General features: G+C 28.3%; 44 protein-coding genes, 5 tRNA genes, 2 rRNA genes and 1 other RNA gene (2 of these 52 running past the window's edge). 17 read left to right on the top strand and 35 right to left on the bottom strand.

Features of this window, described 5'->3' with window-relative positions; translation table 4 throughout:
• The 8 genes from rpoB to SAM46_RS01065 all read right to left on the bottom strand — a co-directional run.
• Positions 1-267, bottom strand: partial view of a DNA-directed RNA polymerase subunit beta gene (gene rpoB, locus SAM46_RS01100; protein ID WP_078747277.1) — the 5' end (the start) only. It extends 3,366 nt beyond the left edge of the window; the window shows 267 of its 3,633 coding nt (coding positions 1-267); the start codon lies at positions 265-267; its stop codon lies beyond the left edge, outside the window.
• Positions 268-465: 198 nt separating this feature from the next.
• Entirely contained in the window at positions 466-1,947 is a 1,482-nt protein-coding gene (locus SAM46_RS01095; protein WP_318635611.1) for a hypothetical protein, read from the bottom strand.
• Between the two features lie 208 nt (positions 1,948-2,155).
• The gene (locus SAM46_RS01090; protein ID WP_078747279.1) at positions 2,156-2,881 is read right to left on the bottom strand and encodes an ATP-binding cassette domain-containing protein; all 726 of its coding nucleotides are present in this window, start codon (positions 2,879-2,881) and stop codon (positions 2,156-2,158) included.
• On the bottom strand, positions 2,881-4,113 hold the full coding sequence (gene cypl / locus SAM46_RS01085; protein ID WP_078747280.1) for an ABC transporter thiamine pyrophosphate-binding lipoprotein p37/Cypl: 1,233 nt from the start codon (positions 4,111-4,113) through the stop codon (positions 2,881-2,883). Before cypl ends, SAM46_RS01090 begins: the two co-directional genes overlap by 1 nt.
• Positions 4,114-4,633: 520 nt before the next feature.
• A complete protein-coding gene (locus SAM46_RS01080; protein ID WP_318635610.1) occupies positions 4,634-5,665 on the bottom strand; it encodes an IS30 family transposase in 1,032 nt (343 codons plus the stop codon).
• A gap of 213 nt (positions 5,666-5,878) precedes the next feature.
• Entirely contained in the window at positions 5,879-8,287 is a 2,409-nt protein-coding gene (locus tag SAM46_RS01075; protein WP_078747336.1) for an MAG1360 family OppF-related protein, read from the bottom strand.
• A 9-nt stretch (positions 8,288-8,296) separates the two neighbouring features.
• Positions 8,297-9,307: an ECF transporter S component gene (locus SAM46_RS01070; RefSeq protein ID WP_078747335.1), complete on the bottom strand. Its 1,011-nt coding sequence runs from the start codon at positions 9,305-9,307 to the stop codon at positions 8,297-8,299.
• A 133-nt stretch (positions 9,308-9,440) separates the two neighbouring features.
• Positions 9,441-10,292, bottom strand: a complete 852-nt coding sequence (locus SAM46_RS01065) for a Cof-type HAD-IIB family hydrolase (RefSeq protein ID WP_078747334.1) — start codon at positions 10,290-10,292, stop codon at positions 9,441-9,443.
• A gap of 120 nt (positions 10,293-10,412) precedes the next feature.
• Here SAM46_RS01065 and SAM46_RS01060 point away from each other — a divergent pair, with 120 nt between their 5' ends.
• The 3 genes from SAM46_RS01060 to SAM46_RS01050 are packed head-to-tail and all read left to right on the top strand — an operon-like array spanning position 10,413 to position 11,746.
• Positions 10,413-10,880, top strand: coding sequence for a hypothetical protein (locus tag SAM46_RS01060; protein WP_078747333.1), 468 nt, complete (start codon positions 10,413-10,415; stop codon positions 10,878-10,880).
• A gap of 1 nt (position 10,881) precedes the next feature.
• Positions 10,882-11,385 carry a hypothetical protein gene (locus tag SAM46_RS01055; RefSeq protein WP_078747332.1) on the top strand — a complete coding sequence of 168 codons (504 nt, stop codon included), beginning with the start codon at positions 10,882-10,884 and terminating at the stop codon, positions 11,383-11,385.
• Positions 11,375-11,746 (top strand): hypothetical protein, encoded by a 372-nt coding sequence (locus SAM46_RS01050; protein WP_078747331.1) that lies wholly within the window; start codon positions 11,375-11,377, stop codon positions 11,744-11,746. Before SAM46_RS01055 ends, SAM46_RS01050 begins: the two co-directional genes overlap by 11 nt.
• A gap of 160 nt (positions 11,747-11,906) precedes the next feature.
• Here SAM46_RS01050 and rplA read toward each other — a convergent pair whose 3' ends face one another.
• The 6 genes from rplA to SAM46_RS01020 all read right to left on the bottom strand — a co-directional run bounded on the left by rplA (position 11,907) and on the right by SAM46_RS01020 (position 19,504).
• Entirely contained in the window at positions 11,907-12,602 is a 696-nt protein-coding gene (gene rplA / locus SAM46_RS01045; RefSeq protein ID WP_078747330.1) for a 50S ribosomal protein L1, read from the bottom strand.
• A gap of 2 nt (positions 12,603-12,604) precedes the next feature.
• The gene (gene rplK / locus SAM46_RS01040; RefSeq protein ID WP_078747329.1) at positions 12,605-13,195 is read right to left on the bottom strand and encodes a 50S ribosomal protein L11; all 591 of its coding nucleotides are present in this window, start codon (positions 13,193-13,195) and stop codon (positions 12,605-12,607) included.
• A 197-nt stretch (positions 13,196-13,392) separates the two neighbouring features.
• Positions 13,393-14,103 carry a hypothetical protein gene (locus SAM46_RS01035; protein WP_078747328.1) on the bottom strand — a complete coding sequence of 237 codons (711 nt, stop codon included), beginning with the start codon at positions 14,101-14,103 and terminating at the stop codon, positions 13,393-13,395.
• Positions 14,104-14,225: 122 nt separating this feature from the next.
• Positions 14,226-17,103 (bottom strand): 23S ribosomal RNA (locus SAM46_RS01030).
• Between the two features lie 261 nt (positions 17,104-17,364).
• Positions 17,365-18,869, bottom strand: a 16S ribosomal RNA gene (locus tag SAM46_RS01025).
• Together the 16S and 23S rRNA genes form the textbook arrangement of a ribosomal RNA operon.
• Positions 18,870-19,081: 212 nt before the next feature.
• Positions 19,082-19,504: a variable surface lipoprotein gene (locus SAM46_RS01020; protein WP_143826151.1), complete on the bottom strand. Its 423-nt coding sequence runs from the start codon at positions 19,502-19,504 to the stop codon at positions 19,082-19,084.
• A gap of 187 nt (positions 19,505-19,691) precedes the next feature.
• On the opposite strand from SAM46_RS01020, the gene SAM46_RS01015 reads away from it, so the two are divergent.
• The 3 genes from SAM46_RS01015 to SAM46_RS01005 all read left to right on the top strand — a co-directional run bounded on the left by SAM46_RS01015 (position 19,692) and on the right by SAM46_RS01005 (position 23,259).
• Positions 19,692-20,339, top strand: a complete 648-nt coding sequence (locus tag SAM46_RS01015) for a hypothetical protein (RefSeq protein ID WP_078747392.1) — start codon at positions 19,692-19,694, stop codon at positions 20,337-20,339.
• 43 nt (positions 20,340-20,382) lie between these two features.
• A complete protein-coding gene (locus SAM46_RS01010; RefSeq protein WP_318635609.1) occupies positions 20,383-21,162 on the top strand; it encodes an MAGa7180 family putative nuclease in 780 nt (259 codons plus the stop codon).
• 207 nt (positions 21,163-21,369) lie between these two features.
• Entirely contained in the window at positions 21,370-23,259 is a 1,890-nt protein-coding gene (locus SAM46_RS01005; RefSeq protein WP_318635608.1) for an IS1634 family transposase, read from the top strand.
• A 72-nt stretch (positions 23,260-23,331) separates the two neighbouring features.
• Here the strand turns inward: SAM46_RS01005 and SAM46_RS01000 are convergent, their stop codons facing one another.
• The 7 genes from SAM46_RS01000 to SAM46_RS00970 are packed head-to-tail and all read right to left on the bottom strand — an operon-like array spanning position 23,332 to position 38,496.
• Positions 23,332-24,978, bottom strand: a complete 1,647-nt coding sequence (locus SAM46_RS01000) for a GA module-containing protein (RefSeq protein ID WP_078747220.1) — start codon at positions 24,976-24,978, stop codon at positions 23,332-23,334.
• 17 nt (positions 24,979-24,995) lie between these two features.
• On the bottom strand, positions 24,996-26,327 hold the full coding sequence (locus SAM46_RS00995) for an ABC transporter ATP-binding protein (protein ID WP_078747219.1): 1,332 nt from the start codon (positions 26,325-26,327) through the stop codon (positions 24,996-24,998).
• A 1-nt stretch (position 26,328) separates the two neighbouring features.
• Complete coding sequence (locus SAM46_RS00990) at positions 26,329-27,612, bottom strand: ABC transporter ATP-binding protein (RefSeq protein WP_078747218.1); 1,284 nt, start codon at positions 27,610-27,612, stop codon at positions 26,329-26,331.
• A gap of 7 nt (positions 27,613-27,619) precedes the next feature.
• Complete coding sequence (locus SAM46_RS00985; RefSeq protein ID WP_078747217.1) at positions 27,620-28,690, bottom strand: ABC transporter permease; 1,071 nt, start codon at positions 28,688-28,690, stop codon at positions 27,620-27,622.
• Between the two features lie 2 nt (positions 28,691-28,692).
• Positions 28,693-29,742, bottom strand: a complete 1,050-nt coding sequence (locus tag SAM46_RS00980; RefSeq protein WP_078747216.1) for an ABC transporter permease — start codon at positions 29,740-29,742, stop codon at positions 28,693-28,695.
• Between the two features lies 1 nt (position 29,743).
• Entirely contained in the window at positions 29,744-32,827 is a 3,084-nt protein-coding gene (locus SAM46_RS00975) for an ABC transporter substrate-binding protein (RefSeq protein ID WP_078747215.1), read from the bottom strand.
• Positions 32,828-32,838: 11 nt separating this feature from the next.
• The gene (locus SAM46_RS00970; protein WP_078747214.1) at positions 32,839-38,496 is read right to left on the bottom strand and encodes a PDxFFG protein; all 5,658 of its coding nucleotides are present in this window, start codon (positions 38,494-38,496) and stop codon (positions 32,839-32,841) included.
• A gap of 200 nt (positions 38,497-38,696) precedes the next feature.
• Here SAM46_RS00970 and SAM46_RS00965 point away from each other — a divergent pair, with 200 nt between their 5' ends.
• On the top strand, positions 38,697-41,012 hold the full coding sequence (locus SAM46_RS00965) for a hypothetical protein (protein ID WP_318635607.1): 2,316 nt from the start codon (positions 38,697-38,699) through the stop codon (positions 41,010-41,012).
• Between the two features lie 39 nt (positions 41,013-41,051).
• Here the strand turns inward: SAM46_RS00965 and SAM46_RS00960 are convergent, their stop codons facing one another.
• Positions 41,052-42,704, bottom strand: coding sequence for an IS1634 family transposase (locus SAM46_RS00960; RefSeq protein WP_318635606.1), 1,653 nt, complete (start codon positions 42,702-42,704; stop codon positions 41,052-41,054).
• A gap of 188 nt (positions 42,705-42,892) precedes the next feature.
• On the opposite strand from SAM46_RS00960, the gene SAM46_RS00955 reads away from it, so the two are divergent.
• Positions 42,893-43,093, top strand: coding sequence for a hypothetical protein (locus SAM46_RS00955; protein ID WP_318635605.1), 201 nt, complete (start codon positions 42,893-42,895; stop codon positions 43,091-43,093).
• A gap of 25 nt (positions 43,094-43,118) precedes the next feature.
• Here SAM46_RS00955 and SAM46_RS00950 read toward each other — a convergent pair whose 3' ends face one another.
• The 6 genes from SAM46_RS00950 to infC form a co-directional block, all read right to left on the bottom strand.
• Entirely contained in the window at positions 43,119-46,136 is a 3,018-nt protein-coding gene (locus tag SAM46_RS00950; protein ID WP_078747327.1) for a hypothetical protein, read from the bottom strand.
• Positions 46,137-46,237: 101 nt separating this feature from the next.
• Positions 46,238-47,119 (bottom strand): translation elongation factor Ts, encoded by an 882-nt coding sequence (gene tsf / locus SAM46_RS00945; RefSeq protein ID WP_078747326.1) that lies wholly within the window; start codon positions 47,117-47,119, stop codon positions 46,238-46,240.
• A 40-nt stretch (positions 47,120-47,159) separates the two neighbouring features.
• Positions 47,160-47,993: a 30S ribosomal protein S2 gene (gene rpsB / locus SAM46_RS00940; RefSeq protein ID WP_078747325.1), complete on the bottom strand. Its 834-nt coding sequence runs from the start codon at positions 47,991-47,993 to the stop codon at positions 47,160-47,162.
• 239 nt (positions 47,994-48,232) lie between these two features.
• Complete coding sequence (gene rplT, locus SAM46_RS00935; protein WP_078747324.1) at positions 48,233-48,586, bottom strand: 50S ribosomal protein L20; 354 nt, start codon at positions 48,584-48,586, stop codon at positions 48,233-48,235.
• Positions 48,587-48,648: 62 nt separating this feature from the next.
• Positions 48,649-48,837, bottom strand: coding sequence for a 50S ribosomal protein L35 (gene rpmI, locus SAM46_RS00930; protein WP_078747323.1), 189 nt, complete (start codon positions 48,835-48,837; stop codon positions 48,649-48,651).
• Positions 48,818-49,435, bottom strand: coding sequence for a translation initiation factor IF-3 (gene infC, locus SAM46_RS00925; protein WP_078747322.1), 618 nt, complete (start codon positions 49,433-49,435; stop codon positions 48,818-48,820). The genes rpmI and infC overlap by 20 nt, the downstream gene beginning before the upstream one ends.
• Before the next feature lie 339 nt (positions 49,436-49,774).
• Here infC and whiA point away from each other — a divergent pair, with 339 nt between their 5' ends.
• Positions 49,775-50,644, top strand: a complete 870-nt coding sequence (gene whiA / locus SAM46_RS00920) for a DNA-binding protein WhiA (RefSeq protein ID WP_078747321.1) — start codon at positions 49,775-49,777, stop codon at positions 50,642-50,644.
• 83 nt (positions 50,645-50,727) lie between these two features.
• Here whiA and SAM46_RS00915 read toward each other — a convergent pair.
• The 5 genes from SAM46_RS00915 to SAM46_RS00895 all read right to left on the bottom strand — a co-directional run bounded on the left by SAM46_RS00915 (position 50,728) and on the right by SAM46_RS00895 (position 51,191).
• A tRNA-Leu gene (locus SAM46_RS00915) sits at positions 50,728-50,811 on the bottom strand.
• 65 nt (positions 50,812-50,876) lie between these two features.
• Positions 50,877-50,952, bottom strand: a tRNA-Thr gene (locus SAM46_RS00910).
• Positions 50,953-50,954: 2 nt separating this feature from the next.
• Positions 50,955-51,030, bottom strand: a tRNA-Val gene (locus tag SAM46_RS00905).
• A gap of 5 nt (positions 51,031-51,035) precedes the next feature.
• Positions 51,036-51,111: transfer RNA gene (locus SAM46_RS00900), tRNA-Glu, on the bottom strand.
• A gap of 5 nt (positions 51,112-51,116) precedes the next feature.
• A tRNA-Asn gene (locus tag SAM46_RS00895) sits at positions 51,117-51,191 on the bottom strand.
• 190 nt (positions 51,192-51,381) lie between these two features.
• Between SAM46_RS00895 and ffs the strand changes: the two genes are divergently transcribed.
• From ffs to SAM46_RS00880, 3 genes are all read left to right on the top strand, one after another.
• Positions 51,382-51,478, top strand: an RNA gene (gene ffs / locus SAM46_RS00890) — signal recognition particle sRNA small type.
• A gap of 151 nt (positions 51,479-51,629) precedes the next feature.
• Complete coding sequence (locus tag SAM46_RS00885) at positions 51,630-53,078, top strand: IS1634 family transposase (protein ID WP_318635604.1); 1,449 nt, start codon at positions 51,630-51,632, stop codon at positions 53,076-53,078.
• Entirely contained in the window at positions 53,059-53,280 is a 222-nt protein-coding gene (locus SAM46_RS00880) for a hypothetical protein (protein WP_143826104.1), read from the top strand. Before SAM46_RS00885 ends, SAM46_RS00880 begins: the two co-directional genes overlap by 20 nt.
• Before the next feature lie 164 nt (positions 53,281-53,444).
• On the opposite strand, the gene rplL is transcribed toward SAM46_RS00880, so the two are convergent.
• Together rplL and rplJ are read right to left on the bottom strand one after the other, a co-directional pair.
• Positions 53,445-53,816: a 50S ribosomal protein L7/L12 gene (gene rplL / locus SAM46_RS00875; protein WP_078746881.1), complete on the bottom strand. Its 372-nt coding sequence runs from the start codon at positions 53,814-53,816 to the stop codon at positions 53,445-53,447.
• A gap of 34 nt (positions 53,817-53,850) precedes the next feature.
• Positions 53,851-54,348 (bottom strand): 50S ribosomal protein L10, encoded by a 498-nt coding sequence (gene rplJ, locus SAM46_RS00870; protein ID WP_078746882.1) that lies wholly within the window; start codon positions 54,346-54,348, stop codon positions 53,851-53,853.
• Between the two features lie 431 nt (positions 54,349-54,779).
• Here rplJ and SAM46_RS00865 point away from each other — a divergent pair, with 431 nt between their 5' ends.
• The 5 genes in view from SAM46_RS00865 to scpB are tightly spaced (at most 21 nt apart) and all read left to right on the top strand, a layout consistent with a single transcriptional unit that may run on beyond the window.
• Positions 54,780-55,784: a hypothetical protein gene (locus SAM46_RS00865; RefSeq protein WP_143826105.1), complete on the top strand. Its 1,005-nt coding sequence runs from the start codon at positions 54,780-54,782 to the stop codon at positions 55,782-55,784.
• 21 nt (positions 55,785-55,805) lie between these two features.
• Positions 55,806-56,120, top strand: coding sequence for a 4'-phosphopantetheinyl transferase superfamily protein (locus tag SAM46_RS00860; RefSeq protein WP_078746884.1), 315 nt, complete (start codon positions 55,806-55,808; stop codon positions 56,118-56,120).
• A 13-nt stretch (positions 56,121-56,133) separates the two neighbouring features.
• A complete protein-coding gene (locus SAM46_RS00855; protein ID WP_159442400.1) occupies positions 56,134-56,907 on the top strand; it encodes a lysophospholipid acyltransferase family protein in 774 nt (257 codons plus the stop codon).
• Complete coding sequence (locus SAM46_RS00850; protein WP_078746886.1) at positions 56,891-57,655, top strand: segregation/condensation protein A; 765 nt, start codon at positions 56,891-56,893, stop codon at positions 57,653-57,655. Before SAM46_RS00855 ends, SAM46_RS00850 begins: the two co-directional genes overlap by 17 nt.
• Positions 57,645-57,671 carry the beginning of an SMC-Scp complex subunit ScpB gene (gene scpB / locus SAM46_RS00845; protein WP_078746887.1) on the top strand. The gene runs 546 nt beyond the window's last position, so 27 of the gene's 573 nt are visible here — the first part of the coding sequence; the start codon lies at positions 57,645-57,647; its stop codon lies off the right edge, out of view. The genes SAM46_RS00850 and scpB overlap by 11 nt, the downstream gene beginning before the upstream one ends.

Genomic DNA, 57,671 nt, shown 5'->3' with positions numbered 1-57,671 from the left:
TTCTTCGCTTTCGCTTGTTATCTTCTTAAAAGGAAGTTCAAGTCTTATTGAACCCTTAACATAGTCAAGACGAACTTCTTTGTTCGCAGCTTCAATAGGATAAACTTCTAAAAGACATTCTTGAATTTTTTTACTAATGAAAAGTTCAAAACTTTCCTTGCTAGTTTCAAGAATATCAAAGAGTGGTAGAGATTGTTTAGTAACTGAATAATCTCTTCTCTCTGTGATAGGACCAAATTTACGAATTTTATAATTTTTTTGCTCCATAAAATTTATTCTCATCCTTTCTGAAAATATAGCCTATAAATATAAAATATACATTTATAAAAATGTATATATACGTAAGGTATATAAATTTTACCACATAAGGTATTTTTCTATCTCATTGAAAATGGCTATTTTTTACCATATTTTTTTGTTTAAAAAAGCGAAAAAAATAGGCTAGATTTTTTATGAAATTCTAGTCTATTTAATTCTTTTATTACTTGTTTTTAGTTTTTTATAAAACTTACTATACTTATGAGAAATCTTTGCTAATTGGTATATTTTAGGTTGTCTTTCAAATTTAAAAATATTTTTTTCTTTTGATAGTCAGAAAGTAATTTCGATTAAAATAAACAAAATATAAGCTGGTAATATAATTGGAAAAATCTTATTGTAATCACCATTTTCTTGATATTTTAGCACCGTGTTATAAATACCAATATTTGCAAATGCACCATAATTGATTGCACTTCTAATCGAATCTTCTGATTGAAAAATAAATACAGATATTAATTGTTTATTTACATAAGGTAATATATATCAACGATATATTTTTAATTTATTTCAGCCTTTGCTTTTATACATTATTATTATGTGCAAAGGTATAGTATTAATAGATTCTGTTACCTGCTTAGTTAACTTCCTAAAAGCCGAAACTATTAAAGCTATTGTAATTGCAGTTGTTTGATCCATAATAGGATTAAAAATTAAAAATCAAAAGAATGTTGGGATAACTTTAATTAAAGTTAGCAAGCTTTTAAAAGCTAATACATTATAGGTTTTATTGATTTTTTCACTTAATACATAGCTATAAAAAACTGCAAATATGTAACCTATTACTATAGATAAGAATGCTTGTTGAATAATAATTCAATATTGTGCTAATAATGAAATATTAAAATCACTGAAATCAAATTTAAATATACTACTAAAGTATTTGTTTAAAGTTGTTCAATAAATTTCTGAATTACTTAATGAAATAAAACCCCAAATTAAGATAGCAAAATAACACATTAACATTAGTATCAAGACATATTTTTTTCAATTATATTTGAATGAATAAATATCCTTTTTATTTGCTGGTTTTATTTCTTTTTGAACTAATAGCACTTTATTTAAGCTAAATAAAATTATTTCAATAAGAAGAATAAAAAGAGCAATGAATAATAATGTTATACCAAAACTATCTTTATATATTCTTGGATTAGAGAAAAATATACCTAATCCATTTATCCCAACTAATCCTAAAATAGCCACTCATCTAATATTTGATTCATATGCTATAAAGAAATTAAGGAAAAATTTTATTCTAACTTGTAGATAAATATTTTTATAAAATGAAGCAATTTTATTTTTTCCTAGATAAATATCTCTGTAGTATACTTTTGTATCACTAGATTCAATTAAATCAGAAATATAACGATTCATTCATAATCATGTAAATCAGAAATATAGAGTAAAAGATGCTAGTTGCGCACTAAAAGCATTTTTGAAAAGCAAGATAAATACTATAACCGGAAAAGCTCTTAAAAGCATTAAAATTACTTTTAAAATAATGCTGAAAATTTTGTGTTTATGGATATTGGTGGCTGAAAAATATCCGGTTATTATTGCTAGAAAGAATCCGAAGAATGTTCCTAATGTAACACTTTGCAGAGTAATTAAGAAATATTTAAAGTTCAAATATCAAATATTATAAGACAAGTCCTTTTGATGAGATGAGAAACTAAAAATTGACTTAATGTTTTCTCATCCTTTATCTCATCTAGGGTTTTGTACAGTATAAAAGAAACCTAAATTATATAAACAGTATATTGCAAAAATTATAATAGCTAGTATGGTAAGTCGTTTTAAATATTTTTTAGTAGTTATCTTTTTAAGAAATAATTGCTTATTCATCAAAATATACTAGTAATTCTTCTTTTGAGAATTTTTCCTTACTAAATACTTGCATTACTTTTCCGTCTTTAATTGCTACTAATTTATCGCAATATTGCATAGCCAATTCAATGTCATGTATAGCTGCTATTATTATTTTTTTATTTTTTAATGATGTTAAATAATCAAATACTTTATGTGAAGATGTAACATCTAAATTACTTGTTACTTCATCACAAAGTAATATTTCAGATTTATTAAATACCCCAGAAATAAAGTTAAATCTTTGCTTTTGACCACTAGATAACATATTTAAAGGGGTTAATGCTAAATCAGTTACACCAAAATAGTCAAATAAGCTTCATAATCGATCTATTTGATTTTTGCTTAGTATTTTAAATAGTCTTGTAATTAGATTAGTGTAACCATTGTAGTTAAATAATATATTTTTATAACCATCGTAATTAAGTAATGTTAATGTGTCTGCATCAATATACGAAATTAAATTTTTATAATTCTTCAGTTGTTTTTTATTTAATTTAGATATATTTTGCTCATTAAAATATATCGCTCCGGCATACAGAATATCTAGATTAAAGATTGATTTCAAAATTGTTGATTTTCCCTCGCCACTTTTTCCGATTAGACCCACAATTTCGCCTTTTAAAAAGGTTAAATTAATATTTTTTAAAAATTCTTTTTTCTCGTAGCTAAGCGATACATTTTTAAATTGAAGCATTATTCTCCTAATGTTTGTTTTAATTTTGTTTTAAAGTCGGCAAATGTAGAATTTTCATAACCAAAGAATCCGACATTTCTACCATAAATAGATTCTGTATTTAAGTTATCTAAAGCTTGTATTATTAAGCTAATTTGTTCTGAATTTACATTTTTAGATAAAATCCCTATATTGAAAGGTAATGGATCTGTAACAGTTAAAAATGTAATCTTTTCTTCTGGCCTAATTGTTGGATTTATAGCATATGCATATGCTTTTGAATCTTTATACTTTGTATATGAGTATGATGCCTCATTATCAAAGAAAATATGTATATTTTTATTTTTTTCGTCACTAGCTTCAGTAAATTTAGCTTGTACTAATTTTCCTGAATATTTTTCGCTTAAATCAGCAAATGATTTAAGCTGTACATTTTGTGCTGTATTAAATTGCTTTTTCATTAAAGCTTCTGGTAAGAAATATTTACTTCCTGAACTAGGTTTTCCTATTCCTAAGCCATAAGATACAAATTCTGCTAAATTCTTATTATTTCATGCTTGAATAATTTTTTGTGTAACTTCATCATTTGCTACTATTGCAACTAATCCACGTTGATATCCAACTAAATTCTTGCTATCTGTTGAATTATAATCTGCATAAAATTTAGTATATGAAGAACCGTTTCATCCATTTCCGTTTTCTGCATCATTTCATTGAGCACTTCATGGAATTTTATTAAACGCTTCTTGTTCAGCTTGAGCAATTTGTTGCAATTGCATTCCATCAGTTCCATAGTTTGCATCTTTTACATCACCTAAAAATCTAGAAGTTAATGTTTGAATAATATTAGCATTAAATTCATTATCGGGTGTATTAACTGAAACTAGGCTACCTGAAGAAACAAATCCTAAATCACTTTCACCTTTTGCAATATTTTCGCTAATTATTTGGTAATCGTCAGAGCTTACCATTTTAATATCAACAGATATATTAGCATTTTTAGATTGTAAGTAATTATTCATGCTGGTTTGAATATCAGTTTTTAATTTAGTTATTTTTGTTTCATCATTACCAACACTTCATGGTGTAAGCATTTGAATTTTAATTACTTTATTTTGTTGTTGATTTGGCGGAATAGTCTCATTAGTTCCACTCGTATTTTGTTCAGGTCCTTTGCAGGCAACTGATAATAATGGAGATGCTAGAGCAAATAAAGCTGTCCCCATTATTATTCCATTTTTAATTTTTTTCATAAAAAAATCCTTCCTGGACAGGGAAGAATAGTAAAAAGAGAAGACTCGCTACGCTAGTATTAACTAGATCAGCTAATGAGAGTATTTCTCAACCTGCCTTGATAAAAAAGCAAGTACCCCTTGTCCTTGCTTAAAATTATATCTTATTATAAATTTTTATCTTCTTCAATTTCTGTTATTTCTACAGATTTATTAGTTGATTCAGAAGTATTAATTAAAAAGTTGAAAGTCCACCTAAGTGGTAAATTGAGTAGTTCCTCAATATTGCTGTATAAATTTTACAAAAATGTTCCAAAAGCGTGAAGAAAAATAAAGCCTGAGCTTAAAATTCTTTGTTATTTAGACGAAACTGTTGAAATATTTAGAAGTTTTTAACCTGATTATTCTGCCTGTTTTATCATCAATAAAATCACGATATTGATTATTTATTGCGTTGAACATTTGTGAAATATATTCAAAATTAACATATCTCGGAAACTTGCCTTTTGGTAGAAAGTTTCTGATTTTTTATGAGCATTTTCTATGCTTCCTTTTGTCATGATGAATATGTATCGCACTTGTAAATAACAGGAATTTCTCTTATTTCATTTAACTTCACATTTTCCGAACCATTGTCTATGGTTAGAGATAAAATGGTTAAATTGTGATGATTAATCAATTTAAGAAGTGATTCTTTTATTGAATCTGCATCTCGCCGAGTTAATATCCCAAATAACATTCTTGTCTTTCTTTCTAGCAAGGTAAGAATGCAATATTTAGCTCTTAAATTAAGAATTACTGTGTCCATTTCATAATGTCCAAATTCTTCTCTGTTTCTAATTGTTAATGGTGCGAGATGAATAGAAATACCAAAGTTAATTTTCTTAGATTGCACTCCTTTAGGTTTTCTTCTTGCCACGTAGTTTATCTCAATTAGATTTTTGAAATACCTCTTTTGATTTCAAAATAAAAATAGAGAAATCAACATCTTTAACATATTTTTTAATTCATAAAGTAATAAAAAAGCTTGTGGCGTAGGTATAAAAGCATTTTTATCCTTCAATTGTTCTTTATAGTAATCCAAGAATGTCGTTACTGATATTAGTGGTTCAAATTTCTTTTCATTATCTGAAAGTAAAATACCTTTAGATAATTTTCTCTTAACGATTCTGTGTTGTTTACTTCAAAACCTTCAGAAGCGAACAATATCATCTCATTTTGAAATTGTGTTTTCATGAATTTGTTGAACTGGATTTTGAACATTTTGCATTTTGAGCTGAACTCATTCACGATGTGAAACTTTAAAAATTGTTGTTAGTCTATTTTTACAATTACTGCAAAATTTGTATGAGTCTTCTGCTGTGTAATCTCACATAGCTAGTTTTAAATTTTGCTTGAGAACTTTAGCTGATACGTTCATTGTTTTTGAAATATCATTCAGTGTTTCATGTGTTGCGAAATTTTTAAACATAATAGCTAGCTTTTCGATGTTGAAATGAGTTATATTTTGCTCTCTGAGTTTGTTTATGTCCTTATGGATTTTGTTTATTTCGTTATCATTTAGTGAATCCATTATTGCAAAATGATAATATGCTTCTCTTTGAGTTTTTGATATAACCGTTTGATATACTTTTTCCTCAATTTTTATGCAAAATACTCTTTTTTGTTATACTTCAAATCTATTAACATTATAATTAAGTTAGTTCCTTCCTTTAGATTTGCAATTTTATTATACAAGGAACACAAAAAAAGCTGTTAGCTCACGATTAGGTGGATTGACAGCTTTTTAATTTATAGTTGATTCAGAAGCTAACATTCTTAGTTCATTTGTCAGCTCATTATCATTAGCATCATATGGTTCTGGTGTAATTTTTTTATTTACGTCTGATAAAACGAATTCCGCTCCTAAAAAACGTGATTGATATTGATGGGCAATCATTGTGTTAGACATTTTTTCATCACTAAAAATTACTTTATTTATTTGATTTTTATCTGCAATGGTTATATTTGTTCACTCTTGGAATTGATGTAAAGTACAATAAACAAAATGTGCCGGTTCTGAATCTGTGAAATAAATATTTTCTTTAATATATAAAGAGTCTTGAAACTTATCAATATCATATAATGAATTCATTCCGATAATTTCTTTAACCACAGGGTGTATTGGTTTATGAAAAACATCTTTGACTTTTCCGCCTTCTAATAAGGCACTTTCATTAAAGAAATAAACTCATTGACATTTATTTTTAATAAAGTCCAAATTATCAGTAACAAAAATAGTAGTTATATTATTCGTTTTCACAATATTAAATAATACTCTTAAAAACTCTGCACGAGCTTCATTTGAAATATTACTCATATTATCTTTAATAAACAAAATTTGACTTTTGGATAAGTTAAATTTTGTTAACTTTATCTTAGCCTTATCAATAATTCCTAATTCTTTAAAAGGCTTAATAAAGTTGAATGCCGAAACTGAAGCATTTTCATATGCTTCTATGAAACGAACCATAGCAGCCATGCTTTTTAAGAATTTATTGCTTGCTTTTTGTTTTGAAGAAGCATAATTGATTAAATCTATTAGCAATTTAAATATTCAATTATTTATGATAAATAACTTAATATCTTCAAGCTCCGTTAATAATTGTTCGACTCCTTCGTGTCCTAGTAATAATTTATAAATTGAATCAATCATTGATAAAGCTATTTTTTGTGTTCTTTTTATATTAACTTTAACTAAATTTAATTTAAATTCTTTAGATTTTAATAATGAATTAAAAAGCTTTTCTTCAGAATATTTGGCTCAATCTAATTCGGATTGTGCAAATTTGATTTTTTCTTCTAAATTATGCACTGCAACTATGTTTTTATAGTTGGGTAAATGATTAAATCTCCTATTTTGAATTTGGTATATTTCGTGTTTACATTTTGCTATATTTTCATTTATAAAATCATATGTTATTTTTGACATTGATGTAAACGGCTTTATATTAAAGTAAAACTGATCATAAATGAAATCTTTAATACGAGATACTGTGGCATTTTTATAGCTGTTTTTTTCTTGAGTGAAATTATTTAAGATAAATAACTTAATTTCTGAATTAATTGTTTGCTTTAATTCATTAAGTTCATTTTCAGTTAAGTATTTTAAAGAGTTAAAGTTTCTAGATCAAATTCTTAGTTCAAGCTTCTTGATTAAAATATCCTTCGCAAGGTCAAAATATTCTTCAGATAAGATATCAACCATATTTCTTTTTTGTTTAAGTATTTTAATTTGTTTCTTTACGAGTGATATTTGATAATAAATGTACTTGCACGAAAATTTAATTAAAGATGCTTTATATTGTTTATAGAAATTTATTTGAATATTTAAATCTTTAATCTTCATGTCATTTTCTACTTTTACTAATGACATTGAGTTTATCATCTTCATATATTTAAGTTTAATTTGACTTTGATAAATTAAATCTTTTTGTTGGTTAATATTGCTAGTTTGCAATCCATGTTCTAAAGTTCTATATTCATTTTTTAGTGATTTAAATATTTCAAAGCATTCTTTCATAACTGATATTTTATAGTTAGATAAAATATAAATTAAGTTTTCAATTTCTTGTGTAATATCAGCAGAAGGATTATTTAATTTTAATCTTAGTGTTTGCTCAATTCCATTTACAGTTTTAACAAAATAATTATTTACATTAGTTAAACTAGTCGAACGTTGTTTAATATTATTGAAGATGACATTTTTCATTGTATAGTCTAGATTTGAATAAATGTTGTTTAAATTAGTTAACTTTATGACATCAGTAACAGAATTTTGACAATCTTGTCAAAGTTCAAATAGCGGAATATTTTCATCTTCTTGATTTGTTATCTCATTAATATCAAAATAAGAAACCTTCTTTAAGATTTCTTTATTTTTCTTGCTAAATTTTAAATATTTATCAAAATCTCAATATTTCTTGGTGTTAGGATCAAAATATGTAATTTGAGCATTATGATTTCTCGAAATTTCAGAAACAATATGTTCAAAAGATAAGTTCGTATTATTGTTTGAAATATAAAATGCATTTAAAGTGTTATATTTTAATTCCAATCAAGGAATTGAAATATTAGCAAAAGGTCACTTATTATGTTCGGAGTTTTGTGCCTTTTTGATAAATATATTTTCAATAGTTAAGATTTTTTTACTCATATTTCCTTCTTAATATGATAGGTGCTCATTTTTATTAATTAATTTTGACACTACCATATAAGCATAATAAATAACAAATACATTGAATCATATTTTAATAGGACTGGTTAATATATGCTGAGTAATTCACACAAAAATATCCTTAGTATCACTATTTCCTAATGAATATAGGTCAGCAAATGAAAGTATTGGGATGTTTATTAACTCAAGAAATGCACAGAACACAATAATAGGAACAAAAACTAAATATTTTTCAGTCTTCATCGCAAATCTTCCTACTATTACAAATATTACAAGTAAAGTCATACCTGATGTCATTAAAGCTAATAACACTCATCTATTTTTAATAATTCCGTTCTTAATAATATCATCATTAACAAAGAAACCAATATATCAAGCTATAATACTAATTGCTAAGACTAAAAACAATGTTCCTGAAACACAGTAAATATTTTTTAAAGCTATATTTGATGAGTTTTGATCAATAAATTGTCTTTTACTATTTAATTTCACAATTTTATTTGCTATTTGAATAGCATTTTTACGATTCCCTGAAGCTGATTCAAATTTGTATTTATAAGCTAATAAGTTAATTTTTATAGCTAAACGGTTTAATCTGTATTCTTTTGAAAATGCAAATCTTAAAAATCCCATGTAATACAATCCGAAAATACCTGAAATTAATCCATTTACAGCAGTAGCAACTGTATAAATAGGATTATATCCAGCTGGCGGGACAAAAAGAAGTGAAATTAAATCAGCCACAATACCAACAAATACACCTATAACTGGTCCAAATATAAAACCGGATATTTTGACTGGTAAACCGATAAAAGAGAACTTATATGATGGAATATTAACAATTGGAATTATTTGAGCAGAAACAACAGTGAATGCAACAGAAATAGCAATTAAAATAGCCACAAACACCATTTTTTTAATGGTTCATTTTGGAAATATACTTAAATCTGATAATTTAATTTTAATTTTTTGGACTTTTTGCATTGCTACTTTTTTCATATTTAAATTTTATATTAATAGTTTCTAAATTAAATTAAAAAACAAAAGAAAATTTTTAATTTAAGTACTATTATGTAGCTATAAAAGATTCAGAACTGTAGCAAATAAAAAATATGAGAATACTCATATTTAATTATTTCTTTTTCTTAGATTTTTGTTGAGAAACTGCTCTTTTTAACTCGAAATCTGAACGATATAAATAATCATCAATAGCTTCAGCTAATCCATCTTGTTCAACAGCGCTTGTATAATATTTTGCTGCTTTTTTAGTTAAAGAATCAGCATTATCCATTGCATAAGAATATCCGGCAACTTTAAACATTGGAATGTCATTTGCACTATCACCTATAGCCATTACATCAGCTAATTCTGCTTGGAACACATTATCACATAATCATTTCATCCCAGAAGCCTTTGATACACCAATATTTGTAATTTCTATGTATTTATTTAAAACATTAATAATATCTAATTGAAGTCCTGATGCTAAACATTCATCATAAAAAGCTTTAAGTTTGCCAGATTCTCCATAAGCTTCGATCTTATGCAAGTCTGAATTAATTCTTCCATCTCTAATTCAATCATTGTATTCGTTAAATGTAGTTAAGAATTCATTTGTGGCATCATTTGAATTATACATATAATACTGATCATCACCCATGTAATATAATGTAACACCATGTTTAAGTGCTAGTGGTCAAATTAATTGTGCTTTTTCATGATTAATTAATTCTCTATGAAGTACTTTTTTCTCTACATTATCATATATCATAGCACCATTTGAACAACTAAGGTATCTGACATTTAGTTCATCAGCTAATCTTTGAATTTTGGGTAAAGGCGGATTTCCTGTATTAATTACAAAAGGGATATTTTTCTCTGCTAATTCTCTTATTTTGCTACGATTAACATCAGATAAAATCTTATCAGGGAATGGGTAGATTGTTCCATCTACATCACTAAAAATTACTCATTTTTTATTCATAGCTATATTATAAACAATAGTAAATAATTCAAAATCATTTTGTTAAGAAATTCAACATTTTTGTCCTATATAATAGGAAAAACAGTTTGCTAAAAGTGCAAAAAAATATAAAATTTTATTATGCGAGAAATTTTAGAATTTTTGAATAAAAAAGTACAAAAAGATAAGAAAAAATTAAAGCTATACAAACTATTAGATGATATGTTTTCGTTATTAATAGCAATTTTAAACATATCAGCAATTGTTCTAGCTTCCATAGCTTTATCAATCCTTTCAAAAGAAAAGCCTAATAATGTTCAAAATACAGGTTTAAATTCCTATTGAAATATAGTAATACTAGCAACATTTATTATATTATCATTCTTTTTAAACTTGTTTATAGCCGTATATCGTTATAATACTCATAGTACATTATATAAGAAAATTTATAATACTATTTCTTACCTACAAATTAAATATAATGCTGGTCAAATATCAAGTGAAACAATGGAACAAATTTTAGATGCTTTATGAAAACAGGCTACAACTAGAAAGAAAATAGTTATTGGTGCAGTGTTAAAAAGTGAATTAACAAATAGTGGTAAATAATATGAAAACTAAAAATAGAACATCTAGTTATCAAGCATACTTATCGCTTGTTAACAATACCAAAATTAAAATTGCATCATATGGTGTGGTTTATTATATATTAAATATTTTAATGATTCTGTGCACTATGTTTAACGGTTTTATTGCCATTTGATATTTAGCTGGAGCTAGTAAACATTTTATTGCTGATAATCCTTATGTTTCTTGATTAAATGGAAACTCGAATTTAAACTATGTTATTGCAACTACAATTATAAATGCTTTAATAACATTCTTGAGTGGATTATTATCTTTCTTTGTTATTAACAAGAAATATACATTTTATTTATATAAATTAAAACAACTAGATTTCGAAAAGCGTATTTTCGAGCTTAGATTATTTGTCTATAAAGGACTAAATAAAAAGGATTCTGAATTTCTTTTATTTAAGAGATGTTTAGCAATATTAGAAATCGATCGGTTTAAATCAAGTGATTTTTCAGGAGGATATTTAAATGGACAATAAAGATATAACTATTATCGAAGTAGATTTAAATGATATCAGCCCCTTGAAGAATCAAGATAATAAATCTAATAATAAAGCAATCGAAGAAAAAAATAATCAAATAAATATTAAGTCAAATAAATTAAAGAACAAAACACATAAAAAATATATATTATCACGTGCATTTTTTGTATTTTTAAATGTTTTAGCAATATTTATTTCTGCAAGTATTGTTATACTAAACTTGTATGCAATTAGATTTAATGAATTCCCTGATAAAACGATGATATTTTTTGTTCTTATAGCTGTACTATCTGTTGTAACAACATTAGTTGTTAGTGTACAGATCTTCTTAGGAATAACAGATAAGAAAATAAATTAAGTGATAACATCTCTAATTTACAAGAAGTTATTGATAATATATCAACTAAGGATAATTTAGATAGTTCTGATTATGAAAATATATCTAAATTGCTTGATTAAACTCGTAATAAAGCGAGTTTTTTTATAAAAAAACTAGAGATAAACTCTAGCTTAATATATTATTTTTCAATTTTAATTTTAACACTTGGTCCCATTGAAGCTGAAACTGTTAAGTTTAGGATATATGCTCCTTTAACAGCTGCAGGTTTTAGTTTCTTAATTAATGAAATAAGTGTTTGAGCATTTTCAACTAATGCTTCTGTAGGCATGCTTGCTTTTCCAATAAGTGAGTGTACAATACCAGCTTTATCTGTACGGTAGTTTGCTTTACCTTTTTTAAGTTCTTCAACAGCTTTTTCTGGAGTAGGAGTAACTGTACCTGTTTTAGGGTTAGGCATTAAACCTTTAGGTCCAAGTTTCTTTCCATATTTTCCTAATAAAGGCATCATTGCAGGGTCTGCTACCATAACATCAAAATCAAAGTTATCTTCTTTAATTCTTTGTTCTAATGCTTGTGCATCAACAACTATATCAGCACCAGCTTCTGTAGCTAATTTTTGTTTTTCAACATTATTTGTTGCTACTAATACACGAACTGATTTACCTGTACCATTTGGTAATAATACAGCACCACGTAATTGTTGGTCAGCTTTTCTAACATCAAGATTTAAGTTAAATGCAAGATCAATTGAAGCATCAAATTTAGCATATGAAGTTTTCTTAGCTAATTCAATAGCTTGAGCTAAATCATAAGCAACTGTTCTATCAAATGATTCACGAGCAGCTTTTAAATTTTTTGAAACTCTTTTAGCCATAATTATTCTTCTCCTTCATTTGCTTTTTCATCTGTAATTACATTAACTTCAATTGCTTGACCTTTTGTATTTACTAAATCTTCTAAATCACTATTAAGTTCTTCTTCTTTCTTAGCAGCTAATTTAGCAGCTTTAGCAGCAGCTTTAGCTTCTGCTTTTGCTTTAAATATGTCATCGTATCCTTCAACTAAAACACCCATTTGTCTTGCTGTACCAGCAACTGTAGCCATAGCAGCATAAATGTCATCTGTGTTTAAGTCAGGCATTTTGTATTCGGCAATTTCTTTTAATTGTTCTTTTGTAATTGTAGCAGCGATTGTTGTTTTAGGGTTAGCTGCACCTGATTGAATTTTAGCAGCTTGTTTAATTTTAAATGATGCAGGAGCTGTAAATAATTTAAATTCAAATGATTTATCTTTGTACACTGTAATTTGTACTGGAACTGGTTCGCCTGCTCTGTCTCTTGTAGCATCGTTAAATGCTTTTGTGAATTCAGGCATGTTAACACCAACACCAGCTAAAGCTGGACCTGGTTTAGCTTGTCCAGCAGGGAATTGCAATTTAGCAATACGTTGTATTTCTTTTTTTGCCATTTTTATCCTTTCGATATTGTGGTCTAGCGATATTTGTTATATCTCCCACTAGTAGAGGCAATAATTTAATATTGCTAACTAATTATAATAAAAAAGTATTTTTTTAATAATGTTTTAGTATTTTTCTTACTTCTATATTATAGATATATATATTATTTGTATTAAAAAACTTCGATTTATAACGAAGTTTTTTTGACCTATTTTATCTTTTTTGCTGTCATATTATTTTTAATTTCAGTTCAATATTTTTGCTGTCTTTTAATATATTTCATTGTTGATTCGTTCTTTTTTATTTCATCTAATACATTAATGTTAACATCATTATTTTCTATATACAATTTCTTTACTAATTCGTACTCTTGAGATGCATCTAAATATTTAGCTTTCTTTAAGACTTTTATTTCTTCTATGTAGTCTTTTTGCATCTTTGTTTTTGCACATTCAGCTGACTTTATATTCATACTTAATGTTTTTAAATTAGTTGTTCTATTAGCTATTCTATTTTCAAATTTCTGTTGTTCAGTACAGAATTTTTGTATTTGATTTTGTGTGTTAATTTTTAATGTTTTTCATAGATACTTTACACAAGTTTCATATCCATAATTAAAATATAGTTCTTTCATCTCTGAATCGAACCACTCATTTTTTCCTGATATTAATTTTGAATATTCGTTGATAAATATATTTTGTATCTCATCTCTAGTAGCATTTGAATACCATTTGAAATCAAGAATATGTTTAATCATGCTATTTATATTTTTTAAATATAAATTAATAAAAATATTAATATAATAGCTATCTGCAAATTTATATGCATACTTGGCATTTTTATCTATTTGAAGTAATTTAAAATAAAAATCAGCATATTGGCATTTAAGTAAATTTTTTCCTATTTCTTTATTAAGCATGATAAAATTATATACCTTATTTTTTAAAGGTGGAAATAAAAAAACGCGAAATCGCGTTTATATTCTTTGAAAACTGAATAGTAATACAATGTTAATAATTCATTAAAATGTCTGAATACATAACTTTTAAACCTATCAATTTATTAGTAATGGTCAGCTGAATGTATTACTACACTTACACTTCCATCCTATCAACCTCGTAGTCTACAAGGAATTTCAAGGGAATACTTATCTCTGAGGAGGCTTCCCACTTAGATGCTTTCAGCGGTTATCCCTTCCGTACTTAGCTACCCAGCTATGCTCCTGGCGGAACAACTGGAACACCAGCGGTACGTCCACTCCGGTCATCTCGTACTAAGAGCAGCTCTCATCAATATTCCAACGCCCACATCAGATAGGGACCGAACTGTCTCACGACGTTCTGAACCCAGCTCGCGTACCGCTTTAATTGGCGAACAGCCAAACCCTTGGAACCGACTCCAGCTCCAGGATGCGATGAGCCGACATCGAGGTGCCAAGCCTTGCCGTCGATGTGATCTCTGGGCAAGATCAGCCTGTTATCCCCAGGGTAACTTTTATCCGTTGAGCGACTGCCGTTCCATGACGTACAGCCGGATCACTAAGTCCTGCTTTCGCACCTGCTCGACTTGTAAGTCTCGCAGTCAAGCACACTTCTACCTTTGCGCTCTACATACGGTTTCTGACCGTATTGAGTGTACCTTTGAACGCCTCCGTTACCTTTTAGGAGGCAACCGCCCCAGTCAAACTACCCACCACGCACTGTCCCCTACCGGATTACGGTAGCAGGTTAGAAACTCAACATACCAAGGGTGGTATTTCAAGGTCGACTAATCTAGAACTGGCGTCCTAGCCTCATTGTCTCCCACCTATCCTACACATGTTAGGCCAAGTTTCAATACAAAGTTGTAGTAAAGCTCCATGGGTCTTTTCGTCTTGATGCGGGTACCCAGTGTTTTCACTGAGCCATAATTTCACCGAGTCCAATGTTGAGACAGTTGAGAGATGATTGCGCCTTTGTGCAGGTCAGTATTTAGCCGACAAGGAATTTCGCTACCTTAGGACCGTTATAGTTACGGCCGCCGTTCACCCGGGCTTCACTTCAATGCTTCGCATAGCTAACAAATCCGCTTAACCTTCGGGCACTGGGCAGGCTTCACCCCCTATACTTCATCTTACGATTTAGCAGAGAGCTGTGTTTTTGATAAACAGTTGCCCCTCACAATTTACTGTGGCCAACAAATGTTGGCACCCCTTCTCGCGAACTTACGGGGTTAATTTGCAGAGTTCCTTAACATTGGTTTTCTCGCTCGCCTTAGAATACTCATCTTGGGAACGTGTGTCCGTTCTCGGTACAGGCACCTTTTGTTTTATAACGCTTAGAAGCTTTTCTTGGAAGTATGAAATCACACAATTCACTACAAGTAGCTATACATTATGACTCCCAGTTATAGAATCCGCATTTAACTAGATTCACCAGTAATCACTTATCCCTAAATCCAATAATAGGTAGTGTTATCCTTCTTCGTCACTCCATCACTTACGCAGGTGGTACAGGAATATTAACCTGTTGTCCATCGGATACGCTTTTCAGCCTTTCCTTAGGTCCTGACTAACCCTGGGTGGACAAACCTTCCCAGGAAACCTTTCCCAATAGGCGTTGAGGATTCTCACCTCAAATCGTTACTCATACCGGCATTCTCACTTCTTAACGCTCCACCAGTCCTCACGGTCTGACTTCGCCGCATTAAGAACGCTCCTCTAACGTACTAAATGTACCCGTAGCTTCGGTATTGTGTTTTACTCCCGTTACATTATTGGCGCAAGATTCTTGACTAGTGAGCTATTACGCACTCTTTAAAGGATGGCTGCTTCTAAGCCAACCTCCTAGTTGTTTATGAAATCTCACAACCTTTCTGACTTAACACGATTTTGGGACCTTAGCTGACGATCTGGGTTGTTGCCCTCGCGAGCCGGGACGTTAGCACCCCAGTTCCGACTGCATGATAATACACAATGATATTCGGAGTTTGATTATAGTCAGTACCGCTAGACGCGGCCATTCCATATTCAGTGCTCTACCATCAAAGTTTAACATCACACGCTAGCCCTAAAGCTATTTCGAGGAGAACCAGCTATCTCCAAGTTCGATTGGAATTTCTCCGCTATTCACAAGTCATCCGGGCACTTTTCAGCGTACTACGGTTCGGCCCTCCACTTGGGATTAACCAAGCTTCAGCCTGCTCATGAATAGATCACATGGTTTCGGGTATATATCAACATACTAGACGCCCTATTAAGACTCGATTTCTCTGCGGCTCCGCTTTTCTGCTTAACCTCGCATGTTAACATAACTCGCCGGTTCATACTGCAAGATGTACGCCATCACCCATTAACGGGCTCTGACTAATTGTAAGTAAGTGGTTTCAGATTCTATTTCACTCCCCTCCCGGGGTTCTTTTCACCTTTCCCTCACGGTACTAGTTCACTATCGGTGTCTGATTAGTATTTAGCCTTACCGGATGGTCCTGGCAGATTCAGACAGGGTTTCACGTGCCCCGCCCTACTCAGGATACTATCAAAAGTCTTTGCTATTTCGCTTACGGGAGTATCACCCTCTGTGCTTAGTTTTCCCAAACTATTCTGCTATAACAAAGATTTGTAACTTTATGTAGATAGTCCTACAACCCCAGTTTAAAAAACTGGTTTGGGCTCTTTCACGTTCGCTCGCCGCTACTGATGAAATCATTTTTATTTTCTTTTCCTGTTGCTACTAAGATGTTTCAGTTCACAACGTGTCTCGCAAATGGAACTATTTTATTCATTCCATAGCAACTAGACATTACTCTAGTTAGGTTTCCCCATTCGGAAATCCCCGTTTCGGTGCTTATATCCAGCTCCACGAGGCTTATCGCAGGTAATCACGTCCTTCATCGACTTTCAGACCCAAGGCATCCACCACAAACTCTTACTTATTTAAAAGTTGTAACAATATTTTCCTATTGTTGTTGATGTATTCAAAGACATTTTAACGAATTATTATTTCTAATAATTTCTCGGTATCACAAAACAAATTGACTAATTTATTTTTTGATGTCGTTGTTATATTAATATCTTTACTATTCAGTTTTCAAAGAACATAAGAGAGAAAGTTCTCTCAAAACTAGATATATAATGACAGCTTATTATAATAAGGTAAATTGTAAATAAGTAACAAATAAATTGTTATTTTGTACTCCGTAGAAAGGAGGTAATCCATCCCCACGTTCTCGTAGGGATACCTTGTTACGACTTCACCCCAGTCACCAGTCCTGCCTTAGGCAGTTGTCTCCGTAGTTGACTAAACCGACTTCGGGCGTTACCAGCTCCCATGGTGTGACGGGCGGTGTGTACAAGACCCGAGAACGTATTCACCGTAGCGTAGCTAATTCTACAATTACTAGCAATTCCAACTTCATGTAGTCGAGTTGCAGACTACAATCCGAACTGAGAAAGGTTTTTGAGATTTGCTCCATGTCGCCATATTGCTTCTCTTTGTACCTTCCATTGTAGCACGTGTGTTGCCCCACTCGTAAGAGGCATGATGATTTGACGTCGTCCCCACCTTCCTCCCAGTTACCCGGGCAGTCTCCTTAAGGTATTTAATTAAGGATAAGGGTTGCGCTGGTTGCAGGACTTAACCGAACATCTCACGACACGAGCTGACAACAACCATGCACCATCTGTCATTCTGTTAACCTCCACTATATCTCTATAGCTTTGCAGAAGATGTCAAGAGTGGGTAAGGTTCTACGCGTATCTTCAAATTAAACCACATGCTCCACCGCTTGTGCAGATCCCCGTCAATTCCTTTAAGTTTCACTCTTGCGAGCATACTACTCAGGCGGATGATTTAATGCGTTAGCTGCGCCAATGGTTCCCATCAGCTAATCATCATCGTTTACAGCGTGGACTACCAGGGTATCTAATCCTGTTTGCTCCCCACGCTTTCGTCTCTCAGTGTCAATATGTGCCCAGTTAACTGCCTTCGCCAAGTTGGTGTTCTTCCTTATATCTACGCATTTCACCGCTTCACAAGGAATTCCGTTAACCTCTACACAATTCTAGTTTGCCAGTATCCAACGCGATTTGGGGTTGAGCCCCAAGTTTTGACGCCAGACTTAACAAACAACCTACAGACGCTTTACGCCCAATAATTCCGGATAACGCTTGCAACCTATGTATTACCGCGGCTGCTGGCACATAGTTAGCCGTTGCTTTCTGATTTAGTACTGTCAAGATAATAGCATTTCCTCTACTATTTTTTCATCCTAAATAACAGCAGTTTACAACCCGAAGGCCTTCATCCTGCACGCTGTGTCGCTCCATCAGACTTTCGTCCATTGTGGAAAATTCCCTACTGCTGCCTCCCGTAGGAGTCTGGCCGTATCTCAGTCCCAGTGTGACAGATTAAGTCTCTCAACCCCGTTAAACATCATAGCCTTGGTGAGCCATTACCTCACCAACTAGCTAATGTTCTGCACCCCAATCTTTAGTGGAGCTTGAAAGCTCCTTTTATATAAGGAAGATGCCTTCCTTATAAGTATCCAGTATTAGCGATAATTTCTCATCGTTGTCCCAATCTAAAAGGTACGTTAAGTACGTGTTACTCACCCATTCGCCGCTAAGTTCCGAAGAACTCCGCTCGACATGCATGTATTAGGCACACAGCCAGCGTTCATCCTAGCCAGGATCAAACTCTCGAAAAAATTGACTGTCATGTACATTGTATATATCTAGTTTTCAAAGAACTTTATAAATTTGCTTGTTAGCGATATTATTATAGCACCTAAATCATTTTTAATAAATAAATTTTATAAATATTTTTAATATTAGATTTCATTAGGTGTGAATATCTGTAATATTTTAACACTATTCTTTAATATCCATAATAATAAAATAAAAAAAATAATGACTGGCATTATTTCTCATTTGATTCGCTTTGAGTTGTATTTATATTGAAATTAGTATACAGAATATATATAGGATTGATTGTAATTTTATTAATTTTATCTGTTATAGAATATTCGATTTTTAAATAATTATCTTTATCCAGTTCAACCGGAACTAATTTATTAATTGTATAAGTAAATTCATCTTTATTTTTTGCATCAGATGTTATAGTGAAATTATTTGGCACAACTTCAGATGGTTTTTTATTAGCAACTCCACTAGCTGGTATAAATTTTAAAGTGTTATTAAAATCTATTATACGTGTAACTAGTTCAGTGCTAATTGCTTCTATGGGCTGTTTTTCTTTATCATCGCATGATGCAGCAACCATTGGTATTGTAGCAAGCGAAGCTACTGTAAAAGTCATAAATAATGATTTAAGTTTTTTCATAATATAAAATATTAAATGTTTTTTATTATTTAATAACTAAAAAGTTAATTTTTTATATAAAAATAAAAATGTGGAAATTTTTTTCATTTTTTACACGATTTTTTTCTTTTGCAAGCATTTAACTTGATTACAATGTATAATATCATAACTATACAAACTATATATTTAATTATTTGGAGGAACATAAATGAAAAAGAAAAATCAACACTTAATTATCCTTATAAATGGTAAAAGAAGAAGCGGAAAAGGTTTATTAAGTTCAGAATTATCAGCAAAATTAAAAGATCAATTTAATAATAATATTCATATTTTATCATTTGCACAACCTATTAAGCAAATTACACAACCTATTCTAGATGAAATTAATTGAGATGGTGTCGATAAAGAAATTGTTAGACCACTTTGAATTGCTATGGGTGAGGTTGGTAGAAAAATTGATTCAAATGTTTGATGTGCTAAAGTATTTGAAAAAATCAGAGACACAATGGAAGAAGCATCTCAAAATAACATTAATAGTTTATTTATCATTGATGATTTAAGATTCCCTAATGAATTAGATTATTTCAAAGGAAATAAATCATCATTAGAAAAACATGTTAAAGAAGGTGATGAAGTTAAAATTCTATCAATTAGAATTGAAAAATTCATGGATGCAACAAAATTTGTCCCTGGAGTTGATGATAACTCTACTGAAACAAGTTTTGATAAATTAGTAAATATTTGTTTTGATGAAATAGTTCCTCAAAATACTTTAATCGATTTAGAATGATATCCAAAATTTGATAATGTTAAAGTTATAGCGGATGTAATCATTAGAAATCATATTAATAAATAGTCAATTGACTATTTTTATTTTTGCTACATGATAAAATTAAACTATGCCGAGAAAATATTTTAATAAAAAGGATTACACAATCGATTACAAAAATCAGGTTCTGATTTTAAGCGATGAATTATATTCAAAATTACATTCAAATAATCAATTTGATAAATATAAAAAAATGGGTGGTAGTTCTATTGCTGATATCTTAATAAAAGATGCATTCAAAAATGAGTTTAGTGCTTTTTGTCATATTACAAGATTAAAGCTTCCTGTTTTAACTCAAAAATATGTACATGCTGGTGTTGTGCTGGAGCCAAGAATTTTTGATTATTTAAGAGAAAAAATGCCAAATGTATCAATAGAAAATTATGAAGCAGCAGCTTATAATTATGATTTTTTTGCTTCTGATCCTATTATTGGTGGAGTACCTGATGGATTTTTACCGTCAAAAAACATGATACTTGAAATCAAAACCGCACAAGAAAAGAAAAAAGATGTATGAGAAAAAGAAGGAGTGGATCCTTCTTATCGTAAACAAGCTCAATTATATTCTTACTTAAAAGGTGCTGATTCATATGCAATTGTAGCTTTATTTCTAAAACCTGAATTAGGTGATTATGAACAACCTGAAGAAATAGATCTTGCACAAAGACATATGAAAACTTATCCATTTAAATTAAATAAACAAGATGCACTTGATGATATTAAGAAAATTAAAGATTGATACAATTTTTACACAAATACCAAAACCTCACCTAAATTTGATTTATCAATAAATGCTGACCAGTTAGAATACCTTGAATGTGCTTCTATGGAAGAATGAAGTAATTTTTAGATAAATGAAAGAGATTTGGTAAAGCTGACCCTGATATTAAGCCGTAAAAAAGAGCTTTAGCTCTTTTTATTATGTATTACCCCTGAGTTTCCAAGTTGGAAGCTCTTTTTATTTAATTTTCGACGCCTTTTATACATAGTATAAAACAACAAAAAAATTTTTACTTTTTATATATTCATTACATTCATAAAGTGGTATAATAATTATATGGAAAGCAAAGCTAAGTTACATATAATGAAAAGTAAAAACAAAGACAAAATATATTTATCAGTTTGTAAAACTTTAGGTTTTGGAAAAGGATATAAAAGAATTGTTGGTTTAGGATATTTGGAAGAACTTGAGAAATTAAATCCTAATGCATTGGATATATTAAAGCAAAATGCAAAGGTGATTCCGATTGACTCTGAAAAAGAATATGTAAAAGAACAATTAATTAATTCTTTAAATAATGGATATTTTGAAAATAGATTAGTTAACTATGGCATTCAAAACTTATATTCAATTATAAAAGAATTAGAAATATTTAATTCACTACCTAAAACCAAGCATAAACAGCTAGAACAATTATTGGAATATTTTATTTCCTCAAGAATCATACAAGCTGACAGCATTATTCAGACATTCAATAAAAAGATGATTTCATCAGTGAAATCAAGCTTAAAAAAAGTAGTTTTTTATAATGTTTTAGATTTACTCGATGATTATAAAGTCGACATTTTAAAAAGAGTTAACAAAGTTATTTCTGAAAAGACAAAAAGAGAAATTGAATTAGTATTTTATGATTCATCAACTGTATATTTTGAAACTTTCAAAAGAGATGGTTTAAGATTTCCGGGTTATTCTAAAGATGGAAAAAATCAAAGAGGATTAAGTTGTATTAGGTATGGCAACAGATTCAAATGGTATTCCTATACATTTTTGAGCTTTTCAAAGGTAATACAATGGATGCTTCAACTATGATTCCATTTATCATTAAAATGACTCAAACTTATGATGTTAAAAAATATCACCATCATAGCTGATAGAGGTATGTCTTCAAACAGAAACATCAGATTTTTAGAGCAATTAGGAATTGATTTTATAATTTCATATCGTGCAAAAGCTGGCTCAAATCAATTTAAAGAATATATTTTTAATGAAAGTGATTGAATTGAAAATGGTGAATTTAAATATAAAGAACAAGAATATGCGTCAATGTGAAATAAAAAGAGATTAAATGGACATAAAAGAAGAAGAATTGTAACTTTCAGTGAAAAAGAGCTAAAAAAAGATAAAGCTGACAGAGATGTTTTAATTAATAACTTCATTAAAAAACAAAACAAAAATGGTGTTGTTAAAGGTGAAGATTTAATAGGAATTAAAAAATATAAGTTCTTTAAAACAAATGACTCTATAAATTTTGTTCTTAATTATGAAAAGATTGAACAAGATAAGAAATTTGATGGTATTTATGTATATGAAACTTCAAGAATGGACTTATCACCTGAGGAAATAAAAAATATTTATCATAAACAATGACAAATAGAAGAAAACTTCAGAACATTAAAAAGCTCACTTGATGTTAGACCAATTTATGTGTGAAACGATAAACATATTCGAGGACACTTTGTATTATGTTTTTTAGCTCTAGTAGTTTTAAAATACTCTTTATATAAAGTTAATGAATATTTACATAAATATGGAGTAATTGATAAATTTACAAATAATAGATTAATTGAATCAATAAAATCAGCTGTTATGGTTGAAGAATTGGTAAATAATCAAATTGTTAGAAAAACATTTATAAATAAAAGCTCTGATAATAAATCAGATTATGAAATTGTAAACAAAGCATTAAATAATATTTTTATGTATGTAATTTTTATGATTAAAAAATCATACAGCTCTATTTTTGTAGGATTGTATGATTTTTTAATATTATTTAACTTGGAAACTCAGGTAAATAAACAAGATGCACTTGATGATATTAAGAAAATTAAAGATTGATACAATTTTTACACAAATACCAAAACCTCACCTAAATTTGATTTATCAATAAATGCTGACCAGTTAGAATACCTTGAATGTGCTTCTATGGAAGAATGAAGTAATTTTTAGATAAATGAAAGAGATTTGGTAAAGCTAACCCTGATATTAAGCCGTAAAAAAAGAGCTTTAGCTCTTTTTTTATTATGTATTACCGTTCTTGATTGTTCTATTAGCCACATATATAATGTAATTTACATTTTCTACATATGTACCCTTTTTATCTGTAATGTCTTTAATTACTGGTCCATCAAATAATTCAAGATATTCTTTTGCATAAGGTGTTACACCTAGATATAATGAATCAAGTCTAAATATAATTCTTGAAATATATACCTTATGTTGATTTGTTATTCCTGGTTTAATAATTTTAACTTTTCCTCTTTCAATAAATAAATTTTGAATCATTTTATTTCTAAGGTTCAAGACATCTTTTCTAAAGTATTCTTCTTCTTTACTTAAATTATCGGGAATTTTAGGTAATTCTAATTTAATATATTGTGTAACACTTGCCTTGCTATCAGTATATAGTTCTAAAACATTTTCATTGTAAACAATTGTTCCTGTGGCTACATCTGTTGTTGTATTATTAGAAATAGTTGCTGGATTTGGGTTTCTTAATGCAGCAGGAACTCTAAATCCAGTAATTGTAACTGATTTAGTTCCAGATATTTCAGGATTAGATTTAGAAGTTAATTTAATATCTAAGCTTAAATTATTAACTTTTATATCTTTAAATTTTTCTTTAACAACATCAAAATGTGGTCTTAATGAATTTGGTTTAACTGAAAATGTGAAATTAGAATCATCATATTTATCAGCAAGAATTTTGTCTTCTTTTGCTCATGAAGCAAACACTTCTTTCATTGGCTTTTCACTTATATCATATTTAACTTGTATATCAGCTAATGATAAATCTAATGCTTTTTTCACTTCAACTGTATTTTCTAATTTAACAAATTTTGCATTATTTCATTTAACTGAAAATGTTTTTTCTATCATAGTTTCAGGATCTGAAACTAATGAGAATTGTAATACAACATTTAATATTTTCTTATCAGCTGATAATCCATAGCTAGCAATATCAATTTTAATATCTTTTTCTTCTGGTGTAGTAGTATTAATTGTAATATCACTATTTTGTAATTCTTCAATAGGTTTATTTGCTACTTGTAATGAAGCTGTTTCAATAAATTTTTGTAACTTAGATAAGTTATTAATTTCTTGAATGGTATTTGTAAAACCAGATAATGTGTAATCCTTTTCAAATGATATTTCAGGTTGTTCTTTAACAAAAACTTTAACTTTTAAATTAATGGTATATGTCTTTCCAGCTTCTAATGGAGCTTTTTTAGTTGGTGTATTTGTTATGGTATAGTCTAAAACTTGTTTATTTAGTTCATCAAAAACTAAGTATTTTCTGTAATCTTGACCTTTTAATTTATCTAAAGCTTCTGCGGAATTAAATAAAGAAGCATCTTTAAAAATAGGATTTTTATCTAAAACTTTATTTAATTCACTTTTAAGGAAATCAGTTTTATTAGCAATATCTTCAGCTGCAGCTTGACTTAAAATAGAATTAATTTCATCTTTTGTTTTTGAATTTTCAATTGATTTCTTAAATTTTGCTTTTGACTCATCCTTGATATATGTGAAAGCATCAATTTTTTCATTAGCTTTTTGTTTGTCTTCGACTATTGAATTATTATTATCACAACTTGCCGAAATAGCAATCGGTGCTAGTATAATTGTTGTACCCAATAGTGGAAATAGAGTTTTCTTTAGCTTCATATTATTCCTTTCTTATATTATTTATATATTCCTTTTCTTCACTCATCTAGTTCTTCTGGTGTAGCTAAAATATAATGATCTTTATTTACCTTAATTCATTGTGGTTGTTTTAAGAATGTATAACCGTGAATAGCTGGATTATATGTATAACCAATTAAGCTTCCTTTTTCTCCTTCAATAGAAGGAACAGCTTCAAGAAGAGATTTTGTATAAGGGTGTAATGAATGATTCATAATTTCATCTGTTGTTCCAATTTCTAATAATCTACCTCTATTCATAACGGCTATACGATCCGAAATATATTCCACCATACGTAAGTCATGCGCTATAAAAAGAATTGTTAAATTATATTTTTCTTTAAGATCATTAAAAATATTAACAACTTGTGCTTGAATAGACACGTCAAGTGCTGAAATTGGCTCGTCAGCAATGAGAAGTGAAGGTCTAATAACAACAGCACGAGAAATTCCTATGCGTTGTTGTTGACCACCAGAGAATTCAAGTGGATAACGTTTTAAAACAGAATCATCTAAACCAACAGATTTTAAAATATCACGAACTAATATTTTTTTACAATCAACTTCTGTTAATTTATTTAATTCATCCCTGTGTTCTTTTGCTTTAGTTAAATATTCAATAGCTTCATTTAATGAATTAATTTTTGAAATATCATTTAAAAAATCAATGTATAAAGCTTGATATGCAACTTTTTCATTTTCAGCTACATGTTTATCAAGTATTTCTTTATATTGTCCATAAAATTGTTTATAAGAGTTCTTATTTAATCATTTTGTGTAAATTTCTTTAACAACATCTTGATCAATATTAAATAAGTAAATTTCTTTGGCATTTTTAGTATTTGATAATCCTTCAGACACAACTGCTTCAACATTTTTATGTGGGTTTAATGAGTTAGCGGGGTCTTGGAAAATCATTTGAACTTTATTAACCATAAAGTTTTCAATAGCTTTATATTCTTTTAGAGCTTTACCGGTTTTAAATCCTCTAGTCATTTTTTTAGGTAATACTTTGTCAAGTATTTTAATTTGACCAAAACTATGTGGAGTTAATCCAATTATTGCTCTACCTATAGTACTTTTTCCTGAACCTGATTCACCAACCAGACCTAAAACTTCACCTTTATAAATATTTAAGTTCATGTCTGAAACAGCACGAAAGGCTTTAGCACCAATGCCATAAGTAATATCAACATTTCTTAATGTTACTAGAAGTTCTTTTCCTTCAGGAACTTCAAGCATCCCATCAACTCCTGGTGTATTAAAACGAATCATATTCTTTTTAAAGAAAAGGAAGCTTCTTTTAGTTTCATAATAAGGTTTTTGTGACATATTATTTAGACTTTGCTAAAAACTCCTTTCATAAATTTGAAATATGTTTCGGTGGATTATATTCAGGTGCTCTCTCATCAAGTAGAGCTGATTTTACTCTATGTGTAGGTGATAATCAATAGAATTTTGGTTCTTCTTCAAAATCGATTCCTAAGGCATAATCATTTCTAACTGCAAAAGCATCTCCAACGATATTGTTTAAATTAGAAGGTACAGAACCTCTAATTGTAGCTAACCGATCACCTTTATTAACATCAGGCATACTTAAAATTAAACCTCAAGTATATGGATGTTGTGGATATTTTAAAATTTCTTTTGCAGTACCTTCTTCAATTATTTGACCGGCATACATAATTGAAATGAAATCACTTATCGAAGCAACAACTCCTAAATCGTGAGTAATGAAAACAATAGATAGTTTAAGTTTTTGTTGTAAATCTTTAATAATATCTAAAACTAATGCTTGAACTGTAGGGTCAAGAGCAGTTGTTGGCTCATCCATAACTAAAATTTTAGGTTCAAGAGCAACAATAGCAGCTATAACAACCCGTTGAATCATACCACCAGACATTTCATGTGGGTATAATTTCATAACAGCTTCAGGATCAGAAATTTTGGTTAATTTTAAGAATTGCACAGCTCTTTGATAAGCTTCTTTTTTATTCTTAACAACTTTATTAACCAACATCCCTTCCATTATTTGATTTCCAACTTTCATTGTTGGATTTAATGTAGACATTGGGTTTTGAAAAACAGCTGAAACAACTCTTCCTCGGTAGTGAGATTTTTCTCAATCTCTAAAAGTAAATTTTTCTACATTATTGTTATAAAGTTTAACTTCTCCACTATCAATAACTGCATTATCTCCAGTTAATCCATATAGTAATGAAGTTATAACTGATTTACCAGAACCAGATTCACCAATAATAGCATGAACCTTTCCTTCGTAAATTTGAATTGATGGCCCACGAAGAACTTTATTTTTTTCTCCAGGACGAGATGGATTTGTAAATGATAATTGAACATCTTTAATTTCAGCAGCGATTTTTACTTTTTCACCATCTGGTAAAACTTTGTACTCAACATTTTTTTCAAATTCTTCTCAATCAAACATATAGTTCTTAGATGAGAAAAATGAAAATTTATTGGCTAAATAAACAGTAATTTTTTTGCCCAATTTCTTTCAGAAACTATTTTTTGTCGAATTTGCACGAGCTTTTTGAATTTCTTTTTGTCTTTTTAAAATATTTTTTTCATCATTTGATAAAACATTTGTTTTTTTCATAATGATCCTATCTTTGTCTTCTTAATGAATCTTGCACAGAAGCTCCAATAAGTTGAACACTAGTTGTAATTAAAATTAAGAATGTAGCTGGCACAAAAACATATCTTAAGAAATCAGGGAATATTTTTTGACCATCTGATATCAAGTTACCAAGTGTAGGAACATCTTCTATTGCAAGTCCTATGAAAGCAAGAGATGTTTCTGATAAAACCACACCCGGTATTGTAAATACTAATTGAGTAATTAAAATCGGTAAAATTACTGGAACATAATTTTTAAGAATTTTTCAAGTTGGTGTACCTAAAATTTTAGATGCGGATACTCATTCAAAATATTTAGCACGTTTAACTTGTGCTCTAATTTGGTTTGCCATTCCTGTTCATGAAGTTAGTGAAAGTGAAAATACAATAACCCAGAAGCTAGGGGATATAATAATTGTCATCAAAATAAGAATAATAATTGTTGGAACAATTGAAATAACTTTAATAATAAAGGTCATGACCTTATCAAATACCTCAAAGTGTCCCATCATAATTCCAATAGTTAATCCAATTGCTACTTCAATTACAGTAACCACGAAAGCTAATGCAATTGAGTAACGTAATCCTCATCATAACCTTGCTCAATAATCACGCCCTAATTCATCAGTTCCAAAGAAATGATATACATTATCTGTGTCTCTGGTATTAAATGGTAGATTTTTTGAAGCGATATTAGTTACATTAGGATCACTAGTAAAAAATGGAATAAAGATTGATAAAACAATTATAGTTATTAGAGTGACTAACCCTAAAACTCCAGCGAATGAACGTGAGTATCTATTAATAAATTCTTTAAAAATCTTGGTTTCAGAACCCATGTGCATATCAGATTCATAATCCATGATTTTTCCGACAATTTTTCAACTTTGATAGTTAAATGGTTGAGTAATTGGATTTGGTGCTGATAAATCAGCCATATTTTTTTCATTTTGTGGGCCAATATCAGAACGTTGTCTAATATTATTTGCTCACTTGCTTATAAAGTTTTTAAATACATGTTTTTTTGGAGCTTTTTGCTGTGAATTTTCTTTACTCATAATTAAGCTCCTCTTCTTCTTACTCTTGGGTCAATTGCTTCGTATAAGATATCACGGAATGCATATGAAAGCACTGTTAAAAATGCAAACATAATGATCAAGAATAAGATAACATTATAATCTTTAGTTTGGATTGCTTGTAGTAATGTATCCCCTGAACCAGGAATTAAGAAGATTTGCTCAATGAAAATACTTCCGATAAATGATCCAAAAATAACAGCAGGGAAAAATGTTGCAATCGGGAATAAAGCAGGTTTTAAAGCATGTTTTCAAACGAATCTATTCTTTGAAACCCCTTTTAAGTAAGCGAATTTAGCATGTACAGAGTTTAATTCTCTATTTAACTCTGTACGAATATATTTAATGTAAACAATAATACTTCCTAATGATAAAGCTAATCCCGGTAGTATATATGTAATTAATTGTGTATGGTCAAAAACATATGGAATTTTTGCCTCACGTCCTAAAAAGACAAGTACAAGAGCAAAAATAATTGAAGGAACAGATGAGAAAATACTTACCACAATAGTTGAAATATTATCTACTCAACCACCTGGATTTTTACCAATTCATATCCCAAGCGGAATTCCAATTCCTACAGTTAGAAATACTGAGAAAATACCAACTAAAAATGATTTGTAAAATCTAACTCAAATAAAGGAGTTAATATCTTGACCAGGGAATAATGAAAGTGAGATTCCAAAATTACCTGTAAATAGTCCGCCTAAATAATTAAAATATCTTTTAACTAAAGGTAAATCCAATCCATATTTAGCTTCAACAGCTTTTCTAGAAGCTTCGTCTAAACCATTTGTTAATGGATTTCCTCCAGGGACTGAATTAATTAAGAAAAATGTGATAGATACAACTATTAAACCAATAATAAAGAATTCGATTAGGATTTTAGCTATTCTGAAAAACGATTTAAGGAAAGGAGAATCGATTGATAGTAGTCTTCAAAATCAAGACAAGTCTTCGCTTCTTTTATTTTTGAAAATTACTTTAGCATCGTTTACATATAGTTCTTGATTACGATAGTTTACTTTCTGCATATTATCCTTCCCTTGTTACTGGCAATCCATTTCTTGGTGGTCTTGTCATATCATAAGCATATTGGAGTGAAAATCTAAATAATGAATCAACTCCACCCACTTTTGTCACTTCTCAGTTTGTATCTACTTCCATTAATGGAACAACCATTGATGCATCTCTAATAACTTTTTCAAGAGCACCGATAAATTGGTAAACAATGTGCTGTTCTCAATTATCAGCAATTTCTTCATTGCTAAAGTTCCCAGAAAAGAAACTTGATAGTCTTGAGGTATATTCGAATGCTGTTTCATCGAATTTAGGAAGTGCTAATTCGATAAATTTGTTTCAGAATTTTGGCGGTACTTTAGTTTGAGGTTTATTATCACCCGTGTCAAATATATGATCTTGATTAAATTCAAGTCTTTCTTGTGTATTGTTGGTTAAATCAGCTATTTGTTGAATTGTCATCATTGATGGTAAAAAGATATTAAATGCACTATGAATTCTAGCTGATTTAACATTATTTTTATGTTTTAATCCTTCTTCACTATCACTTGGATGTTTTTGTAAAAGAATAATATCAATTATTGCTCTTACAAATTGATCTGAGTATCTATTAGTAATTTCTGGATGTTTTTGGCTTAATAATTCTTTAATTTTTGAAGCATACTTTTCATTAAATTTAAGAATTTCAATATTTGAATTTGATTTTAAGACTTCTGCAAAATCTTTAGATATTTTAGCATCTGTATTAATGATGTTTAAAGCTTCATTAATATCTGGTTGTAATAATGATAAACGAGTAACATTTGGATCTTGTTTTTGTAATTCTTCTATTACAAGATCACTTACATAATCAGCATATGTATATGAACCAACTGGATTTTCTTTAAAAGCAATAGTTTTTTGGTTTATTGTGTCAATTTCATCTTTTTTGAAGAAAGCTGAAACATAATCTTGCGCACCATTTCCACCGATTCTATCATAGTTTTGGTAAATAATATCGTATGTACCTTTTTCAATGAAGTCAGCAAAAATATTTTCAGGTAAGCTCTTAAGTGTTATTTGCACAAAATCACCAAAAGCTCTTTGCATTGCTTCTTTTAAATATTGACCAGCTCTTTTTTGCTCGTCTTGTCCATTATTTAAGAATTGCAATGTTACTTGTTTTACTTCAGGATGTTTTTTCTTGAATTGTTCAATGTAATATTTAGCAGTTTTTGGTCTATAAGCCAAATCTCTACGTTGGGTCTTTTCAAAATTAAATCCTTTTGCCATATGAACAACGTATTCATAGTTTTGTAAATCTAATTCTGATCCATCTTTTGTTTTTGATTTAGCACCTTCGAAAAACATTTCAAGGTTTTTTCCGTCAAATGTTCTATATTGTCCATAAGCAGTTCAAGTTGTAACTGGGAATGAGAAATCTCATCCCACAAACTTTAAGGCTTCATCACGGTTAATTGCAAAGTAAATTGCGTTTCTAAGATCTTGGTCTTGTAATCAACTATCACCATTTGTTTCTCTATCTAAGTTAAATCCAAAAGCAATAGTTCCATAACCTTGATTTTTATTTAAATATTGTTTGATATTATCATCTGCTCAATATGAAATCATTTTTGAAGCAGGAATATAAGTTTGAGAAATATAACCATCTTCGAAAAATAAAGCATTAGTATTTCTATTGGTTGAAAACATAATTTTTATCTTGTTTGAAATTGTATTTTCAGCATCAAAATACTCTTTATCTTTTTCTAGATTAATATAACCATTAGGTCCTAGTAATATTCCGTTAGAACCTTTAGGTATGATAAATGGACCGCTTGTTAAAAACTTTTCTGGTTGTGAACCATATGTATCAATTCCGCCAGCTTCGGTTTCAACATATTTACGGTTTATTGGGTATAAATTAAATAATATTGTAAATACTAAATAACTTAAATCAGGTGTGTGGTTTTCATCAAAAATTATAGTAAATGAATTTTGGTCATAAGCTAAAGATTTTATTTTACTTAATAAATTATCATCTTGAACTTGATAATCTTGATAAGGCATAACATATGGATTTCTTACTATTTTGATAGTTTTAATTTTACCATCATTATCTTGTATTTTGAAATCTTGCACTTCTGCATTTAAATCAATACTTTTATTCAAATGAAGATTTTTTGATATGAATTCATTATCGAAATCAAGGAATAATTGTCCAGTATAAAATCCTAATTCAGCTGCAGCTTGTTTAATAGCTTGTACTTCAGGACCATCAAGAGGATTATTTTTTGAATCCTTTGTTTGAGATTGGTAAACTAATTCATCCGGGTCTTGAATGTATCTATTTAGCACACTTGAAAATTTATATTTACGTCTTCCAAAAGGATTCTTATATGTTTTATTAAATTTAGTTAAATAATCTTTTTGTGCATCGATAAATTTATCAGCCGCTCTAAAACCAAATTTCTTAATTTGATCAAGTTTTTGTGAACCGGTGTTTAAATCTAAAATGTATTCAAGATAATCTCTAATATCTTGTGCATTAATATAATCACCATTTGACCATCTATTTTTCTTAGGATTTGTAAATCCAGTTAAAGCCATATAATTATTGGTATTTCTAGGGTTTCTGAAAGCAAACATAGTTGATTTAGTTCTAGGGTCAGCTGAAGAATCATCAGCTAATCCACCAGTAACCATAAAGTTGTCAACTGAATAATATGATCCAGTAATTCCTTTTCTACCATCTTCTTCTAATAATTCTGATTTATTACTATTAATGTATTTTTCAAAATTAGCAGATGATTTGTCTTCCGGCATTTGCATCATAACTAAGTTGTAGCTTCTTTTTGAAGGTAAAACTCTTTTTAAGTTAGTAGTTGGTCCATTTTTTAGGAAACTATCAACAAGTGATGGAACTATTTTATCCATTGATTTGTATTTTACATAGTTAAGGTTATTAATTGGTTCTGTTGCTAGTCCTAAATCATAATTAATTTCAATTGCTGGCTTGTTTTCTTCAGGAGCACAAGCAGCAGCTGTACTTGTTAACACAGCTAAAGGAGCTGATGAAAACAGTAAGTATTTAGATAATTTTTTAATTTTTTTATTCATCCTTCTCCTTCCTAGTGTGAAACATTAAATTGGTAATCAATTAATATTTTTGTTTTACCTGTTTTTTGTTTTGTATTTGTATTTTCGTCAAGAATATATTCGGCTTCAATTATAACAGGTGATTGTTGATCTGCCTTCGCATTTTCTGATATCGAGTCTAATGTGCCTAAATTTAATGGTTTGATAGCTTGTTTATTTTCATCTGCAAATTCAATATAGTATGCATGTTTTGGTTTTAATAATGCATCTCTATATTTAGCCATAATTGCATAATCTGAAATTCATGATGTATAACCATAATCTTCAATTGTTTTCTTAGTTGTTACATCGCCTTGTTTTTGTAATCAGAAAATATTATTAGTTTTATTTGTATTAATGTTTAGATATTCGACCTTACCCGATTCAACATCAGTAAATTTTAAATATTTAACTTTATCAGCTAATGATGTTTCTATGTAGCCGTATAAAGCTAGTGAATCTAGTTCTTTATGTCTAAACATTCCAGAAATATCTCTAGTTGAAACACCATAGTTCTTTAATTGAGAAATAAAGAAAGCTTCAGGACGGTTTGTTATTTTATTACCATTAAAATCTTTTAGTCTGATATTTGAATCCTTAATTGGATTTCTATCTACGTCATATAATTCCATACCAATGACTTCTTTTTCTCATCTATCCTTAAAGAATCCATTACTATTAGAAATAAATCTTCCAAAATAACTTGATTGTCTTGTTTCGGCATCGGTAAAAAATCTTCTGCCTGAAATATCTTTATTTACTTCATCATTAATTTGACTTGAAAGTTTATTTGTGTGTTGAACTAAAGTATTTTTTGCCTCTATTTTGTTATTTAGTAACGCAAGCAGGTTTTTATATTCAATTGATTCGTGGTCTTTAATCTGAGCAAGTTGCAATTTAATTTCAGCAACAACCTCATTTTCTTTTTCGATTCTTCTATTATTTCTAATTCTTGTATCAATTGATTGTTCAAAGTTTTTCTTTCATCTTTTTGCTTTAAATACACGTTCTGTAGCTTTATGCATACCTGAAATACTATTTAACTTATCATTTAAGTAATTTAATTTAGTACCATCAACAATGTAATCTAAACCAGTTACAGCTTCATTTAATCCTTTTAAATAACTTGGGGTATTGCCAAAATCTTTTAATTCAGGAGCATATGTTATTTGAACATAATCTCTAGTTAATGTTTCAGCAATAGAATATACATAATCAGTAAATTTATCATTTAATAAAGGTTCAACTCTAGTGTCATTGTAATTAGACACATCATCAGTTGGCTTGCCTGAAGTTAAAGAACCAAAATAAATACTTACATAGTTTGCATTATCCATTGTGATTAATCCTTTATCTCTTCAGTAAAGAATGTTTCCAATCATTTTTAATAAATCATGCATACTTAAATATTCAGCATATTGATCTTTATGATGATCTCTTAAAATTTCTAATAATGCATCTTGTAACATTGGTGCATCAAAATATAATCTTTTTTCAGAATTATTTGGCGCATCTTTAGCATCTTCAAGATAGTATTTTCTAAATGTAGAATCAATAATATCAATACCATACAATTTAGAGAATACACCTCTATTTTGCTCTAAATTCGTTGCTGGTGAAAAATCTTTAACTGATAATCATAAACTTGAGTGTCTAAATCTAAACATTGCATAGTTAGCTATCGCTTGTTCTTTGGCTTGTTCTGTTTTAGCACCTCTTATTTTAGCTCTTAAACTAATTGAATTTGAATTAGAATCATTGTTAGCTAAATGCTCTATAGATGGAAAATCAAATTTAGATTTTACATAAACAATATCTCAGTTATATTCCTTACTTTGTTGGTCATATGAAGCTTTTGAATAATCAATTGAACCAAATTCATATAACTCAGATAAACTTTTTGCTCTATAAGTTATGTAGTTTTTATCTGCAATATTTGGATCTGAAACATTTGCTCTTTTTGAATTATTATTCGCTTTTGTTATTGCTTTTAATAAATCACGATCATTATCATTAATTCCTCGTGCATATGGATTAATAACTACAGCACGAACTGTATCATTAAATTTATTAGTTGGGTCTAAAGCCATTCTTCTAACTTGAACAATATCTAAAATTGTTTCGTCTTTATCAATATATGCAATAAATGGAACATATTCATTAGTTCCATTTAACGGTAATATACCAGTAGCCATATAATTAGCAAATATAGGATTTACATTAAACATTGCAGTAATTGTATTTCCTTCATAATCAGTTGCTATTTGGTTTGCACGTTCTTTCATTCTGTAAGCATTATCTCTAATATTAGCAAAATTGCCTAAATAGAAACTATCAGTTGAATATGGGAAGAAATATCTATTGCTTGTTAGCAACTTATCATCTTTAGAATGTCTAAATAATAAAACAGAATTTAATGTACCACCATTTAAATAAGCATTATTTTGTAAGAAGTTCTTTTGTCATCTTTGTAACTCTGGAAGATTTTCAAAATGATTTACAACGCTAAGAATACTTCTATAGAAATCTTGAATTTCTTGTCTTAATCCTGATGAAATTGCTAGATGTAAGTTTCCTTTTTTCTCAGTGACATCATTTCTAAAGTAATCAATATTATGAGATGGTTCGATTTCAATTTTATTGGCTCTATATTCTAAACCGTCTAAAAGGTTTTCCATATCATCAACATTATTAAGAATTGAACGAGTTACAATACCCATTGAACCGCCCAATAAGGTTGCGCTTGTATTTCAACCTGAATCATACATTTCGGCTCTAACTGTTTGTCTAATTGCATCTTGAATTACAGTAGCTTGTGCTCTTACATAAGTAAGACTTTCAGGATCTAATTTTACATTTAAAGGAATGTTGATAACAGGAGAACCATCTTTATTAAACATGTTAATTTTTGTTACTTTAGTTCTGTCTTCAGGATCCAAGTCATAAATTCTAATTGAAAAGTTATTATCGCCACTAAAAGTTGCAATGTTGATTAATGGATTACCTGCACCATCTGTCATTTGTGAAATCACATCTTTTGCAGTTAAGGTAACTAATTTGTAATCAAAACTTCCGTTTTCAGTTTCAACCTTTTTATATGCTTTGCCTGTTCCATTAATCATTGGGTTTAATGTTCCTGAATCAGCATCAAATGAGTTAGCAATGAATAAATCACCTAAAGCCACACCTCTTGCCTTGGCTGCTTTACTTAATCCAATAAAATCTTGTAAGAAACGTCTCTTCTTATTCTTAAGTGCATTATAAATTTCGTCTCTTGATTTATCAGTTCCTCAAACATCTTCTAATGCTTCAGTTTCAAATCTAATTACTTTTCCATTTTCGTCTAAAACACCAAATCTAAATCTAATAAATTTTCCGTATTCAGTAGGTTGATTATTTGCATTAACTCTGATTACTTCAATATTTGTTCTAGCTTCTAAATAATTAACTAATGCTTCATATGAATAGTATGATGATTCATTGGCTCCACCTCTTGTTGATAAACCACCAACAATAATTGGGTTTTTATCATCAATTCAAGCTTGTCCTTGATCTAATGTATAGTGGTGTCCGTATTCGTGTGTAGCAACATATTTTAAGAAATCCGTTGGAACACCTTCAAATCCTGGAATTAAAGCACCTAAAACTAAAGGAAGCCCAATTCTATCTCCTGGAGTTAATCCTTTATATTCTCCATCTTGAATGCTATATTCAATTACACCTTGCTCATTAAGATTCTTCACTAAGTGAGGACCATTTAATGTTCTTAATAAATGTGGATATTTAGCTGTAATCTTATCAACTAATCCACTATATGCTTCTGTGTAAAGTTGATATTTTCTTGCTTCTAATCCTGTAATTGGATTACCTTTATCATCGGTTAAAGCTTTATCTTCTGGTGTATAGAATAATGTTAAAGGTGATACTGATCCTGTATATCCAATTGCATCCTTGAATTCCTCAAAACTAGCTGGTTTGTAATCATTAGAATTGCTTGCTGTAAATACTAATATTTTATCTTTGCCATTTACATCTTTAAGCATAACTTCAAGAGTATGTGATGCATATTCTGAATTATGTAATACTTTAAAATCATTTACAGTGTATTCAGTTACATATTTTAACTGTTCTTCATGTGTTAATTTATTTAAAGCATCAACTTTATTAACAGCTTCTACAAATGAAGCAAAATATTGTAAATCCTCACCGTTTTTTGGATCATAGATAAATAATTTTTCATTTTTATATGATACATAATCATAAAAATCTAGAAAATGTTTAAAAGATGAATTAATTGCATTAATAAATGTTTGATATGTTAAAAATGATCTGCCTTGCACTAAAGCAAGATTGAATCATGTTTTATATTCGTTTGTTAATGCTTCTTTTTCACTATTTATTTTTGCATACTCTAAAGTATTTTTCTTAAGACTAGCTAGTTTCTTATCAATTTCAGCAACTTTTTTATCAACTTCACTTTTTTCATTATCGTTTAATTCTTTTTCATCAAGGAATTTAAATGTAAATGTTAAGTAATCAACAGATTTATTACGTTGACTATGATTAGAATCTTGTGAATTATTTTGTGTTTCTTCATCATTTTGGACAACTTCATCAACAATATTTGCATTATTATTAGTTGGAGTATTATCTCTATCTTCCACTTTTTCAAAACCAGCTTCAAGAATTTCAACTGGTCTTAAATCACTAAATTTAATATTTTGAAACTCTTCAGGATATTTTGATTTTAATTCATTAAATTGTTCTTCACTAATGTCAAAAGGTAAATATAATGACTGTAATCTATATGGAAGTTTACTATCCATTAATACCTTAAACTTCATATGTGCTAATCTTTCAGGTAATACGATTTCACGATATGCAGCTGAACTCTCAATAAATGGTGTGTTTTTTAATGACGATATTAATGGGATATTTTGTAAATATTCATCAAGAATAGCTTTAGGCACTACAGAACCAAATGTTGAATAAGCTAAAGCATCTGTTGCGTTACCTCTTCCACCTAATCCGGAATAAACTGGTAATGAACCAAAGAAAGCATCAGGGAAGAATTTAATTTCACTTACTTCTTTATGAATTGTTGAGTGTGAACCTAATGTTATGGCATTACCGTTTTGCTCAACACCTGGCACAATTCTAAATGAATCAAGTGTTAACAAATCAGGTCCTCAAGCTACATTTGTAATAAATCAATTTGAGAATTCGATGAATTGCTTTGGATGTACAGCTAAAACATACTCGTTAAAGAAACTAAATGATCCATATTTAACTTCAAGTATAAATGCTTCATTATACTTTTCGAAATACTTATCAAAAAATTCTTTAAATGAGTATTTAATTTCAGGTTTATCAGTAAAAGCAAAACTTTGTCCATTATCATAAACAATAGCTACTTTGTTTTTCTTTTGCGGGTCTAATACTGCTAATTCAGGATTTAGTTGATTATCCTTGTCATAAATCTTTGAATAGTCATTATTAAATAGTAATTTATTAGACGGAGATTTAGGGCCAAGTTTTTCATCTGAATTTTCGGCATAACCTATCATTGCACCAACAGCTACCCCTGCAGCTACAGTTAGTGTTGCTAATGATAATAATATTTTCGATTTTAATGATCAATTTTTAACCATAATCACATCCTTTTCTGTTTTTTATAAATGAATTCTTATATTAATTTATTAATATAAGTAATTTTACCACATTTTTCAAAATGTGGCTTAAGTTTGTTTTTTGTCCCAAAAAATGCATTTTTTATATTAAAAGTGGAGGAAAAATGACAAAATGAACTAAAAAATTTTTAATTATATCATCGATATTATGTGGCACATCCGTGATAACGGCAGGTGTTATTTTAGGTATTAGCTTAAAGAAAAAACATAAAACAAATATCGTAGAACCAAGAACAGATGACATATTGAAGTCTCCTAATTTAAGAAGACATATTAAACCAGATAACGAAACTATTTCTTCATATACAAAAGATAATAAATTTGCTATTAATAAAATTAATTATCAGGGAGTAAATCAAAATCCATTCGATAATCGAAATTTAATTTACCACGAACTTGAAGATGATAGAACCTTAAATATACTATGAGTTACTAAAGAAGACGAAGAAAATACTCAACTAAAAAATCAAATTATGTCTGTATATGATTCACTAATAAATAGAACAAAGAAATTAAGCAATGAATGATATAAGCAAAATGAAATAATTGAAACAAGAAGTTTTGTTAGAAAGAATTACAGGATAATTAAAAACGGAATTGAAGAATTATTTAATAATATAAAGAAATTTACGAATGATATGATTTACAATAAAACTTTTCTTTATGCAAGATATGTAAATAATGATGATACTAAAACATCTGCTGAATTAAAAGATCAAGTTACAGCATTTGTTTTTATGCTGCATAAATTTGTCCAAGATTTTTATGAAACATTAAAATTAGGGAATATTCATAATTATAGTGTGAATAAGTATCTAGAATACAATGAATATAATTTATCAACTTTAGGTACAAAATTTAGTTCATATAAAAACAGAGTAAAAGAATTACTAACATTCTTAGAAAAACTTATTATTACTGTTAATAACTATGAGCAAGTCCTAAAAGATATTGATAATAAATTATTAGAATTGGATACTTACACTAGTGATATAAATGCATATATTTCTACTTTTTTAGAACTTCCGTCTTACAACGTTATAGAAGTCGAATGAGACAATCAAGTGCAAAATCTTGACAGACTACTTGAACAATCAACATATCAAAGAAATACATTATGATATAGTTTAAAATCTAAATTAATTTCCACATTAACTTCTGACATTGAAATAATAAATGAATATAAGCATAATGCTATTTATCAAGATGCGACATTAAGACTTTTACGACTAAAATATAATCGTTTTAATAATCAAGTAAATGATTTATTAGAATTAATTAAAAGAGATAAGAATTATAAAAACGAAAGCTATACCAAAATATTAAATGTATTAGAGAATTATGTTGAAAATTCAAAAAAAATAAGTGAAATTAATACTGAATATAAGAGAAATATAGTTATAAACTATATTGTCAATGTTAGATATCTCATTGAGAAAATTGGCAATATAGTAAGTAATGATACAAATGCAATTGAAAAATTTAATTCGGAAATGAAAGAATTAATTTTAGGCAAATTTCTTCCTATATTTAAGCAGAATATGGATAAGCATATGGAGTGACAATCACAATTGTCAAATGCAAAAAGTTCTATAGATGTATTAAAACGTAAATACAATAATACATCGACTTATTTTTCTGAATTGCAAAGTCTTCACTCTGTATATCAAAAATCTACAAATTACATTCCTAACAAATCAGAAGAAATAATGTCTCAAATAGATCAATACAAAGTTTATAATCAACGATTAAAATCACAAATAGAAAGATTACAATCTATAGTTACAAATGCAGAAAAACATATTAATGAATTCGGGTTTGAAGAAAAAGATAGAGATGCTAATTATTATATTGATAGTTGAGAAGAATATCAAATAGATGATTTCAATGGCGATATAACACAAATACTAGATATGATATTTAAACTACCTATTGATAATATCACTAATTTAAATTGAGAATTAAAAAACGAAATGAATATTAGTGATACCGAAATAAATGAAGTTATTAGCAAGTATAATGAGTTAATCAAAACTAAGTTACGTGCTACAGGTGAATTAATAAACTATACTTTTAACTTAACTAGCTCAATGAAAAATGAATTTAATGAAATAAAGCAAAAATGAGTAGAGTACATGAATAAAACAAAAGAATTTAGTTATATGATCGAAAATTATGATCAGTATATTACACTTAAAAAGCAAATTGATTCAATACGATCGCATGCTTCATTTTATAAACAAAATGGTTTACCTTTTCAAAATATATCTACTGCACAGAATAAAAACTCTTTAACTACTAAATATGTCAATTACTTGAATTATAAAGCTGATTTTTATGAAAAAAATATAAAGGAATGATATGATCTAAATTTATCATATAAAACACCAGATTTAACTGTAGAACAATATCGAAATTCAATGATAGATTTTATAACAACCTATGTTTCCAAGTTAACAAAGTGAAAAAATAAATAGCTCTACAGTGTAGGGCTATATTTTTTGACATAGTGAAAATTACACAGAAAAACCATCAGATACAAGCATTTTTATTTCTCTGTATAACTCAATTTCATTTCTAAATATCTCATTATCTCATGAAGATGAATAAGTAATTTTGCCATCAACTTTAGTGAAGTTTATGTTAGCTACTTTTATTGATTCTATTATTTGAGATGGAGTAACTCTATCTAAAACACCTCATTTATCTTTTTGCTTATGATTTATATATCAAGTTAAATAATTTAATACAACTAATCCTAAAAAACAAATGGTTATATGTCCAAAAATGTGATTATCTGTTCTTACATACATTGGTCTAGCATCTAATGTTGATTTAAGATCTCTGAAATTTCTCTCAATTGTTCATTGTTTTTTGTATATATCAACTATTTCTCTTGCCGTTAGGTTATATCTAGTTGTTTCGAATGCGACATAACCATCAAGTTTAGCATCTTCTTTTAGCATTTCTACATCTATTGCAATCTTTGATTCTTGAATTTCTTTGAAGAATTTATATTTCTTATAGGAAATCATACTTTTTGCTGTTGCTGTACCGTCTTTTCCTTTGATTTTGTCAAATCTATCGAGCACTTCTTTTCTTAATATCTTGTCTCTTTTAGCTTTTCAAGTGTCATATATAATAATTCTTCTGTATTTTATTCTATTTTCTGCTCTATCATCTACTTGTTGAATTTCTTTATATAATAAACCATCAACTTTTTGGTAATCAGTTTCACTAACTACATATTGCTTGAATTTGTGTGATTCGCCTTTCAATCTAATAGGAAAAATATAATGCATATTTTGATACTTTACATAATCCTTATTTTGTGCCGAATTCATTCTTTGTCTGCAACAACAGTTACATTTTGTAAATTGTATATTTCACTTAATTCATGAATTGTAGGGATAAAAGTTTTTTAAATCAGCTATATTACCTGGTAATAAAACAAAATTTAATGGTATTCCGTTTGTGTCTGTTACCATACCTAAAACTACTTGATCTTCTTTAAATTTACCATCTTTAGAATATCCAGCTCTTTTTAATGAAAACTTTTCTTTTAAATTCTCGTTAGCATTAACAAATGTTTCAAAATATAGAGTTGTAGCATCCAAAAATATCAAATTTGCTTCTCTCTTAGTTGATACATTCATTTTTTCATTTATGTTCGCTACTAGTTTTTGTTTGTTATCTGCAACAAAGTCCAAAAAGTTGTAAACTGTTGATTTTTGAATGTTTATTTCATTTACATATTTATCTTTCAGATTGAAACTACGAATTAAACTCTCGGGTTCTAATATTCTTTTTGCTATTAAAAAACTTAAATATTTTGTTCACATTCTTTTCTTTACCGTATTGATATCCTTAAATAAGTTGATTTCATCAATTACTTTATAAAGTAATTCAATCCCTACATTATATGTTCCGATTTCTATTTTAGATGTTTCAAAATATTCAGCAACTTTATTCTTCACATAGTTTTTATCAGCATCTAGTGGTAAACTTTCAGCAATTTTCTTAAGTATAGAAATAGGATCATTGTGTTTTGTAGATAATTTTGATAATGAACCAATACTTATGCTTTTATCGTATCCTTTACCATAACCGGCTGATATCGCTAATCCAACATAGTAATCATCTTTTTCTTTGTTTTTGTTACTAATCACTTCTTCATATCACTAATATTTTACCATTTTTCTGTGTAATTATGTAATAAAAAAGATAAAAAAATTATCTCCTTATACTATGTATAAGAAGACATTAACTGATTGAAAAAATAGGTCCTAACTTGGAAACATAGGATATATCTACTGCACAGAATAAAAACTCTTTAACTACTAAATATGTCAATTACTTGAATTATAAAGCTGATTTTTATGAAAAAAATATAAAGGAATGATATGATCTAAATTTATCATATAAAACACCAGATTTAACTGTAGAACAATATCGAAATTCAATGATAGATTTTATAACAACTGACAACATAGAAAATCTTAACAAGATTACATCTAAATTAAATAATTGATTCTACAGTATGAAAGCAATTATATAAATAAAAGCTCTGCTTAGCAGGGCTCTTATTTATATTCAACCGAAGTTTTAATTATATATTCTAATACTTCTTTTACACTTGTATATTTTGCATAAAGTATTAAAACCTTAGCTGGATTTAATTCGTTTTTATCATTAAAATTATATTTTGATGCAGATGGATTTAACTCATCTTTTTGAAGTGAGAAATCTTTACTTCTTAAATATGTATAGTAAGTATCTCTTGCTTCTTGAAGGTTTTTTTGTAATTCTTCAATGTTACCTAAATTTGAGTTTTTAGCTTTTAGATATTCTAAATTAGCTTGATAATAAGCTTTTTCATTCTTAAGAATATTATCAAATATTTCTTTTTGTTTTGTTCTTGCTGCCACTGGATCTTCTTCAGATAGTACTTCAATTGAAGAAGATTTAGGTGATGTAATACTTCTGAATAGTGAATCACTTTGTTGTAATTTTCTTAAGGCATCAGTTGTTAAATTATATGCAACAGCATCCAATTTTTTATATCTGTCTGTAACTGAATTATTACCAAAGAATTCTGAATTAGCAATTTGTCCTTGTCTTAACATTATGTAAACTTCATTTAATGGTATTATGAATGATGAATCTTTAGCTTCTTGAATTCTTCTTTTGAATCTTCTTATTTGTGATTGTGCATCATCTCTTTCTTGTTCAGCAAGACTATAAGGTGTAGTTGTATCATATGAATCATCATAAATTAATTTAAGTATTACTTTTGAATTTTCGGCAACCTGAGTATATTGTGCCTTTAATTCATCTAAATTACTTGATGAATTAGCTAATTTATTCATCGTTTCTGATAATGTAGAAGCTTGTTTTAATGCATTATCAATTTTTTCATCAAATTCACTTCAAGCAGTTGCAAAATATGATTTTTCTTCTGGCCTATCTTCTTGATATGAAACTTTCTTATCTTTAAAATCATTTATGAACTTATTCAAAATTGCCACATTATTTTTTAATGCTTGAATAATTTTTTCTTGTTCACTTTGTGCAAAATCCATTGTTTTATATGAAGTTAATAACTCATCCATTTGCCTCAATACATTATTATATTCATTGACAGTATTTTGGTTATTTTGGATTTGTGTTTCAAATCTTTTAGCATTTTCTTCAGTTTGAAGATATTGATTCATTTTTTCGTCACTAGAACTTATTGATAAGTCTTTAAAATAACTTAACATGTTATTTACCGCAACTAATTGAGCAGATAGATTCTTAACGGCTAATAATTTATCGTATGCTTCTTTTATGTTTAAAACACTGTTCATGTTTCTAACATCTCTAAACAATGTATTAAAGTAAGAATTAAGTTCTAAATATGTTTTACCTAGTGGTTTTTCTAATTGATCGTCAGCATTTAGTTTATTGTATTGGGCTCTAATAGTTGATAAAAATAGTTGTCATGTTGCATTAAATTCAGTATCAACCTGTTGTTTTAATTCATTAAATTCCTTATCAGCTTCTATTTTATAAGTTGCTAATTTGTATTTAAGAGAATTTAAGTAAATTTCAATACTTTTCTTACTGAATAAATCTTGAATTAAATGGTATCTAGTTAAATCAGTAACATCTTTTAAGAATGATTCATAATATGATTTATATTTAACTGAATCAAGATAACCTCTATTTAAACTATAAAATTCCATATATTTAGGTCTAATTTCATTTGCCATTTTTTCAAATTCTTTAAGTGCTTCTTTATCATTAATATTATTTAATAGTGGCATTGTTGATATTTTCAATGTCTTGCCATTAGATAATGTTGTGGCAAATGAATCTTTATATTCATCTGATGTATTATCTCTTTTAATAAATTTGTCAAAGAACTCGGTTTCTAAAATGTAATATAAATCAACTTGATTTTTAAGGTTTTTTCCTTGCGTTTTGGCTTTTTCATAATTTGCAATAACACCTTGTAATACGACTTGATTTTCTTGTAATTTCTTTAATTGTGCTTTCTTTTGTTCTAATTGTGTTTTTTGCGTTGAAGAAGTAGTATTGCCTAAATCTTCAAGTGATTTAATTTCCTTAGTTAATTTGTCAATAGCTGATGTTTGTAAAGAATTAAGAGTTTTTAAATCATTAATTCTTCATTCAAATAAATCAGACATAAATTGTTCTTTTGGGAACGGAGTATCAACTTCTACTATTTTTCCGTTATCAGTTAAGAAAAATGATTGAATTAAGCGTGTTGTATTCATTGCTGCTAAAATAGAATTGTAAACACGAATTGATGTAGCTACAGATAATTCTGATGTTTCAACATCTTTTAAAATTTCTTCAATGTTTTTAATATTATTATCAATAAGCTCTTTTTCTTGCGAAGCATCATATCTATCTTTATGATATGTTCTTACTGTATCTAATAAGAATAAGTTTAGGTGTTGAATAGTTTTAATAACATCAATTGCAGAAGCAGATCTAGAAATTAATCTACTTCTTAAGCTATCTAGCTTACTTTTTTCTAGTGCTAATAAAGCTTTAGCTTGACGTAATTCTTCTTTTAATTTAACTATCTCACCGCTACTTACTAAGGTATGATCGCTTTCAGGTAGTTTACCATCAAGTAGTTTGTCGACATCAACACCTAGTGATACTAATTTTTCTTTTAGTACATCAACTCTTAATTGTAATAGTTGTACTTCTTTAGTTTTAGCTTCAATATCCTTATCACTTGTGTTTATTAATTCAATACGTAATGTTGCTAATTTTTCAATTATAGCATTATGTAAATCACGTAATTCTTTCATATTTTCATTTGTTAATTCATCATTAGCAATATTACCTAATTTAGAATTTAAGTTATCATATTGAAGTTTAAAACTTGTATATTCTTCAGGTTTTGCTAAATTATTTAAATAATTTAAATTAGCATTCATTTTGGCTAGTAAAGCTTCTTTTTCTACAGCTTTTCCTTTTGTATCTTCTTCAGTTGAAGTTGTATTACATGCAACAACTGCTGATAAGGAAGTCAGCGAAAGAGCCGATGTCATTATTAAAACAGATTTTATTTTTTTCATATTAGTTCCTTTATAAAATTACTTAATTATTATAGTATAAATAAATAAAAACGCATATACTGTAAAAAGCTCAGTAATATGCGTTTTTTGATTGTAGTTTATTATTTAACTACCATACCAGCAACTTCTTCAGCAAAGTTTGATTGAACTTTTTCAATTCCTTCACCTACTTCATATCTAATAGCAGATACAAGTTCACATCCGTGATTTTGTAAATATTTAGCTACAGATAATGAGTCTTCCATAACAAAAGCTTGTTTTTCTAAAACAAATTCAGATAATTGTTTATTTAATCATCCTTCTGTTATAGATACTTGAATTTTTTCAGGTTTATTTTCAAACCCAGCAGGCTTAACAAATCCTTCTTTAATAGTATTTAGTCTGTCTGCCGGAATTTCATTAACAAGAATAAATTCAGGATTCATAGCTGATACATGCATTGCAACATTTCTTGCTGCTTCAACATTATTACCTTTTACAGTAACAACTGCAGCAACTTGTTGATTAGCATGAACGTATATTCCTAAAACTTGATTATCTTTAGCTTCTACTTTTGTGAAACGACGAAGAGAAATTTTTTCCCCAATAACAGCTGTAGCATTAACTAAAGCTTGTTCTACTGTTTCACCACTTGTTAATTTAACTGTTAATCCTTCTTCTAATGTTGAAGCATTTGAGTTAAATAATGCTGTAGAAACTTCATTTAAAAGTTGAATAAATTTATCATTTTTAGCAACGAAATCTGTTTCTGAGTTAATTTCTACTAAGATAGCATGTTTTTCGTCACCCATAGCTGTAACAGCACCTTCTGCAGTAATCCGTCCTGCTTTCTTAGCTGCTTTTACAATTCCATTTTCTTTTAGCCAAGCAATAGCTGCTTCAATTTCGTAATTTGTAGCTTCTAAAGCTTTTTTACAGTCAACAAGGGCTGAGTTGGTTCTTGTTCTTAATTCTTTAATTAATTCCATTTTGTTATCTGCCATGATAACCTCCTAAATTTATTTTAATTTAATATGTTTAAAATTATTTTGCTTGATTTGTTGTTTGAGCTTCAACATGATTTTGTTGATTATTGTTAAATGATGGTAATACAACTTTTTCATCATCTTGGTAAGCGAATTTTACTTGTCCACCACGTGCTTTAACAATCGCATCAGCTAAAATTGTCATAATTAACATGATTGATTTTGCTGAATCATCATTAGCAGGAATTCCGAAATCTAATAAATCAGGGTTTGCGTTTGTATCTAAAATACCAATAACTTTGATTTTTTTTCTTCTTGCTTCTTTAACAGCGATTTCATCTTCGTTAGGATCAGCAACAATCATAACTTGTGGTAAACGTTGCATATCACGGATACCGTTTAAGTTTTTATGTAATTTGTCTAATTCTTTGTTAAATTCTAAAGCTTCTTTCTTTGTGTAACCAGCAAAGTTTTTAGCTGCTTTAGCTTCTAATTGTTTCATTTTTTCAACACTAGACATAATTGTTTGGTTGTTTGTTAAAGTTCCACCTAATCATCTTTCAGTTACATATAATGAACCTGTTCTTTCTGCAGCTTCTTTAACAGCATCACGAGCTTGTTTCTTTGTTCCAACAAAGATAAATGAAGCACCTTTTGATGCAAGTGTATTAACTAGTGAATATGCATATTCTAAATATTTTTGTGTTTTTGTAATATCAATAATGTGTGAACCCTTGTTCTTTTTATTTGGAACAATAAATTCTTTCATTTTTGGATTTCATGCATGAGTTTTGTGTCCGAAGTAAGCTCCAGCTTCTAATAATTTTGTCTTAGACACGATAGGTTGTTTTTGTTCTTTTTGAACTTTTTCTTTTTTGTTTTCTGTTGTCATTGTAAATTTCCTTTAGTTTGTTATTGCTACATAAATATTTCTAACGCCTAGCACTATGATTAGCACACCCAAGCGAATCCATATTCATGGTTATGTGTGTATAAGATTAATAGTAAAGTATAACTTATGTACTAATTTTATTAAATTGCATATAAAAATGAAATTATTTTTTAATTTTTTTATTACTTTTATATAGCTATAAAAGAGCAAAATAAAAAGGCAATTATTTTGCCTGTATATTATTTTGCATCTTTAGCGATTTGAACTAAAACTGAAAATGTTTTTGGTTCATTAATTGCTAATTCAGAAAGCATTTTACGGTTGATTGTGACATTAGCTTTTTTAAGTCCGTTGATAAATCTTGAATAGCTCATTCCTTCTGCTCTAACAGCAGCATTGATACGAGCGATTCATAATTTTCTAAAGTTTCTTTTTACTTGTTTACGGTCTCTAAAAGCATATGTTCATGATTTAACAACTGCTTGTTTAGCAACTTTGTAACCGATTGATTTATGTCCAAAGTATCCCTTAGCTAATTTTAATCATTTTTTACGTCTTGCTCTTGTAACTGTTCCGCCTTTAACTCTTGCCATAATTATTCCTTTCTAATAACGTAATTTCTAAGTATTTGAAAATCTAAAATTAATTAACAAGATTAAATTAAAGCTTTAAATCTTTTAAGATCAGATTTTGACATTTGAGCAGATTTACGTGATTGACGTTTTTGTTTTGTTGTTTTGTTTTGAGCTAAGTGAGAACGATATGCTTGTTCTCTTAAGATTTTACCTGTTCCTGTAACTTTAATACGTTTCTTTAACGCACTTTTAGTTTTCATTTTTGGCATTTAATTCTCCTTCTTTAGTTTCTTGATTTGTTTCAAGATTCTTTTCTTTTAAGTATTTTTGAATTTTTTGTTTATTTGGTTGGAGATTCATGTCAAGGAAACGTTCATTTACTAATTTAGGTTCTGTTGTTTTTTCTGCAACATCTTCTAATAATGCGAAGAATTTTTCAAGAGTGTTGAAACCTAAATCTTTTCTTCCTATTTCACGGCCTCTTAGTTTTAATGAAACTTTGATTCTATCGCCTTTTAAAAGAAATTCTCTAGCTTTTCTAGCTTTGGTATTTAAATCATTATCTGCTATCATAGCAGTTAATCTAACTTCACGATTTTGTATAACTGTTTGTTTTTCTTTTATTTCCTTATTCTTTTTCTTACGGTCATATTTAAATTTTCCATAATCAAGAATACGGCAGATTGGCTTAGGTTCAACACTTATTAAAACTAAGTCCATTTTATAGCTTTTTGCTAACTCTACTGCTTCTGTTGTATATTTAACACCTAACTTATCACCATCAGGCCCAAGTACAAATACTTGCTTGAATGGGATATTGTTATTAATGTAATGTTCAGAAGCTGGTTTTTTTCCTTTTGGTTGAATAATTAACTCCTTAAAATAAAATAAATTTAAAAGTGGTTCCCCACTAAGTCTACTAAAAAAGGTATCAGAATTATGATACGTTCAATTGTAGCTGTGAACCCAAGACTATGGTCATCAGGTGAGAAATAAATTCTTCTTTTCTGCAATTAACTCTATTGCTTTTTTATTTTAACAAAAAAAACTATTTATCAAAATACAGAAAATAAAGTTCTGACTGTAATTAGCTTCTTTTGTTCCTATAAAATAGATATATAAAAATCGCACTTTTATCAGAATGAAAAAAACTAAATTTTTATAATAATTTTGTTTATAAAAATATTTTTTTATAATTCTGAAGCTATGAAAAACAAACATGTAAATTCTTTTAGTTCAGATGTTAAAAAAGAGATAATAAATAGTATAAGTAAAAAGCAAGAAATAATAGCTTTTATTAATGGGTTGGTTTTCTGTTCAGCTGAAGTGGACAAAAATCATAATTATGTTACATATATTAAGAATGACTATTTATTAGATAAATTAATGCGTAAATTACAAAAAGTTCATCTTGATTACATAAAAGAAAATACATGAAAATCAAAAATCATAATCCTAAGTAATAACGAGATAATAAATGAACTTCAATCTTCAGATTACTTATCATTCTTTTTTGCAGGTGTATTTTTCGGTGCGGGTAGTATATCCACAAAAGAATCTACATCATATCATTTAGAAATTTCTTCTCATAATAAAGAAAATTTACTAATAATCCAAGATAAATTAAATCAATACAACTTTAACTTTAACTTTATTGTTAGAGCAAATAAATATGTTATTTACACTAAAAATAAAGATAAATTAATTGACTTTCTAGCCGGTATAAATGCTAAAAACTCATGATACGAATTACAAAATATTATTATTAAAAGAGATTTTGAAAATGTTACAAACAGAATTAATAATATAGATTTAAGTAATATAAATAAAATAGCAAAAAGTACGATAAAACATATTGAAAACATAAATTATATTTTTGAACACAATCTTGAACATCTTTTTGATGATAATCAACTTGTTGCTTTTAGAATCAAAGCAGAAGATAAATGATTATCACTTACTGAATTATCTTATATTTTAGAAACAAAGCATAATATTTTTATTTCTAAGAGCGGATTAAATCACTGGTTTCGAAAATTAGAACAAGTTGTTGCTCAACATAAGAAAAATATTTAATAGGCTACTAAATGGTATTGGTGGCCTATTTATTTTAACCCAAAATTCAAAAATAAAAAACGTTAGTTTCCTAACGTTATTGCTGGTGCGCGAGAAGGGACTCGAACCCTTATGCCGGAGGCACTAGAGCCTAAATCTAGCGTGTCTGCCAATTTCACCACTCGCGCTTTTTTTGATTTAAAAATTATTGAACTTACGTCCAATAATAGATTTGGTTTTTAAAATCAGTTATTGGTGCCGTCTATAGGACTCGAACCTACGACCTACTGATTACAAGTCAGTTGCTCTACCAACTGAGCTAAGACGGCAATGGTGGAAGATAAGGGACTCGAACCCATGACATTCGCCTTGTAAGGGCGACGCTCTCCCAACTGAGCTAATCTTCCATAAATGGCAGTCTGTACGGGGATCGAACCCGTGTATGCATGGATGAAAACCATGTGTGTTAACCGCTTCACCAACAGACCATAAATGGCGCCGATTATTGGGATTGAACCAACGACCAACTGGTTAACAGCCAGCTGCTCTACCGCTGAGCTAAATCGGCACTCTTTTGTTATCGCTTATATATTATATAATATAAATCAATTTTTAAAAATAAATTTTATAAATATTTTTTATTGATTTGCTTTGTTTTTAAAAGCAAGATTATTATAACACGAAATATATATTTATTAATCAAAAAAATAATTTTTTTCTGATATTTTTACTTATCAATAATATGAAAGTTGTTATAATAATTAAGCCATTAGAACAGTAACCCACTAACCTGGTCAGGTCAGAAATGAAGCAGCCACATGAGGAAGTGCCGTGTCTAGTGGTTTTTTATATATTTTTCCTGAGTTTCCAAGTTTTAAATAATAAAATCAATATTTAAGGAATCTAAAATTAGTTCATATACCTATGGTATATGGATTTTTTAATTAACCCAAAAATTTTATCTTTTTTTACTTGTATTACTTGTATAATATGATAAAATAAAGTTATGGAAAGCAAGTTTATAGTTATAAAACACAAAAGAAAAGATCACACATATATTTCAATAGCAACATCAAATGGATATGGAAAAGGTTATAGTAATCAAATAGGTCTAGGAAGATTAGAAAAATTACAGGAAATTAATCCTGATCCTATTAATGTGATTAAAAATTCAATAAAGAATTTATCTGTATCTGAATCTAAAGAAAAGATAAAACAAGCCGTTATGTTTGATTTAAATAGTTCAAAATCCGAAACATATAATGTTAATTATGGAATTAATGTTCTTTATGATTTGATTGATAAATTCAAAATCTTTGATGTATTACCTAAGTCAAGACATAAAGATTTAGATAGATTATTAAAATACACAGTCTCATCAAGAATATTAAATGCTGATAGTCTTATTTCTACATATAAAAATAAGTTTCAATATGAAAATACACCTGACTATAAAAAGTCAAGTTATTACACATTACTAGATATATTAAATGATAATGAAAGTATTATATTACAACAACTAAATCAAAAAATCACTCAAAACACTTCAAGAAATATAGAGCTAATATTTTATGATTCATCAACTGCTTATTTTGAGAGTTTTAGAAGAACAGGACTTAGATATCCTGGTTATTCAAAAGATGGTAAATTTAAAGAAGATCAAGTTGTTATTGGTTTAGCAACAGATGAAAATGGGATTCCGATTCATTACAAATTATTTAAAGGTAATACAACAGATTCAAAAACATTTATCCCTTTTGTAATAGAAATGAGCAAAATTTATAACATAAAAAATGTAACAATAGTTGCCGACAAAGGAATGTCTGTAACTGCAAATTTAAGATTTTTAGAACAAAAAGGTATAGATTATGTTATTTCATACAGATTAAAATCAGGTCCAAGAGATTTTAAAGAATATGTTTTAAACGAAACTGATTATATAGGAACTGAAGAATTTAAATATAAGGAACAAACAGTAGCATCTTTATATAACAAAAGAGACCTAATGGTCATCAGAGAAGAAAAAATCATAACATATAGCAGGAAACGAGCTTTAAAAGATAAAGCTGATAGAGATATATTGATTAATAATTTCAATAAATTAAAAAATAAAGATGGTTATGTAGAAGGTTCAAAGTTATTAGGCCACAAAAAATATAGATTCTTTAAAAGAAATGGTGATGCACGATACGAATTAGATTTAATCAAGCTAAATGAAGATAAACAATTTGATGGATTTTATATTTACGAAACATCAAGAAGAGATTTATCTGCACAAGAGATAGTGGAAATTTATGCAAAGCAATGACAAATAGAAGAAAACTTTAGAACTTTAAAAAATTCACTTGAAGTTAGGCCTATGTATGTATGAACTGATGCACATATAAATGGTACATTTCTTGTTATGTTTTATTTCATTAGTTATTTTCAAATATTTGCTGTATACAATAAATAAATCATTAAATGATTATGGTGTTATAGATAAATTTACAAATAAAAGAACAATAGAAGCGATAAAATCTGCACAAAAATTTGTAAAAGTTGTAGATGGTAATGTTGTGGACGAAATTTACATAAAAAATAGTGAAAATAATTCATTAATACAAGATTTTGAACTAATAAAAACGATATTTAATAAATTTGTACAAGTAATTTAGAGCATGAAAAAACGAACAAGTCTATACGGTAGAAATGTTCGTTTTTTATTCCGTTATAACTTGGAAACTCAGGAGTGCCGTGTCTAGTGGTTTTTTATATATTTTTGCAAAATAAAAGTAGCTTTTTCAGCTACCTATTTTTATTATTTTAATGAAATAAGAAATTATTCAACTGTAACTTCAGCACCAGCTTCAACAAGAGCAGCTTTGATTTGTTCTGCTTCTTCTGGTTTAATGTTTTCTTTAATAACAGCAGGTAATGCATCAACAAGTTTTTTAGCATCCATTAATGGTAATCCAAGTAAGTCTTTAACTACTTTGATAATAGCAACTTTTTTACCATTGTCAGCTTTTAAAACAACTTTAACGCTTGATTTTTCTTCGTTTCCACCTTCAGCTGGAGCAGCAGCAACAGCAACAGCAGCCATAGGATCGATTCCAAATTCTTCTTTCATTGCTTCTACAAGTTCCATAACTTCTTTAATTGACATTTCTTTTAATGATTCAATAAATAATTCTTTTGTTAATTTAGCCATAATATATTTTCCTTTCTAAATTTTTATATATTAATTATTCTGATTTACCTTCACTTACTAATTTAAGTGATAATGAAATTTGTTGTAATGGTGCCATCATTGAACGAGCAAGGATTCCAAGAGCTTCTTCATATGTAGGAAGAGTAGCAACTTCTTTAACACCTTTAGAATCGATAACTTTACCTTCAAAAGTCCCGGCTTTAATTACCATTAATTTATGTAATTTAGCAAATTTAGCTAATAATTTTGCTGCTGACATATCATCATTGTTTGAAAATGCAAAGATGTTAGGTCCTACTAAATATTCAGCTAATTCACCAAATCCTGTTTCGCTTGCCGCAAGTTTAAATAAACGATTTTTGTAAACTTTAATATCTACACCAAGTTTTTTTGCTTCATTTCTGAATTCTTCTAATTCTGAAACTGTTAAACCACGGTATTCAGCAAAAGCAACAGCTTGTGAACTTTTAATTTTGTCAACGATCTCTAAAACAACTTCTTTTTTAGCTGCTTTTAATTTTGATTCTGACATATTTTGCCCCCTTTCAAAATTTATTGCAATACAATTGAATATACAAGTATACACTCGGTAACCATAAATTAAGCTTTATAAGCAGTTACTGTCTTTATGTATTGCTGATTAATTATAATATAAATTAGCTGAATTTCATAAAGATTTTTAAATCCAATTATCTTTATAAAAAAAATTTTAAAAATTTATTAAAAGCACTATAATATAGTACTAATTTTTTTATTGAGGTAATTGTGAAAAAATTTTTGAATACAAATATATACTGAAAAAATATTTTATTAGACACTAAATACACAGAAACTATTATATTAAATAGATGTAAATTGCTTGACTTTAATAAAGATTTAAATTTTAGTAATAAGATCAAAAATGAGGTTTTTGAGTTTAATCATGTAGACATTTTGAATAATGAATTAGTTCGAAATAAAATTTTGGTCAATTTTAATGATGGCGAAATTTCGTGATTAAATGATTTATTTTTTATTTTATGTCAAGAGAACAACATTAATTCGAATTATGATATTAGCAAAGTAACGATTAGTAATCATTTGAAAAATAAATTATCACTTAATTATCAACAGAATGAGTCACCATTAGCTTTTTTGATTCCACCAAACAATAGCATTTATACAAGAAATAATTATTTTGTATGTGATAACTATATTCTTAATGATATTAGCTCTATAAGAAATATTAATATTAAAAATAAAATTATTTTAGGTAAATATACTGATATTAAATTATTAGATGTAGAAAATGAAACTACAACTTTAGTACTTATTTTAGATAACATTGAACAATTATCTTCAAATTCAAAATCATTACAGAATAAACTAATTAGAAAATTCAAGAACTCATTTTCAAAACTTCAAAATTTCAAATGATATCATTTATCAGATATTTATATTAATGGCAGTCATTATTATTTATATTGTTTATATGTTGGCGATGTATATACATTAAGATTTAATCAAGCGATGCATTATGATGAGCTATACAAAATAAGCAATATTAAGGAATTAAATCACTTTATAAGTGATAACTCATTTGTTTTTATTTTGCTTAATAAGCAAATAAATTCCTCCATATATAATTTGTTAAAAATAAACTATCATGATTATTTAATGTACATTCACCTATTTAACTATTTTGAATATATTGTAAAAGCAAATTTTTCTAATTTAAACAAGAATCAAAAAGTATTTATTTTTGATAGTTTAAGTGTTATACATACAGTAATCTGCTATTTATACAAAATAGTTAATGATAATTTAAAAATTTCATTAGAACAATGATTTTCTTATCTGAAATTTAATGAAAATATCGAAAATAAAATTACTTTGCAAACTCAATTAGATAATACAGATAATTATAACTTTAAAAATTGAAAAAATATTCAGGCTGCTCTTTCACAAATAATAAAAAATATTAAATAAATTTAATATAATTATCACACTATGATTTCTATAGGTGTTGATATTACAAACATTTCTCGATTTTATAATAAGTCGCAAAACTTTATTATGCGAGCTTTATCTCCAAGCGAGATAAGTGAACTTAATAAACTTTCTGACAATTATCAGCGTGCAAAGTTCCTAGCTCGTTCTTGAGCAATAAAAGAAGCTATATTTAAAGCCGATAATACATATATAAACTTTAGCAAAATAAACTTGCAAAAAGATCCTACAACACACCTATGAAAATTCAAAGATTTTTTAATTTCGATTAGCTATGCTGATGATTATGTTATCGCATTCGTTCAAAAAAATTAAAGAAAGGCAAATTATGAAAAAACATGCAATTGACATTAGATTCAAGAGAGTTCTACTAGCTCCTATTTGATTTCTTCGTTGACTTAAAATTAAATTAAAGTTTAGAAAATTTAAAAAAGATCCAGATCAATTCTCCGCTATTGATCGTTACAACTATTTACTTAAATTAAGCAAAAAAATCTTAAAGATTTACAATGTGGATGTTGTAGTAAAAGGTTATGATAATGTTTTAACATCAGGTAATGTTATTTTTACCCCAAATCATAAATCATTATTTGACCCACTTGTATTAATGGTGGCTTTAGAAAATCCAGCATTCGAACAAAATTCAAAATTAATGATACCTACATTTATTGCAAAAAAAGAAATAAGCGAATCGAAATGATTAAATGCACCCGTTTCATTATTAGATACATTTTATGTTGATAGAAAAAGTGTTAAACAAAGTCTTAAAGAAATGACTAAGTTTGCTGACTTTATCAAAGAAAATAAAACATATGGTGTTATCTTTCCAGAAGGAACTAGAGTTACAGATGAAACATTAGGACATTTTGTTTCTGGACCATTTTGATTAGCACAGAAGAAATATTTAGCAATACAACCAGTTGTTATTAAAAATACTTTAAATGCAATGGATGCTAAAAGAAAAGGAAGATTAACAGTTGAAGTTGAATTTCTTCCGGCTTTAAAACCTAATACATTTTTAACACAAGAATCATCTAGTCTAGCTTCTCATGTTCATTCATTAATTAAAAATGAGGTAGAAAAAGATGGCGATCAAAACTAATTCATATTATAGTGAATATACATTTCAATTGCAAGATTTTGATGGACCACTTGATTTATTGCTTTCTTTAATTAAAGATAAAAAGATTGATATTTTTGATATCAACTTAGTTGAACTAGCTGATCAATATTTAAAAATCATTAATCAACTTAAAGAAAGTGAAATTGATATTGCTGGTGATTATTTAGTAATGGCTGCTACATTACTTAAAATCAAAGCATCATTAGTTCTTCAAGAGCCTAATGAAGAAGAACCTGCTGAAGTAGTTGAAGAGAAAAAGAAATTGATTCAACAATTAGTTGAATATCAACAATTTAAAGAAATCAAAGAAGCATTAAAAACATTTGAATCTGATCGTGAAGACATTTTTATTAAAGCTCCTTCAAATGTTGATGATTTTATAGTCGATACAAATGATACAAGATTAGATGGGCATTCAAATCCAGTTAAATTAATCGCTGTTCTTCGTAAAATGTTTGAAAGAGTTTATGCTCAGCAACTTCGTAGCACAAAACTTGAAACATTTAATCTTTCACCATCTGATCAATTTCCTTTTATTAAAAAATTATTAAAAGAACATGAAGTTCTTACATTCGAAATGGTATTTACACAACCAAGCATAAAACATTTCGTTGTAACTTTACTTGCTGTTTTAGTACTTGCAAAACAACAAATTCTTATAATTGAACAAGATGAAGAATTTGGTGATATTAGAATTAAGAGAGGAGAGCTTTACGATGAAAAATAAAATATTGGAAGCTTTA

Origin of the sequence: Mycoplasmopsis verecunda, from assembly GCF_033546915.1 — a bacterium.
GTDB classification, from domain to species: domain Bacteria; phylum Bacillota_I; class Bacilli_A; order Mycoplasmatales; family Metamycoplasmataceae; genus Mycoplasmopsis; species Mycoplasmopsis verecunda.
The sequence above is the reverse complement of the archived record's forward strand: the minus strand, read 5'-3'. Positions and strand labels throughout refer to the sequence as shown.